Raw genomic sequence first — 56902 nt, forward strand, 5'->3', positions numbered from 1 at the left:
GGCGGACCCCGCACCGACGGCCTCCGCGCCGAGCGAGGAGCAGATCGCGGAGGGCCGGGACGAGTCGTCGGTCGAGCACGGCGGGCACGGGGACGGGGACGCGGCGACGGGCGCGGGCGCCACGGCGGCGGCGCCCGGCGCCCCGGCGGCCGCCCCGGCCACGGACCGGGCGCAGGAGACCTCCCCGGCCGCTCCGGCGACGGCGCCGGCCTCCCGGGAGGCCGTACCGCACGCGGCGTCGGCGCCCGTGCCGGCGCACGGCGCGGAGCTGGCGGAGACGGGGGGCGACGCCTCCGCCCCGTACCTCGCGGTGGGAGGCGCCGCCGCCCTAGCCCTGGGGGCCGCGGTGCTGTTCGGCACCGTCCGGCGCCGGTCGGGCGCGCGCCGCTGAGCCCTGCCGGGCCGGGGTCCCGGCCCGGCTATCCGATCACGGACAGGCAGGTGGTCGGGGTCGCGTGGGCCGGGTCGAGGGCGTTGGCCACCTCGTGGAAGGTGACCCGGTCCACCGTCCCGATGGCCACGTGCTCGGACAGGTCGAGCGCGCACTTGTCCTGGATGAGGACGTTGGTGACCTCGGGCCCGGAGAGGAACTGGGAGCGGTACGGCGTGACGACCTGGTCGTAGCGGGTCGCGATGACGTGGTAGCGGACGCCGGGGACGGTGTCGCCGCCCTCGTTGAGCCGGGTAAGGAACGGCGAGCCGGCGATCTGGTCGGCCAGGGCGGGGGTGGCCTCGCCGATCAGGTCCTCGGCGCCGGGGAAGTGCGGCAGGAGCGCGGTGAAGCCGAGGAGGGTGGTGCCGTGGTTGTCGGGGGCGATGCCGACGAGCGCGTTCACCTTGTCGGCGCCGCCGAGGAACTTGAGGTACCAGCGGGGCATCATGCCGCCCTGGGAGTGGCCCACGAGGTCGGCCTCGGGGGCGCCGGTGGCGGCGAGGACCCGGTCGACGTAGGCGTCGAGCTGGCCGGCCGACTTCTCGATGGGGCCGAGCCCGTGGAAGAAGGGCACGTGGGGCAGCTGTCCGTAGTCGAGGGAGAAGACGCAGTACCCCCGGTCGACCAGGTAGGGCGCGAGTCCGAGCCAGTTGTCGACGGAGTTCCCGAAGGTGCCGTGGACGAGGACCACGGGCCGGGGATGGGCGGCGGAGGGCTTGCAGGACCAGTCGTTCCAGCCACGGCTGGACGCGGCACCGGCCTGGGCCGCGGTGGTGGGGGCGAGGACGGCGGCGGCGGTCAGGAGCAGGACGGTCAGCGCTCTGAGGACGCGTTTCCAGGGCAGCATCGGGCGATCTCCTTGCGGCTCAAGGGGAAGGGGGGTGCTGTGCCCTGCGGTCCGGACCACAAGTGGGGGATGCTCTCCAGCCAAGTTACGCACGGGTAGGAGCGGCTGGGAAGACACGCGCCGGTAACAATATGACGGGGCGTCACCAGCCGCTCACCAGCGGCTCTTTCAGGCCGCGAGCGCTCCGGGCAGGACCGCCCGGGGGCCGAACTTCGCCCGCGCCCGGTCGGCCACCGCCTCGATCCGCCGGGCCTTCTCGTCGGCCGGGTCGAGGGACAGCTGACGGGCGGCGCCCCCGGCGGGTCCCAGGTCCTCGGCGCGCAGCGCGATTCCCCGCACCCGGGCCCGCTGAAGCCCGAAGGAGTCGTGGATCTTGTACGCGAGCGCGGTGAGCGCGGCGGTGTGGGCGGTGGGCTCGGGCAGGGTACGGCTCCGGGTCGTGGTGGTGCGGTCGGCGTACCGCACGGTGACCGCGAGCGCACGGCACACCTGACCCTCGGTCCGCAGCCGGGAGCCGAGTTCGGTGGCGAGCGAGAGCAGGGCCCTGCGGTGCTCGGTCCGGTCGAGTTCGTCGTGCGGGAAGGAGCGTTCGGCGGCGGCCGAGCGGGACAGCGCGCCGGGGACGACGGGGGTGCGGTCGATGCCCCGGGCGCGTTCCCACAGGTCGCGTCCGGCCTTGGCGCCGACGAGCCGCTGGAGCACGGCGAGCGGGGCGTCGGCGACCCGGCCGACGGAGTCGAGTCCGTAGGCGCAGAGGGTGCGGGCGGTGGCGCGGCCGACTCCGTCGAGACCGGCGACGGGGCGGTCGCGCAGGAAGGCGGCCGGGTCGTCGACGACCCGGGTGACACCGGGCCGCGCCTCGCGGGCCGCCGCGCGCGCCAGCATCGGGTTCGGTCCGGCACCGATGACGCAGTCCACCCCGTACAGGGCGAGGGCCCTGACCCGGATGAGCGCGGCCAGTTCGAGGGGGGTCCGGCCGAAGTGGCGCAGGGCGCCGCGCACGTCGGCGAGCACCTCGCCCGGCGGGACCGCCTCCACGACCGGGGTGAACTCCCGGACCAGATCGACCAGCGGGGGCAGCAGCACCCCGACCTCCTCGCCCTCGCCGGACCCGGAGCCGCGCCCCGGGCCGGGCCCGGACCCGTACCCGGCACCGCGCCCCGCCCCGAACCGTACGCAGAGATCATCCCGCGCTCCCCGGACTGCTGTGCCACAGTTTCCTTCCGCTCGGCACCCCGTCGCCGGCCGGCCTGAGGTCGGCCCAGGGGTTCATCTCGTAACCGGTGGGCATCGTGATGCGGCGCCCGCCGTCGCTCTCCCGGGTGGGGGCGGCGACGGGCTCCGCGAGCCGCTCCCCCACCGCGTCCAGGCCGCCGGACGCCCGGAGTTCGGCCAGTTCGGCCAGGTTCCAGGCGGCGGAGCCGACGACGCTGAGGCTGCGCGGGCCGCGCCGCTGCACCACGCCCCGGACCAGGAGGAGCCAGGAGTGGAAGACGGTGTGGGCGCAGCGCTCGTGGGAGTCGTCGAAGAAGGCGAGGTCGACCAGGCCGGTGCCGTCGTCGAGGGTGGTGAAGATGACCCGGCGGCCGGAGCGGATCGGCGGGGTCTGGGTGGCGGCCTTGGCCCCGGCGACGAGCACGGTCTGTCCGTGGGCGGCGGAGCGCAGCCGCCGGGCGGAGACGACGCCGAGTTCGCGGAGGAAGGCGTCGTGGTCGCCCATGAGGTGGCGGGAGGCGTCCATGCCGAGGATGCCGAGTTCGGCGCTGAGGCGTTCGCTGTCGTCGAGGTCGGGCAGGCCGACGGGAGCGGTCCTCCTGCCCCGGGCGAGCGGGAGCTGGCCGCCGTGGGCGGCGGCCCCCGACCCGCCCCGGTGGAGTTCGGTGAGGTGGAGGAGGAGGTCGCGGCGGTTGGCGCCGAAGTCGTCGAGCGCGCCGACCTGGGCGAGGCGTTCGGCCACGGGTTTGCGGGGCCGGGCCCGCTCCCAGAAGTCGAGCAGGGAGGCGTAGGGCCGTCCGGCCTCGATGCGGGCACCCTCGGCCTCGCTGATGCCGTGCACGTCGGTGAGGCCGAGGCGCAGCCCCCACACCGCCGGATCCTCGGACACCAGTTCGATGCGATGGGCGACCGCGGACCGGTTCACGTTCAGGGGCAGCACCGGCACCCCGCGCCGCCGCGCGTCCGCGAGCAGGAGCCGCTTGGGGTACATGCCGGGGTCATGGGTGAGCAGCCCGGCGTAGAAGGCGGCCGGGTGGTGCGCCTTGAGCCAGGCGGACTGGTAGGTCGGGACGGCGAAGGCGACCGCGTGCGCCTTGCAGAAGCCGTAGGAGCCGAAGGCCTCCACGATCTCCCAGGTGCGGGTGACCGTCTCGGCGTCGTACCCCCGCTCCCGCGCGGCCCGCTCGAACCAGGTCCTGATCCGCCCCTGCGCCTCGGGGTGCGAGAGCCCGCGCCGTATCTGGTCGGCCTCGTCCCGGCCGCAGCCGGTCATGATGCGGACGATCTCGATGATCTGCTCGTGGAAGACGACCACGCCGTACGTCTCCTTCAGCGGTTCCTCCAGGTCGGGGTGGGGATAGCGGACGGGGGCGCGGCCGTGCCGGGCCTCGATGAAGGGGCGGACCATGTCGGCGGCGACCGGGCCCGGCCGGAAGAGGGAGATGTCCACGACCAGGTCGTGGAAGCCGGCGGGCTGGAGCCGCCCGACCAGGTCGCGCTGGCCGGGGGACTCGATCTGGAAGCAGCCGAGGGTCTCGGTGGAGCGGATCAGCCGGTAGGTTTCGGGGTCGTCCTCCGGCAGCGCGTCGATGTCGGGCCGCCGGCCGGTGGCGCGGCCGACCTCGGCGACGGCGTGGGCCATCGCCGACTGCATGCGCACGCCGAGGACGTCGAGCTTGAGCAGGCCGAGTTCCTCCACGTCGTCCTTGTCGAACTGGGACATGGGGAATCCCTCGCCGCTGGTGGGGACGACGGGGGTACGGCCGAGCAGCGAGGCGTCGGAGAGCAGGACCCCGCAGGGGTGCATGGCGACCCCGCGCGGCAGCGCGTCGAGCGCCTCGACCAGTTCCCAGAGCCGGCCGTACTTCTCCCGTTCCCCGGCGAGCGCGCGCAGCTCGGGCAGCTCGTCGAGGGCCGCGAGCGCGTCCCGGGCGCGGATGTGCGGGAAGGCCTTGGCGAGCCGGTCGGTCTCGGCCGGGTCGAGGGAGAGGGCGGCGCCGACGTCACGGATCGCGTGGCGGACCCGGTAGGTCTCGGGCATGGCGACGGTGGCGACCCGCTCGGTGCCGAAGCGGTCGATGATCGCCCGGTAGACCTCCAGGCGGCGGGCGGACTCCACGTCGACGTCGATGTCGGGCAGGGCGGTGCGGCGCTTGGAGAGGAAGCGTTCCATCAGCAGGCCGTGCTCGACCGGGTCGGCGTGGGCGATGCCGAGGAGGTGGTTGACGAGGGAGCCGGCGCCGGAGCCCCGGGCGGCGACCCGGATGCCCATCCGGCGGACGTCGTCGACGACCTGGGCGACCGTCAGGAAGTAGGTCGCGAAGCCGTGGTGGGCGATGACGTCCAGCTCGCGGTGCATCCGGTCCCAGTAGCCCCGCCGCTTCTCGTACCCCTTGAGGACCATGCCGGCGGCGGCCCGGGAGGCGAGCACCCGCTGGGCGGTCCGGTGCCCGGCGCCGACGAGGTACGGCTCCGGGAAGTGCGCGGAGCCGATGCCGAGGTCGTCCTCGGGGTCGACCAGGCAGGCGGCGGCGACCTCCTCGGTCCGGTCGAGCAGCCGGTGGGCGGCGTCCCTGCGGAAGCCGGCGGCCTCCACGATCCGCTCGGCGGCGGCCCGCATGCCGTCGGGGCCCTCGGCGCCCTTGAGCCAGGCCTCTCCGCTGTCGAGCTCCTTGCGGGGGTCGACGGGGACGAGCCGGCGGGCGGAGTCGAGGACGTCGGCGACCGGGCCCTGGCCACGGTCGGCGTAGCGGACGGCGTTGCCGATGACGGGGCGGACGCCCTGGTCGGCGGCGAAGCCGACGGTACGGGCGGCGAGCCGCAGGGAGCCGGGGCCCGTGCCCGTGCGGCCGTGGTGGACGGCCTCCAGGCACAGCGCGTCGCCGTACCGCTCGCGCCAGGGGACGAGCAGCCGGGCGGCCCGGTCGGGGCGGCCGGCGGCGAGGGCGCGGCCGACGTCGGAGGCGGGGCCGAGCAGGACGAACACGTCGTCGCCGAAGGCGGAGCGGGGCAGCAGGGGCTCGCCCCCGTTCGCGTGGGCGGCGGTGATCATCGCGCAGAGGGAGGCCCAGCCGGCCCGGGAGCGGGCGAGGAAGACGGCCCGGGGCGCGGACTCGTCGAGGAAGGCGCCGCCCCGGACGGGTACGCGCCGGGTGGAGCCCTGGCCGGCCGCGCCGGCCTCGGCGGGCCCGCGCGGGCCGGTGACTCCGGGCACGGCCGGGTGCGCCCCGGACGGGCCGCCGGTGCCCGGGAGCTCCGGCGGTTCGTGGGCCAGGTCCACACCGAACAGGGGACGTACGCCCGCCTCCTCGCACGCCTTGGCGAAGCGGACGGCCCCGGCGAGGGTGTCGCGGTCGGTCAGGGCGAGCGCGTCCATGCCGCGCTCGGCCGCCCGGGCGGCGAGCCGCTCGGGGTGCGAGGCGCCGTAGCGGACGGAGAAGCCCGAGACGGTGTGCAGGTGTGTGAAGCCCGGCATCGCTCACCTCCCGCGGTCCCGCACCGGTATTCGTACAAACGTTCCCACCCCCTCACTCACCCTAGCTCATTTCGAACGTCCGTACGATAAGCGCTCGTGTCACTCGTTCGGCCCTATCCCACCTGCGGGAACACCCCCCGCCCCGGAGCGTGGGGGCATGAGTCTCGTCGATGAACTGAAAAGTGCCGTCACCCCACGGGCCGCCCTGCTCGTCGTGGGCGTCCTCGCCCTCCAGCTCCTGTTCATCGCCTCGTACGTCGGGGCCCTGCACCATCCGAAGCCGAAGGACGTCCCCTTCGGGGTGGTCGCGCCCCCGGCGGCCTCCGCGCAGCTGGTCGAACGGCTGGGGAAGCTCCCCGGCGGGCCGCTCGACCCACGGGCCGTGGCCGGCGAGGCCGAGGCGCGCGAGAAGATCGTCGAGCGGGAGCTCGACGGCGCCCTCGTCGTCGACCCGCGCGGCCGTACCGACACCCTGCTCGTCGCCTCCGGGGGCGGCACCGTGCTCTCCTCCGGCCTGCAGAAGATCCTCACCGAGGTGGAGAGGACGCAGGGGCGGACCGTGCGGACGGTCGACGTGGCGCCCGCCTCGCCGCAGGACTTCGACGGGCTCTCCGCCTTCTACCTGGCGGTCGGCTGGTGCGTAGGCGGCTACATCTGCGCCGCGATCCTGGCCATCAGCGCCGGCTCCCGCCCGGCCAACCGCGAGCGGGCGGTCATCCGGCTCGGCGTCCTCGCCCTCTACTCGGCCCTCGGCGGCCTGGGCGGCGCGGTCATCGTCGGCCCGATCCTGGGCGCCCTGCCCGGTGGCGTCGCCGCCCTGTGGGGCCTGGGCACCCTGGTGGTCTTCGCCGTCGGCGCGGCCACCCTCGCCCTCCAGTCCATCTTCGGGATCGTCGGCATCGGCCTGGCGATCCTGCTGGTGGTCGTCGCGGGCAACCCGAGCGCGGGCGGTGCCTTTCCCTCGCCGATGCTGCCGCCCTTCTGGAAGGCGATCGGCCCGGCCCTGCCGCCGGGCGCGGGCACCTGGGCGGCACGCTCGATCGCGTACTTCAAGGGCAATTCCCTGACGGCGCCGATGCTCGTCCTCGCCGCCTGGGCGGTGGTCGGCTCGGCGGTGACCCTGGTCCTCTCCTCCCTGAAGCGCCACCCGGAGGCGGAGCCGATCGCCTCGGAGGTGGGCGAGCCCCGCCGGACCCCGTGACCCCCGGCCCCTGGAACGGGTGATGCCCCCGGCGCGTCCGCCGGGGGCATCGCCGTGGCCGGTGTCAGGACACCGGCCGGTGCGCGGTTCAGTACACGCTCACGCCGTACGCGCTCAGCGCCTCCGTCACGGGCTGGAAGAAGGTCGTGCCGCCCGTGGAGCAGTTGCCGCTGCCACCGGAGGTGAGGCCGATGGCGCGGCTGCCGGAGTAGAGCGGGCCGCCGGAGTCACCGGGCTCGGCGCAGACGTTGGTGCGGATCATGCCGTAGACGATGTCGCCGCCGCCGTAGTTCACGGTGGCGTTGAGGCCGGTCACCGAGCCGCTGTGGGTGCCGGTGGTGGAGCCGCGGCGGGTGACCGACATGCCGACGGTCGCGTTGGCGGCGCTGGTGATGTCCACGCTGCCGACCTGGCCCGGCTTGCTGATGGAGCTGTTGGTGTAGCGCACGAGGCCGTAGTCGTTGTTGGGGAAGCTCGACCCGGCCGTCGAGCCGAGGACGGTGGTCTTGGCGGAGTTCGCGTACCAGGTCCCGGCGCCGTCGGTGCAGTGGCCGGCGGTCAGGAAGTACGAGGTGCCCGCGCTGTCCCGGACGTTGAAGCCGAGGGAGCAGCGCCAGCCGCCGTCGGCGTAGATCGCGTCGCCGCCGGAGATGAGCTTGGTGAACTTGCCGGGGGTGCGTTCCACCTTGATCGCGCCGGCGTTGGTCCCGGCACGCTGCTTGATCTTGGCTATCTCGGCCGGGGAGACGGTGGAGTCGGCGGTGACGACCACCTTCCCCGCGGCGGGGTCGACGTGCCAGGCGGTGCCGGCCACGTCGGCCGCGAGGACGGCGTCGGCCGCCGTCGCGAGCTGGGCGGCGCCGAAGGTCTGCTCCGTCCCGGCGCTGGCGCTCGGGACGGCCAGGGTCGCGGCGGCGGCGAGCCCGGCGGTGACGGCGAGCAGACGGATCGTGCGGGTGCGGGTGGTGCGCTGGGAACTCACTGCGCGTTCCTCCTGGGTGGGGGATCGGGTGGGGGTGGAGTTCGCGGCCCCGGGACCGGGTGGTCGCGGGACCGTGGTGCGCCGGCGGCTCCGCGACCGGGTGTCACGGGGCCGCGGGGGTCTCAGAGCAGGCTGACCCGGTACTTGGCGAGGGCCTCGGACACCGGCTGGTAGAAGGTGGTGCCGCCGGTGGAGCAGTTGCCGCTGCCGCCGGAGGTCAGGCCGAGCGCCTTGGTGCCGTCGTAGAGCGCGCCGCCGGAGTCACCGGGCTCGGCGCAGACGTTGGTCTGGATCATGCCGCGGACGGTGCCGCCGCCGGAGTAGTGCACGGTGGCGTCGAGTCCGGTGACCGTGCCGCTGCGGGTGCCGGTCGTGGAGCCGGAGCGCTTGACCGGCTCGCCGACGTAGGCGTCGGCCGCGGTGAAGCCGCCGGTCCGGCTCAGCGAGGTGTTGTCGTAGCGGACCAGGGCGTAGTCGTTGCCCGGGAAGCTGGAGCCGACGGTGGCGCCGATCAGCGTCGACTGCGCGGAGTTGGCGTACCAGGTCCTGACCTCGTTGCCGCAGTGGCCGGCGGTGAGGAAGTAGTCCGTGCCGCCGCCGCGGACGTTGAAGCCGAGGGAGCAGCGGTAGCCGCTGCCGTAGATGGCGTCGCCGGGGCCGAGGAGCGGCGTGAAGACGCCGGGGGTACGGGCGACGGTGAGCGCCCCGGCGTCGGCGCCGGCCGCGCCGCGCAGGGTGGCGAGCTCCTGGTCGGTGACGGTGGAGTCGGCGGTGACGACGACCCGGCCCGCCGCCCTGTCCACGTACCAGGCGGTGCCGCCGATCCGGGCGGCGGCGGCGTCCACGGCGGCACCGGCACGGGCGAGCCGCTCGGCCCCGGCGGGCCCGGGCGCGGCCTGGGCGGCGGGGAGGCCGAGGGCGGTGACCGCCGCGAGCCCGGCGGCGAGGGCGAGCAGACGGGTGCGGGTGTTCCTCACTGTGCTCCTCACATTTCTCCTTCTGGGAAAAGCGGAGGGGTCCGTGGGTGGCGGGCCCGTGAGGCGCCATCAGGTGACGTGTCCCTGACATGCACCGCCAGCGATAGTGGCGTGCCCCGGCCCGCCGCACAAGACCGCCGTCGTCACCGGTGTCCGCCGGCCCTCGCGGCCGGGGCGCCCGGCCGGCCGCGCACCGGGCCCCGCCGGACCGGATCGCCGCAGGTGAGGGCCGGGGCGCGGGGCTCAGGCGGGGGCAAGCCGCCGCTCCCCCGCGGCGACGGGAACGCCGAGCGTGTTCCCCGGCGGCGGGAAGGGGCAGATGAAGTGGTCCGCGAAGGCGCACGGGGGCAGCAGCGCCCGGTTGAAGTCCACCGTCACCGAACCGTCGGCGGCCGGTGCGGCCGGACGCAGGAAGCGGAAGCGGTAGCTGTCCCGCCCGCCGGTGGCGTCCGAGAAGACGGCCCACAGCGAACCGTCGTCCTCCACCGCCACCTGAAGGGTGTGCTCCACCCCGTCCAGCGCGAAGGCCAGCTCCCCGGAGAGCCCGAGCCCGCGCTCCCTGCCGTCGGCGTTCTCCACCCGCACGCTGCGCTCCTCCCCGTACGGCCGGAAGACGCCGGGCACCACCCAGCGCTCGTCGTACGGGGTGGCCTCGATGCCCCGGAAGGCGCGGCGCGCCGCCGACTCCGGGTCGAAGTCGCGGACGGCCCAGAGCCCTTCGCGGCGCATCACGACGAGCCGCCGGCCGGCCGACCCGACCCGGGAGGCGTGGACCGGGCCGTGGTCGGCGGTGAGCCGTACGGTGCCGACGAGGGGCTTGCCGTCGACGGTGACCGCGTCCTGCGCGTCCGCCGTCAGGACCACCTCGCCGTCCTCCACACGCCACACGCCGGGCACGGCCGGAAGGCGCCCCTCGGGGTGGTCGGCGAGCCAGTACGTGCCCGTGAGGGAGAGGGGGCCGTACGGAGCGGCCACCGTGGCCTCGCGCCGCTCGTGCCAGTGCTGCCAGTCCTGCCGGCTCTGTCGTGGGTCGGTGCTCATGGTGCTCCACCCTTCCACACCGCCCGGCCGGGGTCACCGGTCGCGACGGCCGGACCCGGCCGGCGGCCGGCGGCCCGTCAGCAGCCGTCGCAGGGACAGCAGCAGCAGTCGCCGCAGCCCGGGTCGCAGTCGCAGTCCCGGCAGCAGCCCTCGCGCTTCTTGCGGGACCAGGGGCCCTCGTACTCCTTGGCGCAGCAGATCTGGCAGGTGCAGAAGAGCCAGGTGAACATGGCGCAGCCGGCGAGGAAGCCGCGCGGCTTCGGGGCCTGCGGCGCCCCGCCGCCGAACTGCGGCGGCAGCCCGCCCGGCCCTCCGCCGTAGGGTCCGCCCGCGCCCGGGCCGTAGGGGTGGCCGCCGTGCGGAGTGCCGCCCCCGTACGGGTTCCCGCCTCCCTGCGGGCCGTACGGACCGGGCCCCTGGGCGCCGTACGGGTTCTCCGGCACCGGCCCGTGGCCGGATCCGGCCGCCCGGTGGGAGCAGGAGGTGGTGCCGAAGGCGCGGTCCACGGAGGTGCGGAGCTCGTGGGCGAGGAGCACGTGGACGAGCCTGCCGTCGGCGAACTCGGCGTCCCCGAGCGCGAGGCGTATGCCGTGCAGGGCGTCGTCGGCGAGCCTGCGGGCCTCCGCTCGGGAGGTTCCGGTGGCGGTGAGCGGGTTCCAGGCCCCGGACTCCGCGTCGGCGACCTGGTCCTCGACGGCGTCGAGGAGGTGGGCGAGGCGGCCGAAGAGACGGCCGGCCTCGGCGAGGGGCGCCGCGTTGCCCGGCCGGCCGGCGAGGACGGCGGTGTGCGCGAAGGCGGCGGCGGTGGCCGTCTCGGTCGGCTCGGTGACGGCGAGCAGGGAGGTGCCGGGGCCGGCGAGCGCCTCGATCCCGGTCTGCCGGTCCACGGCGTCGACGAGGACGGTGGTGTCGAAGCCGAGGGCGCGGCCGGTCCTGGCCCCGGCGCGGTCCCAGGAGCGGGCGACCCGGCGGGCGGCCGCCGCGACCGGCCGGCGCGCCAGCAGGCCGTCCCGGTCGGCGACGTGGTCCCGCACCTTCGCCGAGGCGAGGACCAGCGAGACGGCGGCGGCCAGGCGCGCGCCCTCGCCCCTGGCGACGGGGGCGGTCCGCATCGCGCGGAGCGGGCAGGGCCCGGCGGTGCGCCGGCCCCCCGCCGTCACACCGGCCTGAGCTTCCGTCAGGACCGAGACGATCAGGCCGTCGTAGTTGGTGACGACCCGCGCGAACTGGCCGTGGTCGGCGCGGAGGGCCAGGCAGAGACCGCAGAGATGGGCCATCCACTCGGTCTTGAGGCCGTCGGTCAGCCGATGCGTGCAGGGTCTGACGATTCCGAACATGGACTCCCCCGTGAGTCGGTGCCCGAACGCGGCGCGCGCGGTCGGTGAGTGGTACGCGTCGCGCGGGAGCGACGCGTGTGAGCGGTGGTGCGGACCTGGCGCGAAAGTGCCGTCGGGCGGTCTCGCGGCATCGTAGCGAGCGCTCCCGTTCACCCGGACGCGCCCGTGGTCACCCTTCCGGCACGACTTTCATATTTTCAGCTACATGGCCCCTCGCCAGTAGCCCTATACCGCATGTTTCCTGACGATTCGCCAGGTTCGGGCGCTCACGTTCTGCACCAGTACCGTCACGAATCCTCTGCGCGGCGCCCATCCCCTTGGCGCGCGATCCGCATCATGGACGACGATAGGGACATGCGGAACCACAAGTGACCGCGTTGAAAGGAGGCGTCGATGGGATCGGTGCGCAAGGCAAGTGCCTGGCTGGGACTCGTCGAGGACAACGACGAGCGTTACTACGACGACGAGTACGCCGACGGTGCCGAGAGCGGCGACGCCTGGGTGACGGACCCGCGGGTGCGGGTCGCCACGGACACCGCGGAGGAGCGGGGCCGCCGGATCGCCACCGTCTCCCCCGACGGCTTCCGGGACGCCCGGGGCATCGGCGAGCTGTTCCGGGACGGCGTCCCGGTGATCGTGAACCTGACCTCGATGGAGCCGGACGACGCCAAGCGCGTGGTCGACTTCGCCGCCGGACTCGCCTTCGGCCTGCGCGGCTCGATCGAGCGCGTGGCGACGCGGGTCTTCCTGCTGACCCCGGCCGACACCCGGATCGTGAGCGGGGAGTCCGGCCGCCGCTCGCAGGACGGCTTCTTCAACCAGAGCTGAGCGGGCCCGCCGGCCCGACGGGTACGAGCGGCGCGGCGACGGCGCGCCGGGTCAGTGTCCCGCACGCCCCGAGCCGGCGGGCTCGATCGCCTCGCGGGACGCGGGCACCCGCGGCTCGCACGCCCCTGCGGCCGGAGCACCGCCGGTGCGCACCACCCGCTCCCCGCCCTCGACGCCCTCCCGGGCGGCCGGGACTTCCGGCCCGCCACCGGCGAGACCGTCCTCCGGATCCACCGCGCACTCCATGACCCGGGGCAGCCGCAGCGCCATCAGCGCCCCGAGCAGCAACAGCCCGGCGCTCACGCACAGCGTGAGGTGCAGCCCGTCCACGAAGGCGTGCCGGGCGGCCCGGTGCAGCGCCTCACCGGCCGCGCCGCCGAGGTCGCCGGCGACCTGGTACGCCTCGCCGAGGGAGTTGGCCGCGGCCCGGCTCGCCTCCGCCGGAACCCCGGGGACACCGCTGAGCCCGGGGGCGTACGCGGCGTTCATGACGCTGCCGAGCAGCGCGATGCCCATGCCGGCGCCGAGCTGGTAGGAGGTCTCCCCGATCGCGGCCGCGCCGCCCGCGCTGCGCTGCGGAGCCTCGCTGAGCATCGACTCGTACGCCGAGAAGAGGGTGGTCTGGAGACCGAAACCGAGCAGGACGAAGCCCGCCGTGAGCAGCAGCGGCCGGTCGTGCTGTCCCATGAGGGTGAGCAGGAGCACCGCGCCGGCGGTGAGCACGAAGCCCCAGCCGACCATCCGGCGCGGCCCGATCCGGCGCAGGGTGTACGAGCCGGTGGCGCCGGCGGCCATGGCGGCGAAGGTGAGCGGCAGGAGCCGGAGCCCGGTCTCCAGCGGGCTGAGGCCGAGGACCAGCTGGAGGTACTGGACGGCGATGAGCTCCAGGCCCACCAGGGCCAGCATGGCCAGGACGATGCAGCCGACCGAGGTCGTGAACGCGGCCCGGGAGAAGAGGCGCGTGTCGATCAGCGGGTGCGGGCGCCGCCTCTGGCGCCGTACGAAGAGGACGAGGAGCACGGCGCCGGCCAGCAGCGGCCCGGCGGTCGGCAGCGCGAGGAGCGGGTCCCCGGCGCCCGCCCGCTTCACGCCCAGCACGCAGCCGAGGACGCCGGCGGCGGCCATCAGGGCGCCCAGGACGTCCCAGGGGCCTTCACCGCTGCCCCGGGACTCGGGCAGCAGGCGGCGGCCGAGCGGCAGGATCAGGGCCATGAGGGGGATGTTGATGAGGAAGACGGAACCCCACCAGTAGTGCTCGACGAGGAAGCCGCCGAGCACCGGCCCCGCGGCGGCCCCGATGGCGGCGACCGCCGTCCAGACGCCGATGGCGGTGGCGCGTTCGCGCCGGTCGGGGAAGACCGCGCGGATGATGGAGAGCGTCGCCGGCATGATCATCGCGCCGCCGACGCCGAGCAGGGCGCGGGCGGCGATGAGCACGCCCGGTTCCGTGGCGAGGGCGGCGACGGCCGAGGCGACGCCGAACAGGCCGTACCCGAGGAGGAGCACCCTCCGGCGCCCGACCCGGTCGCCGAGCGTGCCGAAGAGGATCAGCAGCGAGGCGCAGACCAGCGGATAGGCGTCGACGATCCAGAGCAGCGCCGTGGAGCTGGGGCGCAGGTCCTCGCTGAGCGAGGGGACGGCGACATGGAGGATGGTCGCGTCCAGGGCGACCAGGAGCAGGCTGACGCAGAGGACGACGAGGACGAGCCAGCGGTGGGCACCGCCGTCGGCGGCACGCGGGTGGACTCGGGCCGTGATCGTCCGCGACATGTACGTACCTCCCAGTGAAGCTCTCGCGCTCGGTGGGCACCGACCAGGGCATTCGCCCCCGGGGCGCCCGGCATCGACGGGCGAGTGAGCCGTCAGCGTACGCGAGTTCAAGGACCGAGCGCGTGGCGCAGCTCTCACCCTGCGGGGCCTCCGGGTGTGGCGTACGCCACTCGTCCGCGTCCGCGCGTCGCATGCAATTCCGTACGGATGGCCGTCCGAGGCATTTCCCCGGGATACAAACAGGCTTCCGGATTCATTTCGCCGACATGCGGACCGATGGTCATCTGATTTTCGGACGGCGAGAGGGAATGGGCCCCACTGAGACCTACTCCACATCACATCGTCATCACGAAGGCACGGGATCGCGCGGGTCGGCTACTCACTCCCTGTAACGTCCATTGGGTGCGTACCGACATCTTTGCCCGGCTGGACCGGGAGCCGGAACCGCCGAAGATAGAGGTCCCGCGGATGACCCGCACGCGTCTCGCCCTCTTCGGCGGGACGTCGGCGTTCTATCTCGCCATCGTCGTGGCCGTTCTCCTCTCGACCTGGCTGGTGACCCTCGACTGGAAGATCATGCTCTTCCGTCCCTATCAGCAGTGGCCGGAACTCCACGCTTTCCTCGACTACTACGTGGTCCTCGGGCAGCGCGGTCCCACGGCCGTGATGGTGGCCGCCTGGCTGGGCTGGCGCTCCTGGCGCCAGCACACGCTGCGGCCCTTGCTCTGCCTCGGCGCCGCGCTCCTGCTCCTCAACGTCTCGGTCGGCTCGGTCAAGCTCGGCCTCGGCCGTCTCGGCCCCCACTACGCGACCCAGATCGGCTCCGCCGAGCTGTTCGCGGGCGGTGACATATTCCCCTCCGGTCACACCGCGAACGCGGTGGTGACCTGGGGGATCCTGGCCTACCTGGCGACCACCCCGCGGGCCCGGCGGTACCTGTCGGCGCTCTCGGCGGTGGTCGCGCTCGGCGTCGGCCTCACCACCGTCTACCTGGGGACGCACTGGCTGAGTGACGTGCTGCTCGGCTGGGCCGCCGGCCTGCTGATCCTGCTCGCGCTGCCCTGGTGCGAGCCGGTCATCGCCCTCGCGGAGGCCCGGATCCTGGCCCTGCGCGACCGGCTCGGGGAGCGCCTGCGGGACCGGCGCCGCCTGGTGCCCTCGCTGCCCGTGGCCTCCGGCGGTCCGCGCCCCGGCTACTACCCGCCGCGTCCGGCGGCGGCCGACGAACCGGTCAGGGAGACCGTGGGAGTGGCCCGGCGGACCCCGGCGACGCGCGCTCCCGCGACCCGTGGGGCGGGCGGCTGAGCCGCGTCCGTACGCGGCGAAGGGCCCCGGCCGATCCGGCCGGGGCCCTTCGCCGTGCGGGCGGGGGCGTCGGTTCCGGCGCTCGTCAGCCGACCCAGCAGCGGGTGACCGTACCGTCCTCGACCTCGAAGTTGATGCGTCCGAACTGGTACTCCATGGTGACGATCGTGCCCGGCGGCAGGGCCCTGACGACGGTCCAGCCCCGTGTCCTGGCGAGCTGCTCGGCGCCGTCCGCGCCGAGACCCACATAGGACTCGGGGCTGTCGCGGGGCGGTTCGGGAGTGCGCGATGTGGGAGCCATGGACCCCACGTTAGTACCTCTGCGGTGGTCACACTTGGGTCACAATTGCCCGCCATATGTTTGGCCCGCCGCCGGTCACCCGGAGGGACAAGTTCCAGCCGATTCTCCAGTAATTGCCGGGGCTCTCCGGTACTTCGCACCAACCGCCCCGAACTCGGCCGTGCCGCGTCCGCCCGCCGGGAACTCCCCCCGAATTCCCGCTCCGGTGACGGTGCGTCGAATTGACCCCGGCCGGTCTCCGGCTCCATGACCGGCGGTTCTCACGGTTCCCCCACAGAATGCTTACGCCGGGACCATCGGGCGCGGTCCGGCCGGACGCTTCCGCCCCGGCGGGCGAGAGGCGGTACCGGAACTCCGTGACGGTGATCCGGGGGAGATCGCGTCCCGGGCCGGATCCCCGGCCGACGGAGTGCGGCGCGTCCGCCGTGTCAGCGGAAGCGGCGGACCAGGCGGCCGGCGCGCGCCTTGAGGGTGTAGACGCCGTCGAGGGCGCCGCCGAGGGCGCGGTGGGCCGCGGCGCGGCCCCGGCCGTGGACCCGGCGGCTCGCGCCGCGGTCGACGAGTTCGGCCCACAGGGCCTCGTGACGGGCGGCGATGCGGGCGGGGTCGAAGCGCTCGGAGGCGGCCAGCGCGGCCCTGCCCGCCTTGGCGCGCAGTTCGTCGTCGGCCATGTACGCCCGCAGCGCCCGCGCGACGGCCGCCACGTCGTCCACCGGCACCAGCCGCCCGTCGACCCCGTCCTCGATGATCTCGCGGGGTCCGTTCGGGCAGTCGGTGGAGACGACCGGCAGCCCGCAGCGCATCGCCTCCACGATCGTCATGCCGAAGGACTCGCGCTGCGAGGTCACCGCCGCGATCGAGCCCTTGGCCCACTCCGGCTCCATCGGCGTGACCGAGCCCATGAGGAAGACCCGCTCGCCGAGGCCCCGGGCGGCGATCTGCCGCGTGAGCGGCCCCTTGAGGTCCTGCACGGCGTCCCCGGAGCCGTAGATCTGCAGCGTCCAGCCGGGCAGGTCCGCCGCCGCCTCGGCGAAGGCGTCGATCAGGACGTCGTACCGCTTGACCCGGGTCAGCCGGCCCGCCGCGACCACGGTCCGCGCGGCGGGGTCGGCGGGCGGCACCGAGGGGGCGGGCACGCTGTTGGGCACGGCCTCGATCCGTACGTCCCGCAGTCCCAGCTTCCGGTAGGCGCGGGCGTCGGCCTCGGTGACGGTGGTGACGGCGTCGAGCAGCGCGTACTCGTGGGCGATGTCGCGGCGCAGCCGGTAGCTGTGGCCGGTGAGGATCAGGTGCTCCTGGCCGACGAGCACCGGGCCGCGGCGCGCCTGCCGGGCGAGGTGGACGTTGAGCCCCGGGCGGGTGGCGACGAGGACGTCCGCCTCGACGCCCCGCAGGTGCTCCCCGATGCGGGCGTCGGTGAGCGCGCTGTACTGCTTCCAGCGGCCGTCGCCGCGCGGGAAGACCCGGGCGGGCCGGTGGAAGTCCGGGTGGTCGCCGTCGTAGCCGGGGCTGTCCTTGCGCAGGTCCACGAGGTGACGCAGGGTCACCCCGGCGGGCAGGCCCAGGAGCGGCTGGTCCCGGTGGCGGAAGACCGAGACGATCTCCACCTCGTGGCGCTCCGCGAGCTCCTCGGCGAGGGTGAACGTGGTCCGGATGGTGCCGCCGTAGTGGTAGCCGTTGTGGAGCAGAAAAGAGATACGCATCGCGCTGCCGGTCCCCCGGGTCGGTTGGTCGGTCCGGCCGAACTGTACTGCCCGCGCGGCACGGCCGTTCGCCCGGAGGCCGGCACGGCGGGTGAGGGGCCCTGGGGCGGTGGCCCTTCCGGCGGGCGGGGACCTCTTCGCGCGTGATGCGCCGGGCCCCGGCACCCCGGGGCTCGTACCGCCGCTCCCCGCCCGAGGGCCCACGGACGGGGAGCGGCGGGGGCCGGGGGTTCCCCCGGCCCTTCCGCGGCGCCCCGTCCGTACGTCCTGCCCGGACGGGGCGCCGCGGAGTCCTCAGAGCGGCGCGATCCGCAGCATCGTTCCGACGGTGATCCGGTTCGGGTCCGGTCCGATCAGCTCGCGGTTCGCGGTGTGGAGGGCCTGCCAGCCGCCCTTGACGGCGAACCTGCGGGCGATCGAGCTGAGGGTGTCGCCCGGCTGGACGGTGTGGACGCGCCCGCTGAGCCCGTACCGCTTGGAGCAGGTCGGCCACGCCCCCCAGCCCTGGGTACGGAGGACTTCCTCGGCGACGGTGATCTGCTGCTGCCGGGTGGCGAGGTCGGCGCGGGCGGCGAAGCGCTGACCGCCGTGCTCGACCCAGGTCGGCTGCCAGAACTGGAGCCCGCCGTAGTAGCCGTTGCCGGTGTTGGCGTTCCAGCGGCCGCTGCTCTCGCACTCGGCGACGCAGCCCCAGGGCCACTGGTCCTTGGCGCACGGGTAGGCCGGCACGGCGGTGGTCGGGGCGGCGGTGGTGACGGGTTCCGGTGCGGCGGCCCGCGCGGGTGCCGGAAGAAGGCTCATCAGCGCCGCCGCGGAGGCCGCGACGAGCGAACCGGCGGTCCAAAATCGGATCTTCGACATCGCTGCAGGCTAGGCAGCGGGAGGGCCCCTGTGCCCCGTGCCGCGCGGAACACCGCGCACACCCCACCCGGTCGGAGTCACCCGCCCCGCGCGGCACCGGTACGGAAGGGGACGGCCGGCCCACCGCCCCGGGCGGGCCGGTGGGCGGCCGCCGTCGTGCATGGGACTGCGGCAAGTTGCCCGCCGTCCGCGCGTGACCCTGGCCGAGCCTGGCCCGTTGAACTCTGCATGAGACGCCCGGGAACGGCCCGGCGTCGCCCGTACCGAGTCCAGGGAGCCACCCGTGCCGCGCATGCTCGACGTCAGCGAGGACGTACGCGCCGAGATCGGCGACGAAGAGGCCGACCGGCTGCTCGCCGGCGACAACGCCCCTGCCAGCTACGACTGCACCTCCTGCCGGACGCCGGGCGACTCCGAGCAGGAGCGCACCAGCACGGTGCTGTTCGTCGGCGAGGAGACGGCGGTTCTCGCCTTCGCCCACGCCACGTGCATCCCGTCCCAGGTCGTACGGGTTCCCGAGGAGCAGCTCCAGGGCGCCGTGGCCTCCTTCGAGGCCGGGGAGGCGCTGACCGCCGCCCACCCCGAGCAGGCGGTGCTGGGCGTGACCAGCGGTCTCGTGCTGATCGGTGGCGAGCTGCACCCCGCGCTGGTCGTGGAGCCGACCGCGCCGGTGGCCCGTCCGGGCGGCGACGGCCTCACGGACGAGTTCCTCACCCTGCTGACCGAGCAGGGCTTCCAGCCGGTCGCGGACGTCAACCAGAAGCCGGCGGTGCTGCCCGGCTGGTCGGTGCTGGTCGCCATGGGGCAGCTGCACTCGGTGCTCCAGCCGGGACCGGGCGGCGCCGGACAGGCCGCCTGGTGGCAGGCGCACCAGCCGCTGCAGGTGACGGAGGGCTGGCGCGCCGCGGCCAACAAGTCGCACACGGTCCTGGTCTTCGCCGCCCCGGTGGGCTCCATCGGCCAGCAGCCGCGCGAGGACCTGCTGCGGGACGCCCTGGAGAAGGCCGCGGCCAACGGGCGCCTGGTGGCCGCCGCGATGCCGCTGGCCGGCACGTGAGCCGGGACGCGCGGCCCGGTATAGAGCCCGAGCGGCCCACCGGGGGCCCCGGGCGGCCCTCGGTGCCGAGGGTGCCGCGGCCCCGGTCGGCTCCCCTTTCGGAGAGTCGGCCGCATCCGACGGGCGGCGGGGTCGTTGGCACCTATGTGCACGCATACGACCCCTTCCCCCAGCCTCATCCGAGTCCGATTCCCGCCATGCGCCCCGCGCACGACGGCGCGGCAGACCCTTCGGCGACGCCGATCTTCGACGCGCTGTACTCGGAGTACCGCCGGTCGTTCCGCACCCTGCCGGGTGACCGCAGCGGTGAGGAGGAGCTCCGCTTCCGCTCCTTCGGGACGGTGACGAGCACCGGCCTGTACGGGCAGGGCCATGGGTACACCCAGGGGGCCAGGACCGGGCAGGGGCACGGGCAGAGCGGCCGGCCGGCGGCCCACCCGACGGCCTGGTCGGCGACGCAGCACACGTACACCGTGGCTCCGCAGGGGGCGCTGCCGCCGGGGCCCCGCAGGAGCCCCTGAGGGCCACGCGGACCCGCGACACGCGCGGGGAGCGACGAGGTTCGTGACGTACGGCCGAGGGCCGGGGCGCATCGCCCCGGCCCTCGGCCGTTCCTCCGCCGGACCCGGCGTCCCGGCTACTTCTTCCTGCCGCGCTTCTCGCGCACGCGGACCGAGATGTGGATCGGGGTGCCCTCGAAGCCGAACTCCTCGCGCAGCCGGCGCTCGACGAAGCGGCGGTAGCCGGCCTCCAGGAAGCCGGAGGCGAAGAGGACGAACCGGGGCGGCTTGGTGCCCGCCTGCGTGCCGAAGAGGATGCGGGGCTGCTTGCCGCCGCGGATCGGGTGCGGGTGGGCGGCGACGAGCTCACCGAGGAAGGCGTTGAGCCGGCCGGTGGGGACGCGGGTCTCCCAGCCGGCGAGGGCGGTCTCGATGGCCGGGACCAGCTTCTCCATGTGGCGGCCGGTCTTCGCGGAGACGTTGACCCGGGGCGCCCAGGAGACCTGCTGCATCTCGGTCTCGATCTCGCGCTCCAGGTAGTAGCGGCGCTCCTCGTCCAGCTCGTCCCACTTGTTGTAGGCGATGACGATGGCGCGGCCCGACTCGACCGCCATCGTGATGATGCGCTGGTCCTGGACCGAGATCCGGTCGGTGGTGTCGATGAGGATGACGGCCACCTCCGCCTTCTCCACGGCGGCGGCGGTCCGCAGGGAGGCGTAGTAGTCCGCGCCCTCCTGGAGGTGGACCTTCTTGCGGATGCCGGCGGTGTCGACGAACTTCCAGGTCACGCCGCCCAGCTCGATCAGCTCGTCGACCGGGTCGCGGGTGGTGCCGGCCAGCTCGTTGACGACGACCCGGTCCTCGCCCGCGACCTTGTTGAGGAGCGAGGACTTGCCGACGTTGGGGCGGCCGATGAGGGCGATGCGGCGCGGGCCGCCGACGGCGTTCCCGAAGCGCTGCTCGGGGGCCTCGGGGAGGACCTTCAGGACCTCGTCCAGGAGGTCGCCGGTGCCGCGGCCGTGCAGCGAGGAGACGGGGAACGGCTCGCCGAGGCCCAGGGACCACAGCGTGGCGGCGTCGGCCTCGCCCGCCGGGCCGTCGACCTTGTTGGCGGCGAGCACGACCGGCTTGCCGGCGCGGCGGAGGAGCCGTACGACGGCCTCGTCGGTGTCGGTGGCGCCGACGGTGGCGTCCACGACGAAGAGGCAGGCGTCGGCGGCCTCGATGGCGTACTCGGCCTGCGCGGCGACGGAGGCGTCGATGCCGAGGACGTCCTGCTCCCAGCCGCCGGTGTCGACGACCTTGAAGCGGCGGCCGGCCCACTCGGCCTCGTAGGTGACGCGGTCACGGGTGACGCCGGGCTTGTCCTCGACGACGGCCTCGCGGCGGCCGATGATGCGGTTCACCAGGGTCGACTTGCCGACGTTCGGGCGGCCGACGACGGCGAGGACGGGGAGGGGGCCGTGTCCGGCCTCCTCGATCGCGCCCTCGACGTCCTCGACGTCGAAGCCCTCTTCCGCGGCGAGCTCCATGAACTCCGCGTACTCGGCGTCGCCAAGTGCCCCGTGGTCGTGCTGGTCGTTCATGAAGTCCGTTCCTTGATCATTCGTGGTCGGTGGGTCCCCGGCTCGCGGAGCCCACTACTGAGAGTCTCGCTCAGCGCCCGGTGAGGCGCCTGGCGTTTTCCAGGTGGGCGGTGAGCCGCTCCTGGATCCGTACGGTGGCCTCGTCGAGCGCCTTGCGGGTGCGGCGGCCCGTTCCGTCCCCCGCCTCGAAGGCGTCGCCGAAGACGACGTCGACGCGGCCGCGCAGCGGGGGCAGTGCCTTGATCAACCGTCCGCGCCGCTCGGAACTTCCCAGGACGGCGACGGGGACGATGGGCGCGCCGCTGCGGACGGCGAAGTAGGCGAGGCCGGCGCGGAGCGAGGCGAAGTCGCCCTCACCGCGGCTGCCCTCGGGGAAGATCCCGAGGACACCGCCCTGGTCGAGCACGCCCAGGGCGTTGGCTATCGCGGTGCGGTCGGTGCTGTCGCGGTCCACCTTGAGCTGCCCGATGCCTTCCAGGAAGCCGCCGAGCGGGCCGACGAACGCCTCCTTCTTGATGAGGAAGTGCACGGGGCGCGGGGCGGTGCCCATGAGCATGGGGCCGTCGATGTTGTGCGCGTGGTTGACGGCGAGGATGACGGGGCCGGAGGCCGGCACCCGCCAGGCGCCGAGGACGCGCGGCTTCCAGAGGCCGTACATCAGGCCGATCCCGATGCGCCGGCCGACGGCGGCGCCCTTCTCGGAGGGCAGGGTCACCGGGCGGCCGTCCGCTTCTCCTCGACGAGGGTCACGACGCATTCGATGACCTGGTCGAGCGTGAGATCGGTGGTGTCGACCTCGACGGCGTCGTCGGCCTTGGCCAGCGGGGAGGTGGTACGGCTGGAGTCGGCCGCGTCCCGCTTGATGAGGGCCTGCTTGGTCGCGTGCACGTCGGCGCCCTTGAGCTCGCCGGAGCGGCGGGCGGCGCGGGCCTCGGGCGAGGCGGTGAGGAAGATCTTCAGGTCGGCGTCGGGCAGGACGGTGGTGCCGATGTCCCGGCCTTCGACGACGATGCCCTGCTCGGCGCCGCGGGCGATGGTCCGCTGCAGCTCGGTGATGATCCTGCGCACTTCGGGGACGGCGCTGACGGCGCTGACCTTGGAGGTGACCTCCTCCGTCCGGATGGGGCCGGAGGCGTCGGCGCCGTCGACGGTGATGGTGGGCCGGGCCGGGTCCGTACCGGAGACGATGACCGGCTTGGCGGCGGCGTCGGCGACGGCGACGGCGTCGCCGACGTCGACCCCGTTGCTGATCATCCACCAGGTGATCGCCCGGTACTGGGCGCCGGTGTCGAGGTAGCTCAGCCCCAGCTTGGCGGCGACCGCCTTCGAGGTGCTGGACTTGCCCGTGCCGGACGGCCCGTCGATGGCGACGATCACGGATTCCACGGTGGGAACACCTTCCTGGGTGAGCGGTAGGGCCCGGCGGAGATGCGGGGGACCTCCACAAGGTTACCGAGTCCCCGGCACCCGTTCGGCCCCGCCCGTTCGGGCCCCGCCCGACGGGCCGCGCCCGCACGCGAGGAAGGCCGCTCAGACCCTCAGCCCGTGCGCAGGGCCCAGCCGCGTTCCTGGAGGGCGGCGCCCAGCACCGGGGCCGCGGAGGGCTCCACCATGAGCTGCACCAGGCCCGCCTGCTGGCCGGTGGCGTGCTCGATGCGGACGTCCTCGATGTTGACACCGGCGCGGCCGGCGTCGGAGAAGATGCGGGCCAGCTCGCCGGGCCGGTCGCTGATGAGGACCGCGACGGTCTCGTACACGGTGGGCGCGGCGCCGTGCTTGCCGGGGACGCGGGCCCGGCCGGCGTTGCCCCGGCGCAGGACGTCCTCGACGCCGCCGGCCCCTTCCCGGCGCTTCTCCTCGTCGGAGGACTGGAGGGAGCGCAGGGCGCGGACGGTCTCGTCCAGGTCGGCGGCGACGCCCGCGAGGACGTCGGCGACGGGGCCCGGGTTGGCGGAGAGGATCTCCATCCACATGCGCGGGTCCGAGGCGGCGATGCGCGTGACGTCCCTGATGCCCTGCCCGCAGAGCCGTACGGCCGACTCGTCGGCCTCCTCCAGGCGGGCGGCGACCATCGAGGAGACGAGCTGCGGGGTGTGGGAGACGAGCGCGACCGCCCGGTCGTGGGCGTCGGCGTCCATGACGACGGGCACGGCGCGGCAGAGCGCGACGAGCTCCAGGGCGAGGTTGAGGACCTCGGTGTCGGTCTCCCGGGTGGGGGTGAGCACCCACGGCCGTCCCTCGAAGAGGTCGGCGGTGGCCGCGAGGGGGCCGGAGCGTTCCTTGCCCGACATGGGGTGGGTGCCGATGTACGTGGTGAGGTCGAGGCCCAGGGCCTCCAGCTCCCGCTTCGGGCCGCCCTTGACGCTGGCGACGTCCAGGTAGCCGCGGGCGAGTCCGGCGCCCATGGCCTCGGCGAGGGTGGCGGCGACGTGCGCCGGTGGTACGGCGACGATCGCGAGGTCCACGGGGCCCCCGGGTGCCTCGTCGGTGCCGGCGCCGAGGGCGGCGGCGGTGCGGGCGCGCGCCGGGTCGTGGTCGCGGAGGTGGACCGTGACGCCCCGGCCCGCGAGGGCGAGCGCGGCCGAGGTGCCGATGAGTCCGGTTCCGATGACGAGCGCTGTTCTCACTGGGCGATGTCCTTGCGCAGGGCGGCCGCGGCGCCGAGGTAGACGTGCGCGACGCGGTTCTTGGGCAGATCGGTCTCGACGTGGGCGAGGAGGCGGACGACCCGGGGCATGGCCCCGGCCACGTCGAGTTCCTGGGCGCAGAGCAGCGGGACGTCGGCGATGCCGATCCGGCGGGCCGCGGCGGCGGGGAAGTCGCTGTGGAGGTCGGGGGTGGCGGTGAACCAGATGCTGATGAGGTCGTCGGCGGTGAGCCCGTTGCGGGTGAGGACGGCGGTGAGCAGCTCCTCGACGCGCTCGTGCATGTGCCCGGCCTCGTCCCGTTCGAGCTGGACGGCGCCCCGGACCGCTCGTACCGCCACGTCGTGCTCCTTCGCCTGCGTCTGTACGTTCAGCCTAGTCAGCGTAGTGAGCCGGGTGCGCGGCGTGCGCTCGCGCCCACCCTCCGAGACGGCGGCGGCCGGTCGGGCGCCGGAGTTCGGCCACCTGGCGTACGGCGCCGGGCCGGGCGGGGTAGAAAGGCCGGATGCTGCTGCACGTCGTACCGCTGGACGCCTGGTCCGCCGCTCCCGAGGTCCCCTACGCCCCGCCGTCGCTCGCGGAGGAGGGTTTCGTCCACTGCTCGCCCGACGAGCAGGCGGCCCTGGCCGTCGCCGACGCGCACTACCGGGACGTGCCGGGCCCGCTGCTGGTGCTCGTGATCGACGAGGCGCGGCTCGGCGCTGAGGTCCGGTGGGAGGGCTCGGAGGACCAGCTGTACCCGCACGTGTACGGCCCCGTGGAACGGGCGGCGGTGACGGCGGTCCTGGAGGTCCGCCGGGACGCGGACGGCCGGGCGGGGGAGTTGGCGCCCTGGATGTAGGCGTGTCGCGGCGGGCGGGGCGGGGGCGCGGCCAAGCTGGCCCGTATGACCGCGAACGCCACCCCGCGCCGTACCGTCCTCCTCGCCGCCGCCCTGCTGCCGGCGTCCGCCGCGACCGCCTGCGGTGCCGACGGCGGGGACGGGGGTGACGGCGGTACGGGGACGGGCGCGCCGGCCACCGGGGGCACGGCCACGAGCGCGCCGGCCACCACGGGGTCGGCCGGGACGGTCCTCGCGCGGACCTCGGAGATCCCGGTCGGCGGCGGCAAGGTCGTCGCCGACCGGAAGGTGGTCGTGACGCAGCCGGCCGCCGGGGAGTTCAAGGCCTTCTCGGCCGTCTGCACGCACCAGGGCTGTCTGGTGGACAAGGTCGTGGACGGCTCGGTGCGCTGCCCCTGTCACGGTTCGCGGTTCCGGATCGCGGACGGTTCGGTGGCGGCGGGCCCGGCGACCCGGCCGCTGCCGGAGGAGCGGGTCACCGTCTCCGGGGGGACGATCATCCTCGCGTAGCCTGGCCGCCATGGACATGACCCCGGAAGCGCTCGTCCGCGATCACACGGTCTACGCCTGCGTGATGGGCTCGCGGGCGTTCGGCCTGGCGACGGAGGACAGCGACACCGACACCCGCGGTGTCTACCTCGCCCCCACCCCGCTGTTCTGGCACTTCGAGAAGCCCCCCGCGCATGTGGAGGGGCCGGGCGAGGAGCAGTTCAGCTGGGAGCTGGAACGCTTCTGCGAGCTGGCCCTGCGCAACAACCCGAACGTGCTGGAGTGCCTCCACTCGCCCCTCGTCACCCGGGCCGACGACCTCGGCCGCGAACTCCTCTCCCTGCGCGGTGCCTTCCTCTCCCGGCAGGCGCACCGGACCTTCGTCCGCTACGCGGCCGGCCAGCGCCGCAAGCTCGACGCGGACGTGCGCCAGTACGGCCGGCCGCGCTGGAAGCACGCCATGCACCTGCTGCGGCTGCTGACCAGCTGCCGGGACCTGCTGCGCACGGGTGAGCTGCGGATCGACGTGGGCGAGGAGCGCGAGCGCCTCCTCGCGGTCAAGCGGGGCGAGGTCGGGTGGGCGGAGATCGAGACCTGGATGGACCGCCTCCAGGAGGAGGCGGACACCGCCCTCACCCGGAGCCCGCTGCCCGCCGCCCCGGACTCCGCCCGCGTCCAGGACTTCCTCGTCCGCGCCCGCCGCGCCTCGGCCCTCCGGGAGCTGTAGGCCAGGGGCCGGGTCAGGCGTCCCAGAGCGCTCCGAAGGCCAGCAGCTCGTCCCGGTACTCGACGCGCTCGGCCCACGCGGCGGGCCAGGCGTCCGCGCCCAGGTGGGCCCCGGCGAAGGCGCCCGCGAGGGCCGCGATGGAGTCGGAGTCGCCGCGGGTGCAGGCGGCCCGGCGCAGGGCGGTGAGCGGGTCGCCGGGAAAGAGGAGGAAGCAGAGCAGCCCGGTGGCGAGGGCCTCCTCCGCGATCCAGCCGTCCCCGGTGTACGCGCAGGGGTCCAGCTCCGGGTCGGCGGTGCGCTGGACGGCGTCGAGGCGTTCGAGGACGGCCAGGCACTCGTCCCAGCCGCGCCGGACGAAGTGGAGGGCCGAGGGGTCCTGGGAGCGGGTCCACAGGTCGCCGAGCCAGCGCTCGTGGTAGCGGTCGCGGTTCTCGTACGCGTACGAGCGCAGCCGGCCGACGAGCCCGGCCGGGTCCGCGCCCTGGGCGAGCAGGCGCACGGCGTGGGCCGTCAGGTCGGAGGCGGCGAGCGCGGTGGGGTGGCCGTGGGTGAGGGCCGCCTGGAGCTGCGCGGCGCCGGCGCGCTCCTCGTCGCCGAGGCCGGGGACGAGGCCGAGGGGCGCGACCCGCATGTTGGCGCCGCAGCCCTTGGAGTGGATCTGGCTCGCGTCCTGCCAGGGCCGGTCGGTGGTGAGCGACTGGCAGGCGACGAGGCAGGTGCGGCCGGGGGCGCGGTTGTTCTCCGGCGACCGGTACCAGTCGACGTACTCCTCCCGCAGCGGACGGACCAGCCGGAGCGGGGTGAGGGGGCCCCGTTCCAGGGCGGTGCGCAGGGCCCTGGCGAGGGCGAGGGTCATCTGGGTGTCGTCGGTGACGTACGCGACGCCCCGGGTCGTCGGGAGCTCCGCCGTCCGCCACGGCCCGTACTTCGCGAGGATCGACGGCACGTCGTGGAACTCGGTGGGGAACCCGAGCGCGTCGCCGAGCGCGAGCCCCGTCAGCGCCCCCGTCGCCGCCCGCTTGGCCGCCTGGTGCGTGGTCATGCCGATCGTCCTTCCGGTCGGAGCAACGGCGGGTGGAGGGCCGTGGCCTCCCCCGCCCGGTAGAGCGCGGCCGGTTTCCCCCGTCCGCCGGTGCGGCGCGGCGGTCCTTCCACGGGCCGGACGAAGCCGGGCGTGGTGAGGACCTTGCGCCGGAAGTTGGGGCGGTCGAGTTCGACGCCCCAGACCGTCTCGTAGACCTGCCGCAGCTCGCCGAGGGTGAACTCGGGCGGGCAGAAGGCGGTGGCGAGACACGTGTACTCGAGCTTGGCGCCGACGCGTTCGCGGGCGTCGGTGAGGATCCGGTCGTGGTCGAAGGCGAGCGGCCCGTGCTCCCCGTAGGGCAGCCAGCGCGCCTCGGCGGCGTCGCCGCCGCCCCGGGGTTCCGGCAGGCCGGGCACGAGGGCGGTGAACGCGACGGAGACGACCCGCATCCGGGGGTCGCGGTCGGGGTCGCTGTAGGTGCGGAGCTGTTCGAGGTGGAGTCCGGCGACGGTGGCGGCGGGCAGGCCCGTCTCCTCGGCGAGTTCGCGGCGGGCGGCCGTCTCGGCGGACTCGCGGGGCAGCACGAAGCCGCCCGGCAGGGCCCACTCCCCCGCGTGGGGCTCGTGGGCGCGCTGGACGAGCAGGACGTGCAGGCGCTCCTCGCGGACGGTGAGGACGGCGAGGTCCACGGTGACGGCGAACGGCTCGAAGGCGTGCGGGTCGTAGCCCTCGGGCGGACGCGGGGGCGGGGTGCGGCCGTTCACCGGCGTACCTCCCAGGACCGGGCGAGCAGCGCGTCCACGGCGGCGACGGCCGTGGCGAGCCGTTCCTCGGGCGGTCCGCTGAGGAGGACCGTGGGGCGGCCGGTGCGGATCAGACGGGTGAGGAGCCGGGCGGTGGTCCAGGCCCGGAGGTCCTCGGGGTCGGGGTCGGACGGGACGCCCCGGTGGTCGGTGAGCAGCCACAGGTGCTGCCGTCCCCGGGCGGCGACGGCGCACGTGCCGGGGCTGCGGGTGCCGAAGCGCCGTTCGTGCCGGACGGTGGCGGCGAAGGCGTCGCCGTCGCAGACGAGCAGCGGGGAGCCCTCGCGCGCGGCCCGCTCCTCGTCCTCGGCCCGGCGCTGGGCGGCGACGGGGAAGTCGCGGGATTCCCGCTCCCGGTCGGCCCGCGGCTCGGCGGCGAGGCAGCGGGTACGGGCCCATACGCCGCCGCGCCCCCGGTAGTGGCCGGTGAGGGCGCGCGCCAGGGTGGTGGCGCCGGTGGACTCGGCGCCGAGGACGACGACCCGCCGGGCGAGCCCGGCGCGGACCGGTGCCTCCAGGAGGTCCCAGTGGCCGGGCGGGTCGGCGAGGACGGCGTCGTCGTCGGTGCCGGGGCCGGGCCCTCCGGTGCCGGAAGCGGGGCCCCCGCTGCCCGGACCCGGTTCGGCGTCCCGGCGGGGGCCGCCCCCTCCCCTGTCGCCGCACACCGGCACCCCGCCCACGGGTTCCGCGTGCCACCCGCCGACACGGACGATCTCGGCGCCCTCCAGGCCCGGCCCCGCGCCGGCGTCCCCGTACGGCTCGGCGGTGAAGACCGCGTCGACGGGCTCGGGCAGGTCGGCGGCGGTGTCGGCGGTGACGACGAGGGCCTCGGGGTGGATCTCCCGCAGCCAGGCGACGCGCGCCTCGAGCGGCAGGGCCGCGTCCTCGGTGGCGGCGACGAGCACGGTGACGCGCTCGCAGCGGGCCAGGGCGGTGCGGACGAGGTGGTGGTGGCCGGCGTGCGGGGGGCAGAACGCGCCGGCGACGAGCCCGTGGCCGTACGCGGGCGCGGTCATGACCGGGCCCCCGCCGTGCGCGGCCGGACGCTCCCGGCACGGTACGGCCGGGGCGCGCCGGGGCCTGGTCCACCCCCGTGGGTCCAGGCCCGCCGGCCGCACGCGGCGAGGGCCGTGCGGACGCTCCGCCGGAGCCGCCGGAGGATGGTCCGGACGGACGTCTTCCTCACACCCGCCTCCTTAAGAGTCACCTTGACTATAAATCCTGGGGAGGCGCGGCCACAAGGGTGAGAACGCGCGGAGGCCCGTGACCGCCTCGCGGTCACGGGCCTCCTCCGGGCGCCCTGAGCGGGCGCCCCGGGTCCTACAGGCCGACTTCCTTCATCAGCATGCCGACCTCGGTGTTGCTCAGGCGGCGCAGCCAGCCCGACTTCTGGTCCCCGAGGGTGATCGGGCCGAAGGCGGTCCGCACCAGCTTCTCCACGGGGAAGCCCGCCTCGGCGAGCATGCGGCGCACGATGTGCTTGCGGCCCTCGTGCAGCACGACCTCGACCAGGTAGTTCTTGCCGGTCTGCTCGACGACCCGGAAGTGGTCGGCGCGCGCGTAGCCGTCCTCCAGCTGGATGCCGTCCTTCAGCCGCTTGCCGACGTCGCGGGGCAGCGGGCCGGTGATGGCCGCCAGGTAGGTCTTCTTCACCCCGTACTTGGGGTGGGTGAGACGGTGCGCCAGCTCGCCGTGGTTGGTGAGCAGGATGATGCCCTCGGTCTCCGTGTCGAGCCGGCCCACGTGGAACAGGCGGGTCTCACGGTTGGTGACGTAGTCGCCCAGGCACTGGCGGCCGTCGGGGTCCTCCATGGTGGAGACGACACCGGCCGGCTTGTTGAGGGCGAAGAACTGGTACGACTGCGTGGCGACCGTCAGGCCGTCGACCTTGATCTCGTCCTTCTCCGGGTCGACGCGCAGGCCCTGCTCGACCACGATGCTGCCGTTGACCTCGACGCGCGCCTGCTCGATGAGCTCCTCGCAGGCGCGGCGCGAGCCGTAGCCGGCGCGGGCGAGGACCTTCTGCAGCCGCTCGCCCTCCTGCTCGGCGCCGGGGAAGGTCTTCGGGGTCTTGATCTCGGGCTTGTTGGCGTACCGCTCGCGGTTGCGCTCCTCCGCCCGGGTCTCGTACTCGCGCGAGCGCGCCGGGGCCGTACGGCCGCCGTCCCGCTTCGGGGACTGCTTCGGGCCGCCCTTGGCGCCGCCGCGGGCGGCGTCGCCGCGTCCGCGCTTCGGGCCGTCGGAGGGACGCCCGGCCAGGCCGTCGACGTCGTAGGCCCGCTCCTCGGGACGGGGCCGGCGGGGGCGGCCCGCGCCCGCGCTCTGGCCGCGCTCGTCGCGGCCGTTCCCCGCACCCCTGTAGTTGCCGCGGCCGCCGCTCTTGGCACCACGGCTCCCGCCGTTGTTTCCGCTGTTCCTGCCGCTGCTGCTTCGCATCAAACTTCCGTCGTCTTCTCGGTCTCGTCCGCATCGGGCTCGAACGACGGAACACCTTCCAGGGAGTCCGGCTCGACCGCCTCGGCCTCCGGGAGGAAGGGGGCGAGCTCGGGGAGTTCGTCCAGGCCGCGCAGGCCCATCCGCTCCAGGAAGTAGTTCGTCGTCCTGTACAGGATCGCACCTGTTTCGGGTTCCGCGCCCGCCTCCTCCACCAGACCCCTCTGGAGGAGGGTCCGCATGACCCCGTCGCAGTTGACCCCGCGGACGGCGGAGACCCGGGAACGGCTGACCGGCTGGCGGTACGCGACGACCGCGAGGGTCTCCAGGGCCGCGCGGGTGAGCCGGGCCTGCTGGCCGTCGAGCAGGAAGGCCTCGACGGCGGCCGCGTGGGCGGGGCGGGTGTAGAAGCGCCAGCCCCCCGCGACCTGCCGCAGCTCGAAACCGCGGCCCTGGGCGGTGTACTCGGCGGCCAGCTCGCGCAGGGCGTCCGCCACCTCCAGGGGGGTGCGGTCCAGGACCCGGGCGAGGTGCTGCTCGGTGGCGGGCTCGTCGACGACCATGAGGACGGCTTCGAGGGCGGGCTTGAGGTCGCTGTCGCTCATGCGAGGGCCTCCTGGTCGAACTCGTCGGTGACGGTGGGCGTGGCACCCGTCCCGGCGTCCCCGCCCGTCCAGGAGACGGTGAGGTCCCCGAGGGGGCTCTCCTGGTCGAGGGCGACCGCCTTCTCCCGGTAGAGCTCCAGGAGGGCGAGGAAACGGGCGACGACGGTCAGGGTGTCCCCGGCGTCCTCGGCCAGCTCCTGGAAGCTCGCCGTGCCGCGCTCCCGCAGCAGGGCCACGACCAGGGCGGCCTGTTCGCGGACGCTGACGAGGGGGGCGTGGATGTGGTCGACGTACACCTCGGGCTCGGGCCGGGGCCGCATGGCCTGCGCGGCGAGCTTCGCCAGGCCCTCGGGGCCGATGGTGAGGACGACCTCGGGAAGCAGGGCGGCGTGGTGCGGTTCGAGTCCGACGGTCCGGGGGTGGCGCCGGCCCTCCGACTCCCACCGCTCCTCCAGGATCTCGGAGATCCGCTTGTACGCGCGGTACTGGAGGAGCCGGGCGAACAGCAGGTCGCGGGCCTCCAGGAGGGCGAGGTCGGCCTCGTCCTCCACCTCGGCGGCGGGCAGCAGCCGGGCGGCCTTGAGGTCGAGCAGGGTGGCGGCGACGACCAGGAACTCGGTGGTCTGGTCGAGGTCCCCGTCGGGGCCGAGGGCCCGGATGTGGGCCATGAACTCGTCGGTGACCTGGGAGAGGGCGACCTCGGTGACGTCCAGCTTGTGCTTGGTGATCAGCTGGAGGAGCAGGTCGAAGGGCCCCTCGAAGTTCGCCAGGCGCACGGTGAACCGGGCGTCCTCGCCGTCCGCGGCCCGCGCCGGGAGGTCCGTCTCCCGGTCCTGCGCCGGTTCCGCCTCCCGCTCCGGCAGGCCGCCCGGCCCGCCTTCCGCCTCCCGGTCCGGGCCCGGCTCGGCGGCCGGGCCGGACCCGGGGGCCGGTTCCCCGTCGGGGCCGCGCCCGAGGGCGCGGCGGCGCGGCGGGCGGGACGTTTCGTCGGAGGGGCGGTGCATGGGGCGGATCCAGGGGGAGCGGGGGCGCGGCAGCCCGCAGGCTACCCTCAGCGACCGCGCAGACGGCGGACGAGGATGCTCGCGTCGCCGCGGGACTCCAGATCCGCCAGGACCACGGCGACCGCCTCACGGACGATTCTGCCCCGGTCGACGGCGAGGCCGTGCTCGCCCCTGAGCACGAGCCGGGCGTGCTCCAGGTCCATCAGCTCCTCGGCGGAGACGTAGACCGTGATCTTCTCGTCGTGGCGCTCGCGTCCGCTCGGCCGGCGCGCCGCGGGACGTCCGCCGCGCCGCCGGGGCGCCGCGCCGGCGGCGGGCTTGGCGGCCGGGGGCGTCTCGGGCTCCGCCGCGCGGGCGCGCGGCTCGGCCGTCTCGGAGGCCGCCGCGGTGTGCTCCGCGGGGCCTTCGGCCGCCGTCGTGTCGCTCTCCCCCGCCGGAGCGGGGACGGTGCGGCGGGGCGAGGACGCCTGGAGCGCCGTCCCCCCGGTCGTACGGAAGAGTTCGTCGGCCCCGGGCAGACTCACTCGGCGTGACACCGGGCGAGCACCTCCCTGGCGAGCTGACGGTAGGCGGCGGCGCCCACGGAGTTGGAGGCGTACGTGGTGATGGGCTCGCCGGCGACCGTGGTCTCCGGGAAGCGCACGGTCCGGCCGATCACCGTGTGGTACACGTGGTCGTCGAAGGCCTCGACGACGCGCGCGAGGACCTCGCGGCTGTGCACGGTCCGGGAGTCGTACATGGTGGCGAGGATGCCGTCGAGCTCCAGCTCGGGGTTGAGCCGCTCCTGGACCTTCTCGATGGTCTCGGTCAGCAGGGCGACCCCGCGCAGGGCGAAGAACTCGCATTCCAGCGGCACGATGACCTTGTGAGCCGCCGTCAGGGCGTTCACGGTCAGCAGGCCGAGCGAGGGCTGACAGTCGATCACGATGTAGTCGTAGTCGTTCATCAGCGGCTTCAGGGCGCGCTGGAGCGTGGACTCGCGCGCGACCTCGCTGACCAGCTGCACCTCGGCGGCCGAGAGGTCGATGTTGCTCGGCAGCAGGTCCATGTTGGGCACGGCGGTCTTCAGGAGCACCTCGTCCGCCGACATGCCCCGCTCCATGAGCAGGTTGTAGACGGTGAGGTCGAGCTCCATCGGGTTCACGCCGAGGCCCACGGAGAGGGCTCCCTGCGGGTCGAAGTCGACGAGCAGCACCCGCCGCCCGTACTCCGCGAGCGCGGCGCCCAGGTTGATGGTCGACGTGGTCTTGCCGACGCCGCCCTTCTGGTTGCACATCGCGATGATCTTCGCGGGCCCGTGGTCGGTCAGCGGGCCCGGGATCGGGAAGTACGGCAGGGGCCGTCCGGTGGGGCCGATCCGCTCGCGGCGCTGCCGGGCGGCGTCGGGCGCGAGGGTGGCCGCGTACTCCGGATCGGGCTCGTACTCGGCGTCGGGGTCGTAGAAGTGCCCCTCGGGCACCTCGTCGTAGGCGGCGAAGTGGGTGGACTCTCGGCCCATCTCGTTGCCGGCCGTGGCGTTCACGTGTAGGCCGTCCATCGTCTTCATCGTGTGGGCTGTCGTCATGGGCTGGTGCGTCGCGAAGGTCCGCACCGCGACGGAGCCGATCGGGGCACCTGGCGCACCGCTCCCGGGAGTAATTGTCGACTCATTCACAAGTCGTCTTACCTCCTTGGATGTGACCAGGAACATTTATCGATAGGTCAGCGTGGCACCATGCCGACGGTTGGCGACTCTATGGCGTGTCACCGGTCCGCAGCAACACAATCCGCCGGACCCGGCCGGATGTGTCGGCGACCGAACACCTCTCTGTCAAGGGTGCGCGGGCATGCATCCACACGTTTCCGGGGTGTGCGAATCGGTTAAAGGGTTACGTTCGAGGCGAGTTGACCGAACGTTTCGGCGTGGCCGGAGACACAGCCGGCCGGACCTTGTCGAACAAGGTCCGGCCGGGAGCGTGATATTGACGGCACGCGTTGACGGGCCGCGGGAGGGTCAGCCCAGGAGGCTGTTCAGCTCGACGTGGTCGTAGCCGTGGGCCTCGGCGACCTCCTTGTAAACGACCTTGCCGTCATGGGTGTTGAGACCCTTGGCGAGCGCGGCGTCGCGGCGCAGCGCCTCGGCCCAGCCGTTGTTCGCCAGCGACACGATGTAGGGAAGCGTGGCGTTGGTGAGGGCGTAGGTGGAGGTGTTCGGGACCGCGCCGGGCATGTTGGCGACGCAGTAGAAGACCGAGTTGTGGACCTGGAAGGTCGGCTCGGCGTGGGTGGTGGGGTGCGAGTCCTCGAAGCAGCCGCCCTGGTCGATCGCGATGTCGACAAGGACACTTCCGGGCTTCATCTTGGCGACGAGCTCGTTGGTGACCAGCTTCGGGGCCTTGGCGCCCGGGATGAGGACGGCGCCGATGACGAGGTCGGCCTCGACGACGGCCTTCTCCAGCTCGAAGGCGTTGGAGACGATCGTCTGCACCTGGGTGCCGAAGATCCGGTCGGCCTCGCGGAGCTTGTTGATGTCCTTGTCGAGCAGGGTGACGTGGAAGCCCATGCCGACGGCGATCTGGGTCGCGTTCCAGCCGGAGACGCCGCCGCCGATGACGACGGCCTTGCCGGCCTGGGTGCCGGGGACGCCGCCGGGGAGGACGCCACGGCCGCCGGCCGAGCGCATCAGGTGGTAGGCGCCGACCTGCGGGGCCAGGCGGCCCGCGACCTCGGACATCGGGGCGAGCAGCGGGAGAGCGCGGTTCGCGGTCTCGACCGTCTCGTACGCGATGGCGGTGGTGCCGGACTCCAGGAGGGCGTCCGTGCACTCCTTGGAGGCGGCGAGGTGCAGGTAGGTGAAGAGGGTCTGGTCCTTGCGGAGGCGGTGGTACTCCTCCGCGATCGGCTCCTTGACCTTGAGGAGCAGGTCGGCGGTGGCCCAGACCTCGTCGGCGGTGGGGAGGATCTCGGCGCCGGCGGCGACGTACTCCTCGTCCGTGATCGAGGAGCCGACACCGGCGTTCTGCTCGACGAAGACCTGGTGGCCGTGGCGGACGAGCTCGTGGACACCGGCGGGGGTGATGGCCACGCGGAACTCGTTGTTCTTGACCTCGCGGGGGATGCCGACCTTCATCGTCGATCACGGTCCTTGAATCAGGGGGATAACTGGGGGCACTGCGATACATACCCGGATGCACGGCGGCACACCGGGGCAGACCACGTTCGAACGCGGCGCACCCAGTCTAATGAAGGAGTTCCCGCTGTCTAGCCTTTCAAAGTACTAATCTTCTGCGGACCCACTGCGGATTTCGTAGGCGGGGGATTCCGTTTCCAGCAGACGTTCCGCCGCGGCCCGGTGCAGCCGGGCGGCCGCCGGGTCACCGAGCCGGTCGAGGGTGTCGGCCAGCCGCAGCTGGAGGGCGGCCTGCAGCCGGGTGTCCCGGGCCCGGCGGGCCCACTCGACCGCTTCCTCGCAGGTCCGCAGCGACTCCTCGGGCCGGCCCGCGTACTCCTGGACCCGGGCCGCCTCGCTCAACGCCCGTGCGTGGCCGGGGAGATCGCCGAGCCTTCGGTAGCCGGCCGCGGCGGCGCGCCAGTTCCGCAGCGCCTCGCCGTACCGTCCGGCATAGGTCTGTACGGCGCCGAGGCGGGCGTACAGGCGGGCCTGGTCGGCGCGCTCGTCGCGGGCGAGCCGCTGCGCGAGCGCGCGCCCGTACCAGTCGCCGGCCCGGTGCCAGTCCCCCAGCTCCTGGTACGTACCGCCTACGGATTCCATCGCGCGGCCAACGGCGTACGGATCGTTCGCCGCCCTGCCGGCGTCCAGGGCGGCCCGGTAGCGCAGCAGCGCGTCCTGGGTGCGGCCGGTCCTGGCGTCGAGGTCGCCGAGGTTCAGCAGGGCGGCGGCCCGTTCGCGGTGGAGGCCGCGCCGCTCGGCCACGTCCAGGACCAGCCGGTGCAGGCCGTACAGCTCGGGCGCGGCGGCCTCGGCGCCCCGGTGGGCGGCGAGCGCCCGGACCAGCGAGGCGATCAGGCGGCGGGCGAGGGTGTCCAGCTCGCCGTCGGCGACGGCGAGGCGGGCCGAGGCGAGCAGGAAGGGCTGCCGCGAACGCAGCCACTCGGCCCCCGTCCCGGAGGTCGGGAAGCGCAGGGCGCGGGGCAGTCCGGAGAGCCTGCGGCGGGCGGGCGACCCCTCCGGCTCGGTGACCGCGCGGCAGGACTGGAGGAGCCGTACGGTCCGCTCCAGCATCCGGGCCCGGGCGAGCTGCACCTCGGCGGGCCGGTCGTGCTCCTCCAGGCCGGCGCGGAGCAGGGGGACGAGGTGGCCCGGCAGCTCGTACTGACCGTCCCCGGCCTCCCGGACCAGCCCCAGCCGGACGAAGTCGGCGAGGGTGGTGGCGGCGGCCGAGACCGAGCAGCCCGCCAGGGCGGAGGCGGTGTGGGCGTCGGCCCGGCCGAGAGGCGCGAGCGAGAGGAATCGCAGTATCCGGGCGGCCGGCTGGGGCAGGGCCTCGTGGGCGAGCAGGAACGCCCGGGTGAGCGGGTCGCCGGCGCGGGCGCGCAGCCGCTTGGCCAGGTCGGCGACGGACGCCTTGGGGCGGCCGGCGAGCCAGCCGCCGGCGAGGACGACGGCGGCGGGCAGTCCGCCGCACTCCTCGACCAGGGTCTCCGCGGCCTGCGGGTCGACGGTGACGCGCACCGCGCCGGTGAAGGTGGTGAGCAGTTCGATCGCGGACTTCGGGTCGAGGCCGCCGACCGTGCAGGGGCGGACGTCCGGGATGCCGGTGAGCGGGCCGCGGGCCACCGCGACCACCAGGCAGTCCGGGTCGTCGGGGATCAGCGGGTCGGCCTGCTCGGCGTCCACGGCGTCGTCGAGCAGCAGGAGCGCGCGGCGCCCGGCGAGGGCACCGCGCACCAGTGCGGTGAGCTCCTCCTCGCCGGCGCCGGGCGGTTCGGCGACACCGAGGGCGGCGAGCAGCTCCTGGGCGGCGCGGGCGGTGGGGACGGGGTCGCCGCCGGGTTCGGTGAGCCGGGCGCGGAAGACGCCGCCGGGGTAGCGGTCGGCGAGCGAGGCGGTCAGCTCCTCGGCGAGCGAGGTACGGCCCGAGCCGGGCTTGCCCGCGATCAGCAGGACCCGGGCGCGGGGAGCCTTGCGGCCGGTGAGGGTGTCGAGACCGGTCCGCTCGATGTCGGCGCGCAGTGCCTTGAGCTCCCGCTGCCGGCCGAAGAACTGCCGGCTGCCGGCCGCTGCCACCGCCTGATCCGTCACGGGCCACGCTCCCGTCCACCTGCGCACGAGCCGATCCCGCGGGGTCTCCGCACGGGTGTTTCCGAGCGTAGTTCAGCCCACGGTGCGCCCCTGGCGGAGCGCGGCGGACACATCCCCCGATCGGATCAGCCGATGTTCACACCACGCTTCGCCTACCCCGCTCCGGGGCGTCCGCCACCCGCCCCGCCGCTACGGCTGGAAGGGCCGCGCCGGCCAGGGGGCCTCGGCGGGGCGGAGGGAGTCCAGGCCGTCGGTCGTGGCACGCGCCGCCGCGAGGGACAGCACCCCCACCACGAGGCAGTTGTTGTGCAGCTCCCCCGCCAGCACCCCCCGCACCAGCTCCTCCACCGGCACCCGCGCCAGCTCCATGTCCGCCTCCTCCTCCGCGACCTCGAACCGCTCGCCCTCCGCCTCGGAGAGGTCGCGCGCGAGGAAGATCCGTACGGCCTCGTCGCAGCCGCCCGGCGTCGTGTAGACGTCGGTCAGGACCCGCCAGTCCCCGGCCTTGACGTGCGCCTCCTCGTACAGCTCGCGCTGGGCCGCGTGCAGCGGGTTCTCACCGGGGACGTCGAGCAGCCCGGCCGGGATCTCCCAGAGCTTCTGCCGCACCGGGTGGCGGTACTGCCGGAGCACGACGACCCGGTCCCGCTCGTCCAGGGCGAGGACGGCGACCGAACCGGGGTGGACCTGGTAGTCACGGTTCACCACCGTGCCGTCCGGCATGACCACCTTGTCCGTGCGGACACTCGTCTTGTTGCCCGTGAAGGGGGTCGCGCTCGCGACGACCTGCCACTCCTCCGCGGTGTCCTGCACCTGCTGCATCGTTCTTCCTCCCACGTGCGAAAAAGCCGGGGTACGCGCCCCGCAGGACGCGTACCCCGGCAACGTTAACCCCAGGCGCCTACTCGGCCGGCGCGCCCGTCTTGCGCTCGACGGCCGCCTTGACCAGGCCCGCGAAGAGGGGGTGCGGGCGGGTGGGGCGGGACTTCAGCTCCGGGTGCGCCTGGGTGGCGACCAGGTAGGGGTGGATCTCGCGCGGGTACTCGACGAACTCGACGAGCTTGTTGTCCGGGGAGGTGCCGGAGAAGACTAGGCCGGCCTTCTTCTCCAGCTCCGCGCGGTAGGCGTTGTTCACCTCGTAGCGGTGGCGGTGGCGCTCCTCCACGTACGGCTGGTCGCCGTAGGCCTCTCGGACGACCGAGCCCTCGGCGAGCTTCGCCGGGTAGAGGCCCAGGCGCATGGTGCCGCCGAGGTCACCGGCGCCCTCCACGTACGCGAGCTGCTCCTCCATCGTGGAGACGACGGGGTGCGCGGTGGCCGGGTCGAACTCGGTGGAGTTGGCCTCGGGGATGTCGGCCAGGTTCCGGGCGGCCTCGATCACGATGCACTGGAGGCCGAGGCAGATGCCGAGCAGCGGCACCTTCTTCTCGCGGGCGTACTGGATCGCGCCGACCTTGCCGCTCACGCCGCGGTCGCCGAAGCCGCCGGGGATGAGGATCGCGTCGACGTCGCCGAGCTGCTTCTCGGCACCGGCCGGGGTCTTGCAGTCGTCGGAGGTGACCCACTTGACCTTGACCCGGGCCTTGTTGGCGAAGCCGCCGGCCCGCATGGCCTCGGTGACCGACAGGTAGGCGTCGGGCAGGTCGATGTACTTGCCGACGAGCGCGACGGTGACCTCGTGCTCGGGGTTGTGGACGCGGTCGAGCAGGTCCTCCCAGACGGTCCAGTCCACGTCGCGGAAGGGCAGGTCGAGCTTGCGGACGACGTAGGCGTCGAGGCCCTCGGTGTGCAGGACCTTCGGAATGTCGTAGATCGACTTGGCGTCGATCGCGGCGACGACCGCGGCCTCGTCCACGTCGCACATCAGGGAGATCTTGCGCTTGATGGCGGTGGGGACCTCGCGGTCGGCGCGCAGCACGATCGCGTCGGGCTGGATGCCGATGTTGCGCAGGGCGGCGACCGAGTGCTGGGTCGGCTTGGTCTTCAGCTCGCCGGAGGGGCCGATGTAGGGCAGCAGCGAGATGTGCACGACGAAGACGTTGTCGCGGCCGACCTCGTGGCGGACCTGGCGGACGGTCTCCAGGAACGGCAGCGACTCGATGTCGCCGACCGTGCCGCCGACCTCGGTGATGACGACGTCGACGTCGTCGGTGGCCATGCGGCGGATGCGGGACTTGATCTCGTTGGTGATGTGCGGGATGACCTGCACGGTGTCACCGAGGTACTCGCCGCGCCGCTCCTTGGCGATCACCTGGGAGTAGACCTGGCCGGTGGTGACGTTGGCCGAACCGTCGAGGTCGACGTCGAGGAAGCGCTCGTAGTGGCCGATGTCCAGGTCGGTCTCGGCGCCGTCGTTGGTGACGAACACCTCGCCGTGCTGGAAGGGGTTCATCGTGCCGGGGTCGACGTTGAGGTACGGGTCGAGCTTCTGCATCGTGACCCGCAGGCCCCGCGCCTTGAGGAGCGCACCCAGGCTGGAGGCGGTCAGGCCCTTGCCGAGGGAGGAGGCGACACCCCCGGTGACGAAGATGTGCTTGGTCGTCGTGGTGTTGGGCGGCATCGCCAAGAGGGGGCTCCCGTGGTCGCGTTCTGGAGGTGCGTTCCGGCGGCCCCTCGGGAAGAATCGGGGGGTGCCGTCGCTGCGGTTGCGGGGTCCTCGGCTCTCGCCGTTTCCCACCGGTCCACGGGGTACCAGGGTATCAGCGACGAAGGGAGACCGCTTCCGGCCACGCGTGGCAGTCGGGTGCACACGGACCGCGACGCGGCCCTCCGGGGAAGGGCTCTCCGGCGGGAAAAGGCCTGCTCGTCCGTGCTGCTCATCCGGGTGGCGCAGCGCGTTTCGTCCGCGTGATCGCGACGGTCACCCGGACGCGACGTATCCTGCTCGGAACTGCCTGCCGAGCCGGCCGGTCCACCGCACACCCCGCGCGCCGACCGGAATCACGGGCTCGTCGACGACCCTTTGACCGCTGACCCAGCCGGCCCCCGCCTCCCGTCGGGCCGGCACATCAGGCACATTCGTAGCAAGCGCCCCACGGGGCGGACGTGGCCGTTCGACTGGAGTGAAGCACGTGGCCGGGCGTATCGAGGATTACGCACTCATCGGAGACATGCAGACCGCGGCGCTGGTCTGCCGGGACGGCAGTGTCGACTGGCTCTGCCTGCCCCGCTTCGACTCTCACGCGATCTTCGCCGGATTGCTCGGCACGGAGGAGCACGGTTTCTGGCGGGTGGCCCCCGCCGTACCCGAAGGCGCCGAGCCGGCCCATGCCGACCGGCGGCGCTACCGCGGCGACTCGCTCGTCCTGGAGTCGGAGTGGGACACCCCGCGCGGCTCGGTACGGGTGACCGACTTCATGCCCCCGCGTGACGGGGCCCCGCAGCTCATCCGGATCGTGGAGGGGATCAGCGGCCGGGTGCCGATGCGTTCCTCGCTGCGCATGCGGTTCAGCTACGGCCGGATCGTGCCCTGGGTGCACAAGGTCGGGGACCGCACGGTCGCGGTCGCCGGGCCCGACTCGGTGTGGCTGGACACGGACGCGGAGACCCACGGCGAGCGCCTCACCACGTACTCCGAGTTCACGGTCACCCCGGGCGACCGGATCACCTTCACGCTGTCCTGGCAGCCCTCGCACAAGGAGCCGCCGCCGCTGCCCGAGCCGGAGGCCGCCCTGGAGGCCACCACCGACTTCTGGCGCGAATGGGTCGACCACTGCACGTACCACGGCCCGTACCGGGAGGCGGTGGTCCGCTCGCTGATCACCCTGAAGGCGCTGACGTACGCGCCGACCGGTGGCATCGTGGCGGCGCCGACGACCTCGCTGCCCGAGGAGATCGGCGGCGTACGGAACTGGGACTACCGCTACACCTGGCTGCGGGACGCGGCGATCACCCTCTCCTCGATGCTCCGCACCGGCTACCGCGACGAGGCCCGCGCCTGGCGGGACTGGCTGCTGCGCGCGGTCGCGGGAGACCCGGAGAACCTGCAGATCATGTACGGCATCGCGGGCGAGCGGGAGCTCGGCGAGGCGGAGCTGGACTGGCTGCCCGGGTACGAGAACTCGGGCCCGGTCCGGGTGGGGAACGGCGCCGCCAACCAGCTCCAGCTGGACGTGTACGGCGAGGTCACCGAGGCGCTCCACCTCGCCCACATGACGGGCCTGTCCCGCAACGACTACGCCGCCCTGCTCCAGCTGAAGCTGATCGAGTACCTGGAGAAGAACTGGAACCAGCCCGACGAGGGCATCTGGGAGGTGCGCGGCCCGCGCCGGCACTTCACGCACTCCAAGGTGATGGCCTGGGTGGCGGTCGACCGGACGATCAAGCTGATCGAGTCCGGGGACGCCGACGGCCCGCTGGAGCGCTGGCGGGAGCTGCGCGACGAGATCCACCGGGACGTGTGCGAGAAGGGCTACGACAAGGAGCGCAACACGTTCACGCAGTCGTACGGCTCGAAGGAGCTGGACGCCTCGCTGCTGCTGATCCCGCAGATGGGCTTCCTGCCGCCGGACGACAAGCGGGTGATCGGCACCATCGAGGCGATCCAGCGCGAGCTGTCCACGGAGGACGGGTTCGTGCTGCGGTACCCGACGGCCGGCGAGGAGGCCGGGGTCGACGGCCTGGAGGGTGACGAGGGCGCGTTCCTGGCGTGCTCGTTCTGGCTGGCGGACGACCTGGCGATGATCGGCCGGGTCGACGAGGCCCGCGTCCTGTTCGAGAAGCTGCTCTCGCTCCGCAACGACCTCGGCCTGCTCGCCGAGGAGTGGGACCCGCGGCTCCAGCGCCAGGTGGGGAACTTCCCGCAGGCCTTCAGCCACGTTCCGCTGATCGACACGGCGCTGCGCCTGACCGCCTCGGGCGCGTACGGCGGCTGACGGACGCGTCGCGACCGCCGGCCCCGGGGGTCCTCCCCCGGGGCCGGTGTGCGTCCCGGTGGGCTCAGCCCAGGGCGTCGATCACCTCCCGGGCCGCGCGCTCGCCCTCGGTGGCGCCGCCTTCCATGAAGCCCTGGAAGTCGTACGAGCAGTGTTCGCCCCCGATGTGGACGTTGCCCTGGGCGGTGCCCTCGTAGCCCGCGTAGCGGTGGAGGTAGCCCACCGGCCAGCAGGAGTACGCGCCGAGGGTGTAGGGGTCCTTGTGCCAGGCGGAGAGCTGGGCGCGGCCGGTGTACGCCTTGGAGGTGCCGGGGAAGAAGGCGTCGATGCCCCTGAGGTGCCGGGCGACCAGGTCCCGTACGTACGGGTCGGACTCGGTGGAGAAGGGCCCGGCCGGGTTCAGGGACCGGGCCAGGCTGCCGCCGTGGTACTGGATGAGGATGCCGCCGGTGCCGCCCTGGATCTTGGTGGTGTCCCAGGTCTGCTGGACCTCGGTGTCGGTGAAGCAGTCGCCGGCCGAGACCCCGGGCCAGGGGCCGGTGCCGCGCCAGGGGCGGGTGGCGAACTGCATGTTGAGCTTGGTGCAGTGGCCCATGCGGGCGTCCCCGAGCAGGTCGCGCATGCGCGGCTCGAAGCCGGCCCGCGACAGGTCCAGCCGCTGGAGGACGGGCAGCGGGAGACAGAGGACGGTGCGGTCGGCGGTGACGGTCCGGGTGGTGCCCGCCTCGGTGAAGGTGAGCGTCTGGGTGCCGTCGGCGTTGGCGCGCAGGGCCGTCAGGGACCAGCCCATGCGCAGGGTGCCGGGGGCGAGCGCCCCGGCGATGGCGTTCGGGAGCCGGTCGTTGCCGCCGACGACGTGGTAGCGCTCGTTGGACAGGCCCCAGACGTTGAAGTTGCCGGGATTGGTCTGATAGCCCATCAGCAGGACGAGGGCGAGCGAGGACTGCTCGGTGGTGTCGGCGCCGTACTCGACGTTGTAGGCGACGTCGATGAAACGGCCGAGCGGGGAGGAGTGGCCGCCGGGGACGCGGGTCTCGATCCACTCGTGTATCGACATGTTGTCCAGCGCGGTGCCGGCGGGCGTGCTCCGGTTCCACTTCACCTCCCCCGCCTCGATCAGGTCCCGGTGGAGGGCCTGGTAGACGGCCTTGAAGTCCTCGTCGGCCTGGTGGCGCGGGTAGTAGGCGCCGTTGAACCAGAGGACCTCCTCGGCGCCGTTGGGCCCGCCGCCGAGGAAGTCCTCGACGGCGAGGCCGAAGCGGCGGCAGAGTTCGAGCATCTTCTTGTGGCTGGTGTCGATCAGTTCACCGCCGATCTCGGACGTCTGCCCGTACGCCCAGTGGTCGCGCTGCGTCCACATGCGCCCGCCGACCCGGGAGGGGTTGGCCTCGTAGAGCACCGGGGTGAGCCCGGCGTCCTGGAGGGTGAGGGCGGCGGTGAGACCGGAGATCCCGGCGCCGACGACGGCGATCCGGGCGGTGCTCCTGACGGGCCGGTCGGGGACGGGGGCGGCGGCAGCGGCGGGCCCGGCGGCCACGGCGCCCGCGCCGGCCGTGAGCCCGGCCGCGGCGGCGTACTTGAGGAGGGTGCGGCGTCCGAGGGCGTCGGAGCGCAGGCCGCGGAGTTCGTCGACGGGGATGCCGAGCCTCCGGGCGCCGGCGTGCTCGGCGGCCAGCCGCTTCAGGAGGTGCATCGGGTGGGAGCGTGCCATGGGGCTCTCCTGCGGGGGTGAGTGGGTCCGGCTCCGGTGGCGGTCCGGGGCCGGTGGTTCCGGTGGGTCCTGGGCGGGTGGTCCCAGGACCCGGTGGCGGGCCGGGCCGGTGGGGTCAGCTCCGGTGCGCCGCGGCGGGTTCGGGCTCGGGGGCGCCGTCCTCGCGTTCGACGGCGTCCTCCAGGACGATCCGGCCGATGACCTCGTAGCGCTCGGGCCGCCTGGCCCTGAGGTACAGGCCGAGGCCGAGGCCGCCGAGGAAGACGAGGCCGACGATCCACGGGATGGCCTCGAAGAAGAGGGAGTCGGCGGCGAGTCCGGCCGCGGTCTCCATGTTGACGACGAGCAGCACGACCACGGCGGTCATGCCGATCCCGCCGAGGAGCGGCGCGGTGAGGGTCCTGAACCAGTGCCGGTCCTCGGGGTGGTTCTTGCGGAAGTAGCCGATGACCGCGAAGGAGCAGAGGGTCTGGACGATGAGGATCGCCATCGTCCCGAGGATGGCGAGCAGGGTGTAGAGGTGGATGTACGGGTCCTGGCCGGTGAGCCAGAAGGCGCCCACGAGGACGACGGCGACGGCGCTCTGGGTGAAGGAGGCGATGTACGGCGAGCCGTGCCGGGCGTGCGTACGCCCGAGGGCCGGGTGGAGGAAGCCCTCGCGGCCGATGGCGTACAGGTAGCGCGAGGCGCACTGGTGGAAGGCCATGCCGCAGGCGAAGGAGCCGGTGAGCAGCAGCCACTGGAAGGCGTCCACGGCCCAGGCGCCGATGTAGGACCGGGTGGGCGCGAAGAACAGGTCGAGGGGGGTGGCGGAGGAGGAGAGGCTCACGGAGCCGGCGAGGCCGCTTCCGGCGATCGTCATCCACGACACGTAGATGTAGAAGAGGCCGACGCCGATGACGGAGATGAGGGTGGCGCGCGGGATGACCCGCTTGGGGTCGCGGGACTCCTCGCCGTACATCGCGGTGGACTCGAAGCCCACCCACGACCAGAAGGCGAAGAAGAGGCCCAGACCGGCGGAGGCGCCGGTGAAGGCGTTCTTGGGGTTGACGGGCTCCAGGGGTATCCCGTCGGGCCCGCCGCCCGCGAGCAGGACGGCGGTGGCGACCGCGAAGAGGACGGCGATCTCCGCGATCAGCATGACGCCGAGGGCTTTGGCGGTGAGGTTGATGTCGAAGTAGGAGAGGACGGCGGTGACGGCCAGCATGACGGCGGCGTAGAGGATCCACGGCAGGTCCACGCCGAGCTGGTCGGCGACGGTCGTCCGGGTGAAATAGGCGAAGACACCGACGATCGAGGCCTCGAAGACGATGTACGCGAGGACGGCGAGCATGCCGGAGGCCATGCCGGCGATGCGGCCGAGGCCGTGCGAGATGTAGCCGTAGAAGGCGCCGGCGGCGGTGATCCGCCGGGCCATGGCGACGTAGCCGACCGAGAAGACGGTCAGGACGAGGGTCGCGAAGAGGTAGCCGGCGGGCGCGCCGGTGCCGTTGCCGAAGCCGACGGCGATGGGAAGGTTGCCGGTCATGGCGGTGATCGGGGCGGCGGTGGCGACGGCCATGAAGACGACGCCGACCAGACCGACGGAGTTCGCCTTGAGCCGGTGGACCTCTGGGGTGGATTTCTCTGCCATGGCGCGAGAGCATCCTCGCGAGTGACGTAGGCCACAATCGACATGCGGTCGCACAATTCACGCCACGGGGCGACGAGTTGTCGCCCCGGCAGGCGGGCGGTCCGGTCCCGTGACCGTGGGGTGATGTCGCGGAAACACGGACGCGGGTAGCGTCCGGGCCCATGGAGAGTCAGGGCGGGATCACCGTGCGGCGGGCCCTCGAGCTCCCGGGCCTGCGCGGCGGGCTCCCGGAGGTCGTGGCGTGCGCGGACCGGCTGCACCGCACGGTGCGCTGGGTGCACGCGGGCGAGGTGCCGAACATCGCCTCGCTGCTCAAGGGCGGCGAGCTGCTGCTCACGACGGGGCTGGGCCTCGGGACCCGCCCGGCCGAGCAGCGGGCCTTCGTGCGGCGGCTCGCGGACCGGGGCATCGCCGCGCTCGTGGTCGAGCTGGGTCCGCGCTTCGACCGGCTGCCCGCGACGATCGTGGAGACGGCGCGGGCGGCGGGTCTGCCGCTGGTGCAGCTGCACCGCGAAGTGCCGTTCGTGGCGGTGACGGAGGAGATCCACACCGAGATCGTCAACGGTCACTACGCGCTCCAGCGGCAGGCCGAGGAGGTGCACCGCCAGTGCACCGAGGCGCTGCTCGGCGGTGGCGGGGTGCCGCAGGTGCTGCGCATCCTGTCGGACTTCGCCGCCAATCCCGTCTTCCTGGAGACGGCGGACGGGCAGCTGCTGTACGCGGCGGGCACCGCGCCCGGCCCGGCGGACCCGCTCCAGGTGTGGGACGGGCTGCGCGGCCGGCGGGCGGCCCGCGAGTCGGGTCCGCCGACCGGCACGGTCCTCGTCGACGTGCCGGGCGGCGGGCCGGGAGCGGGTTCCGTGCGGGCCCGGCTCGTCGTCCTCGCGGTCTCCGGTACGCCGGCTCCCGTGCACCGGATGGCCGCCGAGCGGGCGGCGGGGCTGCTGGCCGTGGTGCTGATGCAGGCCCGGCAGGAGGAGGAGCTCGCCGCACGCGGCCGGGGCGACTTCCTGACGGACCTGGCGGAGGGGCGGATCTCGGCGGAGGACGCCCCGGCGCAGGCCCGGGTGCTCGGCTTCCGGCCGGGTGACGGGCCGCTGCTGCCGGTGGTGATGCGCCTGGCGGCGGAGCTGTCCCCGGCGGGGAACTGGGCGCTGCTGGCCCGGGCCGTCCTGGAGGAGCTGGCCTCCGTCGGGGTGCCGGTGCTGCTCGGTGTCCGGCCCGTGGAGGGCAGGGTGCCGCTGCTGCTCGGCCTGCGGACGGAGTCGGAGCGCACGGCGGTCGCGGACCGGGTGGCGGCGGCGCTGCGGGCGGGGGTGGAGCGGGCGGGCCTGGAGCGGACCGGGGCGCATCCGCCGGTGGTCGTGGTGGGCGTCGCGGGCGGCTGGGCGGCGGCCTCGGCGGGGCTGCGGCACGCTGCGGAGACCGCGACGGCGGCGCAGGGCCTGTCGGACCGGCCGTGGTACGACGCGCGGCGGCTCGACATCGACCTGCTGCTGTGGCGGCTGCGGGACCACCCGGACCTGGCGGCCTTCGTGGAGCGGGCGATCGGTCCGCTGCGCGATCACGACCGCACCGCGCGGCCGCCGCTGCTGCCGACCCTGGAGACCTATCTGGCGCACGCGGGCCGCAAGGCGGAGACGGCCCGGGAGCTGCACCTCAACCGGCAGACGCTCTACAACCGGCTGGCCCGCATCTCCGAGCTGCTCGGCACGGATCTCGACGACCCGCAGACGGTCCTGGCCCTCTCGCTGGCCCTGCGCGCGCGACGCCACACGACCTGACCGGCGAGGGGGCCAGGGGAACCAGCGGCAGCGGCCGTGACAGCCGTGAGAACAGCCGTGAAAACACGGAAGCGAGGAACACCCGCTCCTCGCCACTCTCAACGTATAGCAGAGAGGGGGCCTTGCGGCAAGGCCCCCTTCGTACCGCAGAATCACTGGCCTCACCCCCCGAGCTGCGGAAATGGGAGATTCACCGAAGTGTGCTCCAGTGCGTTCGACCTGCCCGACCGACTCTCCCCCAAGGCCGACCCGGCGCTGATCGCCGGTGACGAGCGGCATTTCGCCGCCGTCGCCGAAACCCTGGAGCAGTCGATCGCCGAACTGTCCGACCGCCTGGCCGAGGTGCGCAGGGCGCCCGGCGGCGCCGGCCGCGAGGCCATGGAGCGGGATTCCGAGATCCACCGGCTCAGCGGCCGGCTGCGCACCCTGCGCCGCTTCGGCCTGGACCTGTGCCTGGGCCGGATCGTCGGCGCCGGCGACGAGGAGCCGGTGTACATCGGGCGTCTCGGTCTCACCGACAGCACCGGCCGCCGGCTGCTCGTGGACTGGCGCACCCCCGCGGCGGAACCCTTCTTCGCCGCGACCCACGCCCACCCGATGGGGCTCGTCAGCCGCCGCAGGTACCGGTGGTCCGGCGGACGCGTCACGGACTACTGGGACGAGGTGTTCACCACCGACGGCCTCGAAGGGCACGCGGCCCTGGACGACCAGTCCGCCTTCATCGCCAGTCTGGGCGGCAACCGGTCGGAGCGGATGCGCGACGTCCTCGCCACCATCCAGGCCGACCAGGACACCATCATCCGCGCCGGCTCCAAGGGCGCCCTCGTGGTCGACGGCGGCCCCGGCACCGGCAAGACCGTCGTGGCCCTGCACCGGGCCGCGTACCTCCTGCACTCCGACCCGCGCCTGGGCCACCGCAGGGGCGGCGTGCTGTTCGTCGGCCCCCACCAGCCGTACCTGAACTACGTCGCCGACGTTCTGCCGAGCCTCGGCGAGGAGGGGGTGCGGACCTGCACCGTGCGGGACCTCGTCCCCGAGGGGGCGCGGGCGGTCGCCGAGAGCGATCCGGAGGTGGCCCGGCTGAAGTCCTCGGTGGCCATGGTCCGCACGATCGAGCTCGCGGCCCGGTTCTACGAGGAGCCGCCCACCGAGGGGCTGACGGTCTCCACCCCCTGGGCCCAGATCCCGCTGACCGCCGACGAGTGGACCGAGGCGTTCGAGGCCGCCGAGGGCGCCCCGCACAACGAGGGCCGTGAACTCATCTGGGACGAGCTGGGCACGATCCTGCTGGAGAAGCTGGACAGCGACGTCCCCGAGGACCAGTTCCGCCGGGCCCTGCGGTACGACAAGGAGCTGTCCGGCGCCCTCGCCGCGGCCTGGCCGCTCCTGGAGCCGACGGACCTCGTCGGGGACCTGTGGTCGGTGCCCGCCTATCTGCGGTTGTGCGCGCCGTGGCTGGCCGCGGACGAGGTGCGCCGCCTGCAGCGGGCGGACGCCCAGGCCTGGACGGTCTGCGACCTGCCGCTCCTGGACGCGGCGCGGCAGCGGCTCGGCGACCCGAAGGCGTCCGTGCGCAAGCGGCGGCACGACGCCGCCGTCCGGGCCGAGCGCGAGCGGATGGCCGGGGTCATCGACAACATCGTCCGGTCCGACGCGGACGGCGAGGGCGCGGTCACCATGCTCATGGGCCGGGACCTCCAGGACACCCTCATCGACGGGAGCGCGCTGCCCGGCGCCCTGACGGACCCCCTCGCCGGGCCCTTCGCGCACATCGTGGTGGACGAGGCGCAGGAACTCACCGACGCCGAGTGGCAGATGCTCCTGTCGCGCTGCCCCTCGCGCAGCTTCACCGTCGTCGGCGACCGGGCCCAGGCCCGGCACGGCTTCACGGAGTCGTGGACGGAGCGGCTGGAGCGGGTCGGCATGGACCGGATCGAGGTGACCTCCCTGGGCATCAACTACCGCACGCCGGAAGAGGTGATGACGGAGGCGGAGAAGGTGATCCGGGCGGCTCTCCCGGACGCCAACGTGCCGGTCTCGGTCCGCGGCACGGGTGTGCCGGTCGTCCACGGCCCGGTGACGGACCTGGACGCGGTCCTGGACGGCTGGCTCGCCGAGCACGCCGAGGGCGTGGCCTGCGTCATCGGCGCCCCCTCCGTCGGGGACCGCCCGCGCGTCCGGTCCCTCACGCCCGGTCTGTCGAAGGGCCTGGAGTTCGACCTGGTCGTGCTGGTCGACCCGGAGGCCTTCGGCACGGGCATCGAGGGAGCGGTGGACCGTTACGTCGCCATGACCCGCGCGACCCAGCGGCTGGTGGTCCTGCGCTCGGCGGCGGCCTGACCGCACCGGCCGGGGCCCGACCCCGGCGCCCGCGCCGCCTCAGCGCCCGGAGAGTTCGTCGTACACGCTCAGGACGTGGGCGATCGTCTCGTCCTCCGTCGGCCAGGTGCGGGCCTGCGTCCGGCCGGCCGCCGCCAGGTCCATGCGGCGGTCCGTGTCCTCCAGGAGGCCGCGGACCGCCTCCGCCAGGGCGGTCGCGTCGCCGTACGGGACGAGCTCGGCGGCGTCCCCGACGAGTTCGGGCACGCCGCCGACGGCCGTCGCGACGAGCGGCACGCCGAGGCGCAGGGCCTCCTGGGCCAGCAGGGAGCGGGCCTCCCAGCGGGAGGGGAGGACGGCGATGTCCGCCGCCGCGAGGAGTTCCGCCACGTCGTCACGGCGGCCGATGAGCCGGACGGCGAGATCCTCGTCCTCGATCCGCCGCTGGAGCTGGGCGCGCCGGGGGCCCTCGCCGGCGATGACGAGGAGCGGCTGGGGGTCGAGTTCGCGCCAGACGCGGGCCGCGTCGAGCAGCGTCCCGTACCCCCGGCCGCGTTCGAGCGCTCCGACGGCCATGAGCAGGGGCCGTTCGACGGCGCCGAGTTCGGCGCGGGCCTTGCCGTCCTGGAGGCAGACGGGCCCCCGCCGGGCCGGTACGGCGACGGGCGCGAGCCGGGCGTCCCGGGCGCCGCGCCTGCGGGCGCGGTCCACGAGTTCGGAGGAGGTGGCCAGGACGACGGCCGCCGCCCGCGCGGTCCTGCGCTCCAGGAGCCGCAGGACGCCGCCGCGGGGCCCCTCCGCGTGGGCCCGGGTGTGCCAGGTGGTGACGAGCGGGGTACGGGCCGGGGCACCGCCGCCGGAGAGGGCGAGGGCGGCCCGGACGGAGGCGTGCAGGCCGTGGGCGTGCACGACGTCCGCGCCGATGGAGGCGTTGCGGACGGCGGCGACGGCCGTCAGGTCGCCGGAGCCCGGCAGCGGGACGAAGTGCGCGCCCGCGCCGGCGTAGTCGTAGAGGCGGTCCAGGCCGGCCGGGGCACACACGGTCACCCGCACGCCCCTCGCCACCAGCCCCGAGGCCAGTGATCGGACGTGCGCGCTGCTGCCCGCGCTGCCACCGCCCAGCACCTGGACCGTACGGAGCTGTGTCACGCGCCCAAGGATGCCAGCCCGGGCCCGCGACCGTACGCACGTTCCGGCGCCGAAACGGCGTCGTGCCCTTGTGCGGTCGGGGTCCCGGCGGCCGGATCCCGCCCTCGGTTCACCCACACGGGTGAGCGCGCGGTGCGGGCCCGACGGCGCCCTTCCTCCCGTGCGCCCGCGGTCACTTCCGCGCGCCGTCCCACTCCCCCCAGGCCGCGGCGGCGATCAGCCCGGCGGCGTGCGCGACGAGCCCCGGCCGCCCGTTCCCGGCGGCGACGGCCGCGCCCAGGGCGGCACCGAGCGCGTGGGCGCCGGTGTCGCCGAGCATGGTCCGCTCCCCCAGGTCGTCGGCGAGCACGGCCACCGCCGCGCCGACCGGGGCGGCGGCGAGCGGTGCGGCGGCGGGTCCCCGGAGCAGCCCCGGCAGGCCGAGCCCGAGCACCAGGAGTCCGGCACGGCCCGGCCGTACGTCCGTCAGGTTGACCAGATGGGCGGTGCCGGCGATGACGACGCCCGCGAGGAGCTTGTCGGCCGGCCGCTCCTTCAGAAGGGCCCCGGCGACCAGCGACGCGGCCCCGATCCCGAACAGCTTCACCGCCCCGCTGGTGACCTCGCCGTGCCGCAGCGCCGCCAGGTGGGCGCGGAAGCCGCGCCGGTGGTCGCCGCGCACGTCGTCGTACGCCCCGCAGGCACCGGCCGCGAGGACGGCGAGCGCGACCGGGCCGCTGCCCGCGCCGGCCGCCGCGCCCAGGGCCGTCGCCGGCCCCGCGTACAGGTCGACGCTCCGCCCCGCGTGGTTGGTGCGCAGCCACCGGCCGCCGGGACCCCGGCGGCGCACCCCTTCGTACACGGCGCGGGTCACGCCGGCGGCGAGCCCGAAGGCGGCGAGCGGGTTCACGCGTCGGCCCGGGCGGTGGCGAGCAGTTCCTCGGCGTGGGCGCGCGCCGTCTCGGAGTCCTCCTGGCCTGCGAGCATCCGGGACAGCTCCCGCACCCGCTCCTCGCCCTCCAGGACGGTCACGCCGGAGCGGGTGACCGAGCCGTCGCTGGTCTTCTCGACCAGCAGCTGCCGGTCGGCGAAGGCGGCCACCTGCGGGAGGTGGGTGACGACCACGACCTGGGCGCTTTTGGCCAGCTTGGCGAGCCGGCGGCCGATCTCCACGGCCGCCTTGCCGCCGACGCCGGCGTCGACCTCGTCGAAGAGGTAGGTCGGCACCGGGTCGACCCCGGCGAAGACGACCTCGACGGCGAGCATCACCCGGGAGAGCTCACCTCCCGAGGCGCCCTTGGCGATCGGGCGCGGCGGGGCCCCCGGGTGCGGGGCGAGCAGCAGCTCCACCTCGTCGGCGCCGGACGGGCCGTAGGCGACGCGCCGGCCGCCGACCTCGACGCCCTCCGGGTCCTCGGTCTGCCGGATGTCGAAGGACACGCGCGCGTGCGGCATGGCGAGGGAGGCCAGTTCGGCGGTGACCGCGTCGGCGAAGCGGGCGGCGGCCTCCGTCCGGGCGTCGGTGAGCCGCTGTGCGAGCACGGACAGCTCGTCGCGCAGCCGGTCGCGCTCGGCGGTCAGCTCCTCCACGCGGTCGTCGTCGCCTTCGAGCTCGCCGAGGCGCGAGGCGCTCTCCTCCGCCCAGGCGAGGACGGCCGAGACGTCCTCCCCGTACTTCCGGGTCAGCTGGGTCAGGGCGGCCCGCCGCTCCTCGACGGCGGCCAGCCTCAGCGGGTCGGCGTCCAGGTTGTCGGCGTAGCCGGCGAGCTCCCCCGCCACGTCCGCGAGGAGGATGGAGATCTCCTCGGTCCGGTCGGCGAGCGCGGCGAGCGCCGGATCGTGCGCCCGTACGGCCTCCAGGGCGCGGCCCGCGCCGGCGACGAGGGTCGTGGCGTCGACGGCCTCCGGGTCCTCGGGGTCGCCGGCCAGCGCCCGGTGGGCGAGCGCGGCGGCGGAGGCGAGGGCCTCGGCGTGACCGAGGCGCTCGGCCTCGGCGGCCAGCTCCGCGTCCTCCCCGGCGCGCGGGGCGACGGCCTCGATCTCCGTGAGCCCGAAGCGCAGGAGATCGGCCTCCTGCGCTCGCTCACGTGCCCGAGTGGTGATCTCCTCCAGCTCGGCGGTGACGGCCCGCAGCCGCTTGTACGCCGCGCCGTAGGCGGCGAGGGGGACGGAGACGCCCTCACCGGCGTACCGGTCGAGCGCGCCGCGCTGCCGGGCGGGCTTCAGCAGGCCCTGCTGGTCGGTCTGGCCGTGGACGGCGACGAGTTCGTCGGCGAGCTCCGCGAGCAGTCCGACGGGCACGGAGCGCCCTCCCAGGTGGGCCCGGGACCGCCCCTCCGCCGAGATGGTGCGGCTCACCAGGAGCGCGCCGTCGTCGAGCTCCGCCCCGGCCTCCTCGGCGCGTACGGCGGCGGGCGCGCCGGGAGGCACGGTGATCCGCCCCTCGACGACGGCCGAGGCCGCGCCGATCCGTACCAGGGCCGGGTCGGCCCGTCCGCCCAGCAGCAGGCCCAGGCTGGTCACGACCATGGTCTTGCCCGCACCGGTCTCACCGGTCACCGCGGTGAAGCCGGGCGACAGCTCGACCACCGCGTCGTCGATGACCCCGAGCGACCGTATCCGCATCTCCTCCAGCACGCCCCAGACCATACGAGGTTTACCGGGTCGGACGCGACATCGGCCCCGTGCGTCACCCGTGAGGGCGTGGATCAGTGGGGGGCGCCGCGCCATCCGGAGACGGGCAGGGCGAACTTGGCGACCAGCCGGTCCGTGAAGGAGGCGTGGTGGAGACGGGCGAGCCGGACGGGGACGGCGCCGCGCCGGACCTCGACGCGGGCGCCCGCCGGGAGCTCCACGGTCCGCCGTCCGTCGCACCACAGCACACCGTGCGGGGTGTGCGGCTCGACCTCCACGGCCAGGACCGAGTCGGGGGTGGTCACCAGCGGCTTGGCGAAGAGGGCGTGCGCCCCGATCGGGACCATGAGGAGGGCCTCCACCTCCGGCCAGACGACCGGTCCGCCCGCCGAGAAGGCGTAGGCGGTGGAGCCGGTGGGGGTCGCGCAGATCACCCCGTCGCAGCCGAATCCGGTCACCGGACGCCCGTCGATGGCGAGGACGACCTCCAGCATGCGCTCGGGCGACACCTTCTGGACGGCGGCCTCGTTGAGCGCCCAGTCGCGGTGCAGCACGTCGCCGTTCTGGTGGACGGCGACGTCGAGCGTCATCCGCTCCTCGACCTCGTACGCCTTGGTGACGACCCGGTCGACGACCTTGTCGAGGTCGTCCCGCTCGGCCTCAGCGAGGAAGCCGACACGGCCCAGGTTGACGCCGAGCATGGGGACGCCGGAGGCGCGGGAGAACTCGGCCCCGCGCAGCAGGGTCCCGTCGCCGCCGAGGACGACGAGCAGTTCACAGCCGTCGAGGGCGTCCGAGCAGGCCTCCGGCACCTTCTCGACGGAGGGGGGCAGCGGCAGGTCCGCGGCCTCGGCCTCGAGGACGCGGACGCCTATGCCGCTGCGCAGCAGCCCCAGGACGACCAGTTCGGCGCTGCGCACGGCGGCCGGCCGGCCCGTGTGCGCGAGCAGGAAGACGGTACGCGGTGCTGTCTCTGGTGCTGCTGCCGATGAACTCAACGAGGTCCCTCCGCCACGGCCCGGTCGACGTCGGCCGGATCCAGCGCGGGCGCTCCTGCCCGCAGCCACAGAAAGTACTCGACGTTTCCGGAGGGGCCGGGCAGCGGGCTCGCGGTGACGCCCAGAACACCGAGTCCGAGCTCCCCGGCCTGCCGCGCGACGTTCTTCACGGCGTCGGCGCGGAGTTCGTCGCTCCGCACCACTCCGCCGGACCCGAGCCGCTCCTTACCCACTTCGAACTGCGGTTTCACCATGAGGACGAGGTCGGCGTCCGGGGCGGTGCAGGCGACGAGGGCGGGCAGCACGAGGCCGAGGGGGATGAAGGAGAGGTCGCCGACGACGAGATCGACGGGAATGCCGTCGATGGCGTCGAGTGTCAACTCGCGCACGTTGGTGCGGTCCTTCACGGTGACGCGGGCGTCACTCCGGAGGGACCAGGCGAGCTGTCCGTAGCCGACGTCGACGGCGACGACGTGCGCGGCGCCGGCCCGCAGCAGGACGTCGGTGAAGCCTCCGGTGGACGCGCCCGCGTCGAGGGCGCGCCGGCCCTCGACCCGCAGCCCCCGGGGTACGAAGGCGGCGAAGGCACCGGCCAGCTTGTGGCCGCCGCGCGACACGTAGTCGGGGTCGGAGTCGTCCTGGGCGACGACGATGGCCGCGGCCGTTTCGACCTGGGTGGCGGGCTTGGTGGCGACGGTCTTGCCGACGGTCACCCGGCCCGCGGCGATCAGCTGGCCGGCGTGCTCGCGCGACCGCGCGAGTTTGCGCCGGACCAGCTCGGCGTCGAGACGGCGGCGTGCCACTCCTGCCACGTTCGGTTCAGCTCCTGTTGTCGTGCGGTCGGGGGGCGGGGTGCGCGTCGAGCGAGGTCAGCTCGGCGCGCAGTCCACGGTGTACATCCTCGTACACGGCCGGGTGCCGGTCCGCCGGGAGGCGGTCGACCTCGGCCAGCCGCTCCAGCTGCGCGTCGACGGCGGCGTACCCGGTGGGCTCCCGGGGTGCGCCGAGGGGCTCGCCGCCCGTCTCCGGCCCCGCGCCGCCGTACGGTACGGCCTCGGGGGCGGGTACGGGCGCCGGTTCCGGGCCGGCGGCGGGCCCGGCAGCCGGGGCCTCGGCATCGGCCGGGCGCCGGCCCGCCCCCGGGTCCCGCTCCGGGCCCCGTCCGGAGTCCCCGCCCGGGGCGGGGTCCCGTCCCGGGTCCGCGCTCGTGCCCGCACCTCCGGCCGGCACCGCCTCCGGCTTCGCATCGTTCATGCCACGACGCTACCGCGAAGCCCTGGGGTACCGTCGTCGGCGATGGCGACGATCACGGAGTGCCGCACGGCACTGGACAGACTCTCCGACAACCTGGCCGGGACGAACGGCGGTGTCCGGGGCGCGGCCGGGCTCGACCGCACCCTGAGCTGCCACCTCACCGACCTGGACACGACCTTCACCGGCCGTCTCGCGGACGGCCGGATCCACGTCGAGGAGACGGTCCCCGGGCCGCCGCCCGCGAAGGCGCAGATCCGGCTCGCGATGACAGGCGACGACCTGGTGGCGATGGTCGACGGCACCCTGAACTTCGCGAAGGCCTGGGCCTCCGGCCGGATCCGCCTGGAGGCGGGCGTCCGCGATCTGCTGCGGCTGCGTTCCCTGCTGTAGCCCGGCGCCTTCGGCCCGGCGGAGGGCCGTCGGCGCCGTACGGCCTCCCGGGGCGGGCCTCACGTCCCGAGCGCGGGCTCGGGACGCGGGGCGGAGGTCTCGGCGGCGGCCGGCTCCGGGGCCGGGGCGGGCCGCCGTGACCGCGCCTGCCGGCCGGCCGGGACGACCAGCGGGGTGCCCGTCTCCGGGTCGTCGATGACCTGGCAGCGCAGCCCGAAGACCTTCTCGACGAGCTCGGCGGTCACGACCTGCGACGGCGGGCCCTCCGCGACGACCTCGCCGCCGCGCACGGCGATGAGGTGGGTGGCGTACCGGGCGGCGTGGTTGAGGTCGTGCAGGACGGCGACGAGTGTCCGCCCCTGCGTCTCGTGCAGCTCGGCGCAGAGGTCGAGGATGTCGATCTGGTGCTGGATGTCGAGGTAGGTGGTCGGCTCGTCCAGCAGGAGGAGCGGCGTCTGCTGGGCGAGGGCCATGGCGATCCAGACGCGCTGGCGCTGGCCCCCGGACAGCTCGTCCACGAAGCGTTCCGCGAGTTCGGCGACCCCGGTGGCCGCCATGGACTCCTGGACGATCCGCTCGTCCTCGGGGGACCACTGGCGCAGCAGGCCCTGGTGCGGGTAGCGGCCGCGGGCGACGAGGTCGGCGACGGTGATGCCGTCGGGGGCGATGGACGACTGGGGCAGCAGGCCGAGGGTCTTGGCGACCTTCTTCGCCGGAAGGCTGTGGATCGACTCCCCGTCGAGCAGCACCCGGCCCTGGGCCGGCTTCAGCATCCGGGAGAGGGCGCGCAGCAGGGTGGACTTGCCGCAGGCGTTGGGTCCGACGATGACCGTGAAGGAGTGGTCGGGGATTTCGACGGAGAGGTCGCGGGCGATGACCCGCTGCTCGTAGGCGAGGGTGACCGCCTCCGCGCCGAGCCGCTGCCGTCCGCGCCGCTCCTGCCGC

The 56902-nt window shown here is 74.2% G+C and carries 50 protein-coding genes (2 of these 50 cut by a window edge); 13 read left to right on the plus strand and 37 right to left on the minus strand.

Annotated features, from left to right (window positions below; translation table 11 throughout):
• Positions 1-391: the 3' end of a lytic polysaccharide monooxygenase gene (locus tag ACFY60_RS18360; protein ID WP_388617240.1), read on the plus strand. 662 nt of this gene lie to the left of the window's left edge; only the last 391 of its 1053 coding nucleotides appear in the window; the start codon falls outside the window, past its left edge; its stop codon occupies positions 389-391.
• 28 nt (positions 392-419) lie between these two features.
• Here the strand turns inward: ACFY60_RS18360 and ACFY60_RS18365 are convergent, their stop codons facing one another.
• From ACFY60_RS18365 to ACFY60_RS18375, 3 genes are all read right to left on the minus strand, one after another.
• Complete coding sequence (locus tag ACFY60_RS18365) at positions 420-1280, minus strand: esterase/lipase family protein (protein ID WP_388617242.1); 861 nt, start codon at positions 1278-1280, stop codon at positions 420-422.
• Between the two features lie 168 nt (positions 1281-1448).
• Positions 1449-2366, minus strand: coding sequence for a hypothetical protein (locus tag ACFY60_RS18370; RefSeq protein WP_388617244.1), 918 nt, complete (start codon positions 2364-2366; stop codon positions 1449-1451).
• 97 nt (positions 2367-2463) lie between these two features.
• A complete protein-coding gene (locus ACFY60_RS18375) occupies positions 2464-5970 on the minus strand; it encodes a DNA polymerase III subunit alpha (protein ID WP_388617251.1) in 3507 nt (1168 codons plus the stop codon).
• Between the two features lie 157 nt (positions 5971-6127).
• Between ACFY60_RS18375 and ACFY60_RS18380 the strand changes: the two genes are divergently transcribed.
• Entirely contained in the window at positions 6128-7171 is a 1044-nt protein-coding gene (locus ACFY60_RS18380) for a DUF3533 domain-containing protein (RefSeq protein WP_388617254.1), read from the plus strand.
• Positions 7172-7259: 88 nt separating this feature from the next.
• Here the strand turns inward: ACFY60_RS18380 and ACFY60_RS18385 are convergent, their stop codons facing one another.
• The 4 genes from ACFY60_RS18385 to ACFY60_RS18400 form a co-directional block, all read right to left on the minus strand.
• Entirely contained in the window at positions 7260-8153 is an 894-nt protein-coding gene (locus tag ACFY60_RS18385) for a S1 family peptidase (RefSeq protein WP_388617257.1), read from the minus strand.
• A gap of 122 nt (positions 8154-8275) precedes the next feature.
• Entirely contained in the window at positions 8276-9142 is an 867-nt protein-coding gene (locus tag ACFY60_RS18390) for a S1 family peptidase (RefSeq protein WP_388617259.1), read from the minus strand.
• 231 nt (positions 9143-9373) lie between these two features.
• Entirely contained in the window at positions 9374-10171 is a 798-nt protein-coding gene (locus ACFY60_RS18395; RefSeq protein WP_388617262.1) for a DUF1684 domain-containing protein, read from the minus strand.
• Between the two features lie 77 nt (positions 10172-10248).
• Positions 10249-11508: a DUF5685 family protein gene (locus ACFY60_RS18400; protein ID WP_388617265.1), complete on the minus strand. Its 1260-nt coding sequence runs from the start codon at positions 11506-11508 to the stop codon at positions 10249-10251.
• 393 nt (positions 11509-11901) lie between these two features.
• Between ACFY60_RS18400 and ACFY60_RS18405 the strand changes: the two genes are divergently transcribed.
• On the plus strand, positions 11902-12336 hold the full coding sequence (locus tag ACFY60_RS18405) for a cell division protein SepF (protein WP_309051474.1): 435 nt from the start codon (positions 11902-11904) through the stop codon (positions 12334-12336).
• Between the two features lie 51 nt (positions 12337-12387).
• On the opposite strand, the gene ACFY60_RS18410 is transcribed toward ACFY60_RS18405, so the two are convergent.
• Entirely contained in the window at positions 12388-14106 is a 1719-nt protein-coding gene (locus ACFY60_RS18410) for an MFS transporter (RefSeq protein ID WP_388617268.1), read from the minus strand.
• A gap of 468 nt (positions 14107-14574) precedes the next feature.
• Between ACFY60_RS18410 and ACFY60_RS18415 the strand changes: the two genes are divergently transcribed.
• Complete coding sequence (locus ACFY60_RS18415) at positions 14575-15411, plus strand: phosphatase PAP2 family protein (RefSeq protein ID WP_388617271.1); 837 nt, start codon at positions 14575-14577, stop codon at positions 15409-15411.
• Positions 15412-15496: 85 nt separating this feature from the next.
• Here ACFY60_RS18415 and ACFY60_RS18420 read toward each other — a convergent pair whose 3' ends face one another.
• From ACFY60_RS18420 to ACFY60_RS18430, 3 genes are all read right to left on the minus strand, one after another.
• Positions 15497-15712 (minus strand): I78 family peptidase inhibitor, encoded by a 216-nt coding sequence (locus tag ACFY60_RS18420; protein ID WP_388617277.1) that lies wholly within the window; start codon positions 15710-15712, stop codon positions 15497-15499.
• Between the two features lie 428 nt (positions 15713-16140).
• Entirely contained in the window at positions 16141-17415 is a 1275-nt protein-coding gene (locus ACFY60_RS18425) for a glycosyltransferase (RefSeq protein ID WP_388617280.1), read from the minus strand.
• Between the two features lie 294 nt (positions 17416-17709).
• Positions 17710-18276: a transglycosylase family protein gene (locus ACFY60_RS18430; RefSeq protein WP_388617282.1), complete on the minus strand. Its 567-nt coding sequence runs from the start codon at positions 18274-18276 to the stop codon at positions 17710-17712.
• 283 nt (positions 18277-18559) lie between these two features.
• On the opposite strand from ACFY60_RS18430, the gene ACFY60_RS18435 reads away from it, so the two are divergent.
• Together ACFY60_RS18435 and ACFY60_RS18440 are read left to right on the plus strand one after the other, a co-directional pair.
• Positions 18560-19333 carry a hypothetical protein gene (locus tag ACFY60_RS18435; protein WP_345286791.1) on the plus strand — a complete coding sequence of 258 codons (774 nt, stop codon included), beginning with the start codon at positions 18560-18562 and terminating at the stop codon, positions 19331-19333.
• Between the two features lie 197 nt (positions 19334-19530).
• Complete coding sequence (locus tag ACFY60_RS18440) at positions 19531-19854, plus strand: hypothetical protein (protein WP_388617285.1); 324 nt, start codon at positions 19531-19533, stop codon at positions 19852-19854.
• A gap of 116 nt (positions 19855-19970) precedes the next feature.
• On the opposite strand, the gene der is transcribed toward ACFY60_RS18440, so the two are convergent.
• From der to aroH, 5 genes are all read right to left on the minus strand, one after another.
• On the minus strand, positions 19971-21419 hold the full coding sequence (gene der / locus ACFY60_RS18445) for a ribosome biogenesis GTPase Der (protein WP_388617288.1): 1449 nt from the start codon (positions 21417-21419) through the stop codon (positions 19971-19973).
• Between the two features lie 70 nt (positions 21420-21489).
• Positions 21490-22176 (minus strand): lysophospholipid acyltransferase family protein, encoded by a 687-nt coding sequence (locus tag ACFY60_RS18450; RefSeq protein ID WP_309053051.1) that lies wholly within the window; start codon positions 22174-22176, stop codon positions 21490-21492.
• A complete protein-coding gene (gene cmk, locus ACFY60_RS18455; RefSeq protein ID WP_345286783.1) occupies positions 22131-22805 on the minus strand; it encodes a (d)CMP kinase in 675 nt (224 codons plus the stop codon). The genes ACFY60_RS18450 and cmk overlap by 46 nt, the downstream gene beginning before the upstream one ends.
• Before the next feature lie 152 nt (positions 22806-22957).
• Entirely contained in the window at positions 22958-24046 is a 1089-nt protein-coding gene (locus ACFY60_RS18460) for a prephenate dehydrogenase (RefSeq protein ID WP_388617297.1), read from the minus strand.
• Positions 24043-24405 carry a chorismate mutase gene (gene aroH, locus ACFY60_RS18465; protein ID WP_388617300.1) on the minus strand — a complete coding sequence of 121 codons (363 nt, stop codon included), beginning with the start codon at positions 24403-24405 and terminating at the stop codon, positions 24043-24045. Before aroH ends, ACFY60_RS18460 begins: the two co-directional genes overlap by 4 nt.
• A gap of 164 nt (positions 24406-24569) precedes the next feature.
• On the opposite strand from aroH, the gene ACFY60_RS18470 reads away from it, so the two are divergent.
• The 3 genes from ACFY60_RS18470 to ACFY60_RS18480 are packed head-to-tail and all read left to right on the plus strand — an operon-like array spanning position 24570 to position 26121.
• Positions 24570-24905, plus strand: a complete 336-nt coding sequence (locus ACFY60_RS18470; protein ID WP_388617303.1) for a DUF952 domain-containing protein — start codon at positions 24570-24572, stop codon at positions 24903-24905.
• Between the two features lie 45 nt (positions 24906-24950).
• On the plus strand, positions 24951-25415 hold the full coding sequence (locus ACFY60_RS18475; RefSeq protein WP_388617306.1) for a Rieske (2Fe-2S) protein: 465 nt from the start codon (positions 24951-24953) through the stop codon (positions 25413-25415).
• A gap of 16 nt (positions 25416-25431) precedes the next feature.
• On the plus strand, positions 25432-26121 hold the full coding sequence (locus ACFY60_RS18480) for a DNA polymerase beta superfamily protein (RefSeq protein WP_388617398.1): 690 nt from the start codon (positions 25432-25434) through the stop codon (positions 26119-26121).
• 13 nt (positions 26122-26134) lie between these two features.
• On the opposite strand, the gene ACFY60_RS18485 is transcribed toward ACFY60_RS18480, so the two are convergent.
• From ACFY60_RS18485 to ACFY60_RS18540, 12 genes are all read right to left on the minus strand, one after another.
• Positions 26135-27163, minus strand: coding sequence for an ADP-ribosylglycohydrolase family protein (locus ACFY60_RS18485; protein ID WP_388617309.1), 1029 nt, complete (start codon positions 27161-27163; stop codon positions 26135-26137).
• Positions 27160-27909 carry an NUDIX domain-containing protein gene (locus tag ACFY60_RS18490; protein WP_388617312.1) on the minus strand — a complete coding sequence of 250 codons (750 nt, stop codon included), beginning with the start codon at positions 27907-27909 and terminating at the stop codon, positions 27160-27162. The genes ACFY60_RS18485 and ACFY60_RS18490 overlap by 4 nt, the downstream gene beginning before the upstream one ends.
• Positions 27906-28964 (minus strand): AAA family ATPase, encoded by a 1059-nt coding sequence (locus tag ACFY60_RS18495; RefSeq protein WP_388617315.1) that lies wholly within the window; start codon positions 28962-28964, stop codon positions 27906-27908. Before ACFY60_RS18495 ends, ACFY60_RS18490 begins: the two co-directional genes overlap by 4 nt.
• A gap of 304 nt (positions 28965-29268) precedes the next feature.
• Positions 29269-30384 carry a pseudouridine synthase gene (locus ACFY60_RS18500; protein ID WP_388617318.1) on the minus strand — a complete coding sequence of 372 codons (1116 nt, stop codon included), beginning with the start codon at positions 30382-30384 and terminating at the stop codon, positions 29269-29271.
• Entirely contained in the window at positions 30384-30986 is a 603-nt protein-coding gene (gene scpB / locus ACFY60_RS18505) for an SMC-Scp complex subunit ScpB (protein ID WP_309050404.1), read from the minus strand. The genes ACFY60_RS18500 and scpB overlap by 1 nt, the downstream gene beginning before the upstream one ends.
• Positions 30983-31990, minus strand: a complete 1008-nt coding sequence (locus ACFY60_RS18510; RefSeq protein WP_388617326.1) for a segregation and condensation protein A — start codon at positions 31988-31990, stop codon at positions 30983-30985. The genes scpB and ACFY60_RS18510 overlap by 4 nt, the downstream gene beginning before the upstream one ends.
• A gap of 47 nt (positions 31991-32037) precedes the next feature.
• Positions 32038-32514, minus strand: coding sequence for a hypothetical protein (locus ACFY60_RS18515; protein ID WP_386337286.1), 477 nt, complete (start codon positions 32512-32514; stop codon positions 32038-32040).
• Positions 32511-33536 (minus strand): ParA family protein, encoded by a 1026-nt coding sequence (locus ACFY60_RS18520; RefSeq protein WP_030212665.1) that lies wholly within the window; start codon positions 33534-33536, stop codon positions 32511-32513. The genes ACFY60_RS18515 and ACFY60_RS18520 overlap by 4 nt, the downstream gene beginning before the upstream one ends.
• Before the next feature lie 447 nt (positions 33537-33983).
• Complete coding sequence (ald, locus tag ACFY60_RS18525) at positions 33984-35099, minus strand: alanine dehydrogenase (RefSeq protein ID WP_388617330.1); 1116 nt, start codon at positions 35097-35099, stop codon at positions 33984-33986.
• A 147-nt stretch (positions 35100-35246) separates the two neighbouring features.
• The gene (locus ACFY60_RS18530) at positions 35247-37232 is read right to left on the minus strand and encodes an NB-ARC domain-containing protein (protein ID WP_388617338.1); all 1986 of its coding nucleotides are present in this window, start codon (positions 37230-37232) and stop codon (positions 35247-35249) included.
• 189 nt (positions 37233-37421) lie between these two features.
• The gene (locus ACFY60_RS18535; protein WP_309050408.1) at positions 37422-38054 is read right to left on the minus strand and encodes an NUDIX hydrolase; all 633 of its coding nucleotides are present in this window, start codon (positions 38052-38054) and stop codon (positions 37422-37424) included.
• Positions 38055-38133: 79 nt separating this feature from the next.
• On the minus strand, positions 38134-39792 hold the full coding sequence (locus ACFY60_RS18540) for a CTP synthase (protein ID WP_388617342.1): 1659 nt from the start codon (positions 39790-39792) through the stop codon (positions 38134-38136).
• 511 nt (positions 39793-40303) lie between these two features.
• Between ACFY60_RS18540 and ACFY60_RS18545 the strand changes: the two genes are divergently transcribed.
• Positions 40304-42106, plus strand: coding sequence for a glycoside hydrolase family 15 protein (locus ACFY60_RS18545; protein WP_388617345.1), 1803 nt, complete (start codon positions 40304-40306; stop codon positions 42104-42106).
• Positions 42107-42170: 64 nt separating this feature from the next.
• On the opposite strand, the gene ACFY60_RS18550 is transcribed toward ACFY60_RS18545, so the two are convergent.
• Positions 42171-43817 carry a flavin monoamine oxidase family protein gene (locus ACFY60_RS18550; RefSeq protein WP_388617348.1) on the minus strand — a complete coding sequence of 549 codons (1647 nt, stop codon included), beginning with the start codon at positions 43815-43817 and terminating at the stop codon, positions 42171-42173.
• Positions 43818-43932: 115 nt separating this feature from the next.
• Positions 43933-45450, minus strand: a complete 1518-nt coding sequence (locus ACFY60_RS18555) for an APC family permease (protein ID WP_388617351.1) — start codon at positions 45448-45450, stop codon at positions 43933-43935.
• Positions 45451-45611: 161 nt separating this feature from the next.
• On the opposite strand from ACFY60_RS18555, the gene ACFY60_RS18560 reads away from it, so the two are divergent.
• Both ACFY60_RS18560 and helR read left to right on the plus strand, forming a co-directional pair.
• The gene (locus ACFY60_RS18560; protein ID WP_388617356.1) at positions 45612-47234 is read left to right on the plus strand and encodes a PucR family transcriptional regulator; all 1623 of its coding nucleotides are present in this window, start codon (positions 45612-45614) and stop codon (positions 47232-47234) included.
• Between the two features lie 198 nt (positions 47235-47432).
• On the plus strand, positions 47433-49574 hold the full coding sequence (gene helR, locus ACFY60_RS18565; protein WP_388617358.1) for an RNA polymerase recycling motor ATPase HelR: 2142 nt from the start codon (positions 47433-47435) through the stop codon (positions 49572-49574).
• Positions 49575-49613: 39 nt separating this feature from the next.
• On the opposite strand, the gene ACFY60_RS18570 is transcribed toward helR, so the two are convergent.
• From ACFY60_RS18570 to ACFY60_RS18595, 6 genes are all read right to left on the minus strand, one after another.
• Complete coding sequence (locus ACFY60_RS18570) at positions 49614-50702, minus strand: glycosyltransferase family 4 protein (protein ID WP_388617361.1); 1089 nt, start codon at positions 50700-50702, stop codon at positions 49614-49616.
• A gap of 172 nt (positions 50703-50874) precedes the next feature.
• Positions 50875-51591 (minus strand): hypothetical protein, encoded by a 717-nt coding sequence (locus ACFY60_RS18575; protein ID WP_388617364.1) that lies wholly within the window; start codon positions 51589-51591, stop codon positions 50875-50877.
• Positions 51588-53330, minus strand: a complete 1743-nt coding sequence (recN, locus tag ACFY60_RS18580; RefSeq protein ID WP_388617367.1) for a DNA repair protein RecN — start codon at positions 53328-53330, stop codon at positions 51588-51590. Before recN ends, ACFY60_RS18575 begins: the two co-directional genes overlap by 4 nt.
• A gap of 59 nt (positions 53331-53389) precedes the next feature.
• Positions 53390-54313, minus strand: a complete 924-nt coding sequence (locus ACFY60_RS18585; RefSeq protein WP_309051513.1) for an NAD kinase — start codon at positions 54311-54313, stop codon at positions 53390-53392.
• Positions 54310-55125, minus strand: a complete 816-nt coding sequence (locus ACFY60_RS18590; RefSeq protein ID WP_388617371.1) for a TlyA family RNA methyltransferase — start codon at positions 55123-55125, stop codon at positions 54310-54312. Before ACFY60_RS18590 ends, ACFY60_RS18585 begins: the two co-directional genes overlap by 4 nt.
• Positions 55126-55132: 7 nt before the next feature.
• Positions 55133-55567, minus strand: coding sequence for a hypothetical protein (locus tag ACFY60_RS18595; RefSeq protein WP_388617374.1), 435 nt, complete (start codon positions 55565-55567; stop codon positions 55133-55135).
• Between the two features lie 42 nt (positions 55568-55609).
• On the opposite strand from ACFY60_RS18595, the gene ACFY60_RS18600 reads away from it, so the two are divergent.
• Positions 55610-55957 (plus strand): SCP2 sterol-binding domain-containing protein, encoded by a 348-nt coding sequence (locus tag ACFY60_RS18600; RefSeq protein WP_388617378.1) that lies wholly within the window; start codon positions 55610-55612, stop codon positions 55955-55957.
• A gap of 59 nt (positions 55958-56016) precedes the next feature.
• On the opposite strand, the gene ACFY60_RS18605 is transcribed toward ACFY60_RS18600, so the two are convergent.
• Positions 56017-56902: the 3' portion of an ABC transporter ATP-binding protein gene (locus ACFY60_RS18605; protein ID WP_388617406.1), read on the minus strand. 11 nt of this gene lie beyond the right edge of the window; only the last 886 of its 897 coding nucleotides appear in the window; the start codon falls outside the window, past its right edge; its stop codon occupies positions 56017-56019.

This window comes from Streptomyces sp. NPDC012827, from assembly GCF_042900905.1.
Taxonomy (GTDB): Bacteria; Actinomycetota; Actinomycetes; order Streptomycetales; family Streptomycetaceae; genus Streptomyces; species Streptomyces gulbargensis.

Bases quoted from the DNA above. Each gene is read 5' to 3' on its own strand.
- ACFY60_RS18380 (WP_388617254.1), top strand. From the start codon at position 6,128: ATGAGTCTCGTCGATGAACTGAAAAGTGCCGTCACCCCACGGGCCGCC.
- ACFY60_RS18450 (WP_309053051.1), bottom strand. From the start codon at position 22,176: ATGCGTCGTGACCCTCGTCGAGGAGAAGCGGACGGCCGCCCGGTGACC.
- ACFY60_RS18510 (WP_388617326.1), bottom strand. From the start codon at position 31,990: ATGCACCGCCCCTCCGACGAAACGTCCCGCCCGCCGCGCCGCCGCGCC.
- ACFY60_RS18395 (WP_388617262.1), bottom strand. From the start codon at position 10,171: ATGAGCACCGACCCACGACAGAGCCGGCAGGACTGGCAGCACTGGCAC.
- ACFY60_RS18425 (WP_388617280.1), bottom strand. From the start codon at position 17,415: ATGCGTATCTCTTTTCTGCTCCACAACGGCTACCACTACGGCGGCACC.
- ACFY60_RS18535 (WP_309050408.1), bottom strand. From the start codon at position 38,054: ATGCAGCAGGTGCAGGACACCGCGGAGGAGTGGCAGGTCGTCGCGAGC.
- ACFY60_RS18495 (WP_388617315.1), bottom strand. From the start codon at position 28,964: ATGACCGCGCCCGCGTACGGCCACGGGCTCGTCGCCGGCGCGTTCTGC.
- ACFY60_RS18480 (WP_388617398.1), top strand. From the start codon at position 25,432: ATGACCCCGGAAGCGCTCGTCCGCGATCACACGGTCTACGCCTGCGTG.
- scpB (WP_309050404.1), bottom strand. From the start codon at position 30,986: ATGAGCGACAGCGACCTCAAGCCCGCCCTCGAAGCCGTCCTCATGGTC.
- ACFY60_RS18485 (WP_388617309.1), bottom strand. From the start codon at position 27,163: ATGACCACGCACCAGGCGGCCAAGCGGGCGGCGACGGGGGCGCTGACG.
- ACFY60_RS18555 (WP_388617351.1), bottom strand. From the start codon at position 45,450: ATGGCAGAGAAATCCACCCCAGAGGTCCACCGGCTCAAGGCGAACTCC.
- ACFY60_RS18430 (WP_388617282.1), bottom strand. From the start codon at position 18,276: ATGTCGAAGATCCGATTTTGGACCGCCGGTTCGCTCGTCGCGGCCTCC.
- ACFY60_RS18365 (WP_388617242.1), bottom strand. From the start codon at position 1,280: ATGCTGCCCTGGAAACGCGTCCTCAGAGCGCTGACCGTCCTGCTCCTG.
- ACFY60_RS18550 (WP_388617348.1), bottom strand. From the start codon at position 43,817: ATGGCACGCTCCCACCCGATGCACCTCCTGAAGCGGCTGGCCGCCGAG.
- ACFY60_RS18400 (WP_388617265.1), bottom strand. From the start codon at position 11,508: ATGTTCGGAATCGTCAGACCCTGCACGCATCGGCTGACCGACGGCCTC.
- ACFY60_RS18500 (WP_388617318.1), bottom strand. From the start codon at position 30,384: ATGCGAAGCAGCAGCGGCAGGAACAGCGGAAACAACGGCGGGAGCCGT.
- ACFY60_RS18470 (WP_388617303.1), top strand. From the start codon at position 24,570: ATGCTGCTGCACGTCGTACCGCTGGACGCCTGGTCCGCCGCTCCCGAG.
- ACFY60_RS18475 (WP_388617306.1), top strand. From the start codon at position 24,951: ATGACCGCGAACGCCACCCCGCGCCGTACCGTCCTCCTCGCCGCCGCC.
- ACFY60_RS18540 (WP_388617342.1), bottom strand. From the start codon at position 39,792: ATGCCGCCCAACACCACGACGACCAAGCACATCTTCGTCACCGGGGGT.
- ACFY60_RS18600 (WP_388617378.1), top strand. From the start codon at position 55,610: ATGGCGACGATCACGGAGTGCCGCACGGCACTGGACAGACTCTCCGAC.
- ACFY60_RS18410 (WP_388617268.1), bottom strand. From the start codon at position 14,106: ATGTCGCGGACGATCACGGCCCGAGTCCACCCGCGTGCCGCCGACGGC.
- der (WP_388617288.1), bottom strand. From the start codon at position 21,419: ATGAACGACCAGCACGACCACGGGGCACTTGGCGACGCCGAGTACGCG.
- ACFY60_RS18420 (WP_388617277.1), bottom strand. From the start codon at position 15,712: ATGGCTCCCACATCGCGCACTCCCGAACCGCCCCGCGACAGCCCCGAG.
- ACFY60_RS18595 (WP_388617374.1), bottom strand. From the start codon at position 55,567: ATGAACGATGCGAAGCCGGAGGCGGTGCCGGCCGGAGGTGCGGGCACG.
- ald (WP_388617330.1), bottom strand. From the start codon at position 35,099: ATGAAGGTCGGCATCCCCCGCGAGGTCAAGAACAACGAGTTCCGCGTG.
- ACFY60_RS18405 (WP_309051474.1), top strand. From the start codon at position 11,902: ATGGGATCGGTGCGCAAGGCAAGTGCCTGGCTGGGACTCGTCGAGGAC.
- ACFY60_RS18440 (WP_388617285.1), top strand. From the start codon at position 19,531: ATGCGCCCCGCGCACGACGGCGCGGCAGACCCTTCGGCGACGCCGATC.
- ACFY60_RS18415 (WP_388617271.1), top strand. From the start codon at position 14,575: ATGACCCGCACGCGTCTCGCCCTCTTCGGCGGGACGTCGGCGTTCTAT.
- ACFY60_RS18520 (WP_030212665.1), bottom strand. From the start codon at position 33,536: ATGAAGACGATGGACGGCCTACACGTGAACGCCACGGCCGGCAACGAG.
- recN (WP_388617367.1), bottom strand. From the start codon at position 53,330: ATGGTCTGGGGCGTGCTGGAGGAGATGCGGATACGGTCGCTCGGGGTC.
- ACFY60_RS18560 (WP_388617356.1), top strand. From the start codon at position 45,612: ATGGAGAGTCAGGGCGGGATCACCGTGCGGCGGGCCCTCGAGCTCCCG.
- ACFY60_RS18375 (WP_388617251.1), bottom strand. From the start codon at position 5,970: ATGCCGGGCTTCACACACCTGCACACCGTCTCGGGCTTCTCCGTCCGC.